The following is a 45096-nucleotide window of genomic DNA, read 5'->3' as shown; positions in this document are numbered from 1 at the left end:
ACCTGGGTGTAAAAGCGCATCTCGGCTTGGGTGTACTCCATCAAGGCTACACTCTGCTCTTGCAAGATTTTAAGGGCATGGGTTTGTATTAAGCTTTGTAAGTGGATTTGGGCTTCTAATTGCATCTCTCTTAGAGCTCTTAGGGGCATGCCCTCTTGTAAAATCTCTAGCACCACCCCCTTGAGCTGGTGTAAGTTCTCCTGATTGAATTCTCTTTTGAAGAGAGCCTCTAGGTTCTTGCGTGTTTGTTGGTAAAAGCTACCATGCTGGGCTTGCAGAAAAGAGAGGTCCATCTGCTTAATAGCCTGTTCAATGGCTCCTCTAAAGTCTTGTTCTATAATCGCGCCATAATGTGTTTCTAATTCTGTAATGAATTCTTGGATGGTCTGTTGGCGTCTAGTGATTGTTCTATAAGTACCTCCTTACTCAAGCGGGTATTTTTTTTGGAAGTTTCATGTATGAGGACGAGAAGTTTTTAAGGAATTATAATTGTAGATTAAGGGTTAAGCAGATCAAATCATGTAATTGCCATGCTCGATTTAGTACCTATTCTCCTCTCTTTACACCACCATGGATTGTAAATAACAAGAGTTGTACGAAAAAACTCTATTCTTTAGGACTTAAGATATAGCCACGCGGCAATTTTTAGTTGTGCTATAATTACCGCATTTGCCCTCTGTGGTACGGAATGACCTTGTAAACGTTTAAATGTGGGGTCTTTCGTGTTAATGTCCGCGGGGTGTTTTTAGTTGGGAAGCCGCTCCTTTTGGGGGTGTGTTTCATAAAAGCTAGAATAAAGGTTTTTGGAGATGTCATGCAGGCTTTAGCACGATTTGTTTACAAAAGGCTTTTAAACGCCCCTAATCGTGTAGTGTTTAAATTGTGGACCTATGTTCACCGCGGGTTATTAAAACTAGGTGATCCTCAGATCACTTTAACTTTCCGTGGCGTCACTTTTACCATGCCCTTTGCCCACCCGGTTTTTATTTGCCAAAAATATTACCCCTGTTACGACACGATCTTAAAGGGCATTGCCCAACATATCAAGGATCGGTATGGGCGTTTGTCCATGGTGGATGTGGGGGCTAATATTGGGGATACAGCGGTTTTCGCACAGGTGGATGGCGGGGCTTATATGCTTGTGGAAGGGACGACAAATTACGGTGACCTTATCCATACCAACTTAAGTCAGAATCTGCAAACCCCCCTGTACACTGACCAAAACCATCCTAAAAATGCACAGCGATACTATACAAAAACTCCCCAAAACCAAGAAGATAAAAGCTTTCTTGTGTACACAGGAATATTCCTGGGAGAGAGCAATGACTCTCAAGATCACAGCTTAAGGATGAAAGACGGGACGGCTAGTCTTGTGCGGGAACTCAACACTCAACACTCAACACTCAACACTCAACACTCAACACTTCAATCCGCACACTGGATAGTCTGATCCAAGAATGCGGCTTTACACCTAATTTTATTAAGATTGACACCGATGGTTTTGATTTTAAAATCATCCGAGGTGCGGAACAAACCCTACAAAAGTTCAAGCCTGCGCTTTTCTTTGAGTGGGATCATACCTGTTTAAGTGCCCAGGGCGAAGTTTCTACCGGGATTTTTCCACTGCTGAACAAATTCGGCTACGAACAATTGATTATTTTTGATAATTATGGGAACTTAGTCTGCACGCTTTCTAGTAAGGATATCCTTAACCTCTCTTTGTTAATGGATTATACTCGCTATTCCCAACAAAACCTTGTGCCCTTTTTCGATGTGCTAGCCATCCACAAAGACAGCCTCTTTTGCTTTGAAGATTACAAGAAAATCTATGATTCACAAGCCCTCACTTCTCAAGCATTTTAGCCTTTGTACCTACCGCTGTAGCCCCGCTAGGTAAATCTGAAACTACCACCGCATTAGCCCCAATTTTAACATCATTCCCAATCGTGATCGCGCCTAACACCTTCGCGCCCGCTCCCACCACCACGCGATCACCCAAGGTAGGGTGGCGTTTGCCCTTGAGCTTACCCGTGCCTCCTAGAGTTACCCCATGATAAATGGTTACATCATCCCCAATTTGAGTAGTTTCCCCAATCACCACGCCCATGCCATGATCGATGAACAAGCCCCGTCCGATCTTTGCTCCCGGGTGGATTTCTATCCCGGTAATAAAACGCGCCAACTGCGAAAGTGCACGGGCAAGAAAGTAAAAACGCTTTTTGTGCAAAGCGTGGGCCAGGCGGTGGGCAAGCAGAGCATGAATCCCCGGATAGAGCAATAACACCTCCCATTTATTGCGCGCGGCAGGGTCTTGGGCTAGAGCGCGCTTTAGACTATAGTCCAAATCCAGCATCATAAAGTCCCGTAGAGATGTATTTTTCTCCTCCATCAGGGGCAATGGCCAATACGGATTTCCCATTGCCAAAACGGCGCGCTACTTGCAACCCGGCAAAAATGGCCGCTCCTGAAGAAATACCCACTAAAATCCCCTCTTTTTCTCCAAAGAGTTTAGCCGTGTGCATTGCATCGCGCTCATCTACGGCGATCACCTCATCGACCACGCTTTTATCGTAATTGCCCGGTACAAAGCCCACACCAATCCCCTGAATCTTGTGCGGGCTATGCATGCCTCCGCTTAAAATAGGCGATTGGGCGGGTTCTACCGCAATGATTTTAGCGTGATGACTCTGCTCTTTAAATTTGCGTCCCACACCTGCAATCGTACCCCCCGTGCCCACGCCCAGCACAACTGCATCTACGCCGGGCAAATCTTTTAAAATCTCTTGAGCAGTGGTGTCGTAGTGTTTTTGGGGATTGGCCGGGTTTTCAAACTGCTGGGGAATAAAATAACCCTCTTGTTGCCCTAACTCTAAGGCTTTATCAATCGCCCCCTTCGTGCCTTTCGCTCCCTCTGTTAAAATCAGATCTGCCCCATAAGCCCTAATGAGCTCGCGCCTCTCAATACTCATCGTCTCAGGCATCACAATCACCACTTTATAGCCCTTGAGTAGCCCCATTAAGGCTAGGGCAATGCCGGTATTCCCACTGGTAGGCTCGATGATGGTCATCCCCTTAGTCAGTCGCCCATCCTTCTCTGCTTGCTCGATCATTCCCAAAGCGGCGCGATCCTTAACACTCCCACCCGGATTAAACTTCTCTAGCTTCACAAAAAAATCTGCCGATCCCTCTTCTAAAAGGTGGTTAGTTTTCAAAACGGGGGTATGCCCAATGAGCTCCAAAGCATTTGTATAAACCATTTTCAATCCTTTCTATACAAGATGCCCCATGAGTAACACAAAGAAGTTAACTTCTCTCTAAAAAGAGATCCTTTTCACTAATTTGCGCTCCCTCGCTCAAAATGGCCGCACGCTCTACCACGGAGAGCAATTCGCGGATATTGCCATGCCATGTATAACTTAGCATACACTCCTTAGCCTGCTCGCTAAAACTCTTCTCCCCTAAATCATAAGCGCACAACACTTCTTGTAATTTCCACTCCGCTAAAGGCAAAATCTCCTCCTTGCGCTCTCTAAGCGGGGGGATTTTAAGCGGGATGGTGTGCAGTCTGAAAAATAAATCCTCTCTAAATTCCTTAGCGTTGATCTTTTCTTGAATATTAGTATTAGTAGCAGCTATAAAGCGCACATCAATTTTGATAGGCTTATGACCGCCTAACCTTGTAATCTCCTTTTCTTGGATCGCCCTTAAAAGTTTGCTCTGCAATTTCAAGGGCATTTCGCTAATCTCATCTAAAAACACGCTCCCCCTGTGTGCGCTTTCAAAGAGCCCTGCTTTGGCGCTGGTGGCATCGGTGAACGCGCCCTTTTCATAGCCAAATAATTCAGACTCTAAAAGGTGTTCAGGGATAGCTGCCATGTTAATCGCCACAAAGGGCGCACCCTTGCGCTTAGAGTTTTCATGGATAAAGTGAGCAAAAACTTCCTTACCTACCCCGCTAGGTCCTTGTAAAAACACGCTCGCATCAGTAGCTGCTGCCTTAAGGGCTTGTTTTTGTACCGCCTCTAGGGCCTGCGAAGTAGCGATGAAAAATTCCTTTTTACACGCCTTATTGACCGGGTGAACTTTATGAAACTCCAGGACCTTTTTACTACGATAAATGGACTCCAAGAGCAATTCAGGCTTAAAGGGCTTTTGAAAAAAGTCTTTCACTCCTAGGCGAATGGACTCGATAGCTTTGTTAAGCGTGGCGTTCCCCGTAATCACAATCGCTTCATAACGCCCCTCTAATTTGCGCAAGAACTCCAATCCGTCCATTTGGGGCATATTAATGTCAGTGATGATGAGCTCAAAACTCTCATCTAAAGCCTTAAGAGCGTCTTTAGGGCTCTTAAAGGCGATCACCTCCAAATCCTCCTGGTCGCTAAAAAAGAGCTCCAAACTCTTGCGCATGTTAATGTCATCTTCTACAATGGCAATTTTCATGCTATCTCCTTGTGTAAATTTCAAGCACTAATAAGCCCCCCTCTAGGTGCACATTGGCAGGGGCAACCATGCGTAAAGTGGCGTTGTTCTGGTTTTGAGAATTTGTATTAAAACCACTGCTTTCAATGCGTACCTCGCCTTGATACAGACAATCCACCACCTCATCTTGGTAACTTTTTAACAAAATGTCCAGCAAAAAAGGCTCTTGTTTGGGGGAAAGTTTGGGCTCATTGATCGGGATTTCACATGTATAGTGTACCTTGTTGGTATGATCTCTTAGCGCGCGCGTGATCCCAAAAGCTTGACGCTTGGCAACCCCATTGTGCACCTGCATGGCATAAGAGATTACAAACTCCTGCGCGTGCAAAAACCCCACCAAGCACACCAATAAAAAGGCTTTACTCGACTTCTTCTTTAGGGCAGGTGCTCGCATAGACCACCTCATCACTCTCTACTTGCACCAACTTAACCCCGCTGGCATTGCGCCCGGTTTCGCGGATTGTCTCCATAGGCATGCGAATCATTTTTCCGCTTTTAGTGAGCAACATCAAATCCTGCCCCTCATCCACACTCACAATCCCCACGAGATTACCCGTTTTAGGTGTGATCTTCATCCCAATCACACCTAGCCCACCTCGCCCTTGTGCGCGATAAGCTCCTGCTAGAGTCTGTTTGCCTATGCCCTTAGAACTCACACTTAGCAATCGTTGTTCATCTGAACAAACTCCTCCTGCTCCGATCACAAAATCTCCCTCTCTTAAGCGCATACCTCTAACCCCCCTAGCCACGCGCCCCATTTCACGCACATCCTCTATGCCAAAGCGGATACACATCCCCTTAGAGCTGGCCATAAAGAGTTCTTGTACACTAGAGTCGATGATCTTGGCCGTAACCAACGCGTCATTTTCCTCTAATACAATCGCGCGCACCCCCCCTCGAATACGCCCAAAGGCACTGAGCTCTGTGCGCTTGACAATGCCATTCCTAGTAAAAAACACAAGGGATTTATCCGCGTCAAAATCCTTGGTGGGGATGGTTGCCTTGATACTCTCCCCGGGTTGCAAATCTACCAGATTAACCAACGCGCGCCCGATGGCGTTACGCCCCATTTCGGGGATTTTATACACCTTGAGCCAATAGAGTTGCCCGGTATTGGTGATAAATAAAATCGTGTCATGGGTGTTGGCGATGAAAAAAGACTCGATAAAGTCGTCTTCATGGGTGTTGCCCGACATCTTGCCCTTGCCCCCGCGCCTTTGTTGCTCATACACTTTTAGGGGGACGCGTTTCACATAGCCCTTATGACTGATGGTTACAACCATGTCTTCATGAGCAATCAAATCTTCAATGCCGATTCCCTCATAATCCTCTTCAATTTGGGTTTTTCTAGGGGTGCTAAATTTCTCTTTAACCTCTAAAAGCTCTTCTTTGATCAAGGCGTTGAGCTTGTCCGCGCTCTGCAAAATTCCCTCTAAAAGCGCGATTTTTTCTTGTAATTGAGCGTGTTCGCTGGTGATCTTTTCTTGCTCTAGCCCTGTCAGGCGTTGCAAGCGCATGTCTAAAATAGCCTTGCTTTGCTCCTCGCTTAAATGGTGGGTTTGCATGAGCAAGTCCTTGGCCCCCTGTGCGTCTACACTACCTTTAATGAGCGTGATCACTGCCTCGCTGTGCTGCAGGGCAACCTTTAAGCCCTCTAGGATATGTGCGCGCGCTTTGGCTTTTTCTAGTTCGTGAATAGTGCGCCGAATCACCACGCTTTTACGGTGCACTAAAAAGAGTTTTAACAACTCTAGGAGATTAAAAACGCGTGGCTCTTTATTGTAGATAGCGAGCAAGATAATACTAAAGGTGATCTCCATGTTGCTAGATTTATAGAGATGATTGAGCACAATTTCAGAAAACGCGTCTTTTTTGAGCTCAATGACCACGCGCACTCCCTCTCTATCGGATTCATCGCGCACCTCTGCGATACCCTCCACTACCTTATCTTTGGCTAGAGTGCTGATTTGTTCCACCAAGCGCGCTTTGTTGATCTGATAGGGGATTTCCTCAATGATGATAGTCTCGCGGTTATTGTGTTCTTCTACCCGACTTTTGGCGCGCACCTTAATGCGTCCGCGCCCTGTACTATAAGCCTCTAAAATCCCCGCTTTGCCACAAACCACTCCCCCCGTGGGGAAGTCTGGTCCCTGCACAATGTCTATAAGGTCTATTAACTGGACCTGGGGATTTTCCAGCACACAGATCAGCGCATCGATGATCTCATCGGGACGATGGGGAGGGATGGAAGTCGCCATCCCCACAGCAATCCCACTGGAGCCATTGATGAGCAAATTAGGCAGACGGCTAGGCAAAATGTCGGGTTCTTGGAGAGTGCTATCGTAGTTAGACACAAAGTCGATGGTGTCTTTGTCTAAGTCTCTTAGAAGCTCCTCGCTAGGAGCTGCCATGCGCGCTTCAGTGTAGCGCATCGCAGCGGCATTATCCCCATCGATTGAGCCAAAATTACCCTGCCCATCCACAAGGGGCAAGCGCATAGAAAAATCTTGTGCCATACGCACTAAAGCCTCATAAACCGCGCTATCCCCATGGGGGTGGTATTTACCAATCACATCCCCTACAATGCGCGCGCTTTTTTTATAGGGCACTTTAGAGCCTAAGCCCAGTTCATGCATGGCATATAAAATGCGCCGGTGCACGGGTTTTAGTCCATCTCTAGCGTCAGGCAGAGCGCGCCCCACAATCACGCTCATGGAGTAGTCTAAATAACTCTCTTTTAGGGATTCTTCAATGCGAATGTCTTCAATCTTGGGTTGCAAAACTTCTCCTAGAATACAAAATAAGCTCCCCATACGAGCGCGAAAAACACCAGAGCGATCAGTTGGGCAGCACTGCCCATGTCTTTGGCCTTCTTAGCTAGGGGATGTTTGTGGGTACCGGTAAAATCTACGGCGTTTTCAATAGCACTATTGAGCAATTCGACCACCACGCACAACACTCCGGGCAACACCAACAACGCAAATTGTGCAAAGGTATGCGCCACAAAACACGCCCCCACAAAGCCCAAAAGTGCGAGCAACACGACTTGTTTAAAAGCAGGCTCGTCATGAAAGGCCGCCTTTAAGCCCTCCTTAGAGTAAAGCCATGCTTGTAAAATGCGTTTCAAGGGTGCACCTGTAGGCGTAAGTGGGGCAAAAACTCCCAGGGATTATTAAAAGAGTCCAAAGCTTTAAAATTAGGGTCTTTGTTGTGTAAGGTGAAACCAAAGTGATCTCTTTCATTCTTGGCAAAGGCGTTAAAGGCTTTGATCAATTCTTGAGCGTGCGCGACTTCTTCTTGCAAACCCGCCACCATTAAGCCCACAATCACCACACCTTGAAAAGATTTTTGAATATCTGCTAGAGCTTTATTATAGTCTTTTGGGTCTTTGAGATCGCCCGACTCCTTTAAAAGCGGCAATAAGATGGCCTTAAAATCCTTGCTATTCAAGTCTACATCGAGGGTTTCTACATGCGCTTGCAACGCTTTGAGATCATTGGTTTGTAAGAGAGATTTGAGATTGAGGGGCTTTTGGGGGTCTTTAAGTCGGGCTTTTAATCCCAGTGTATACCCCAAATTTCCAGGAGCCTTGCAATGACTCTGGGTGAAGAGTTCTTCGTTTTTGAGCTGGAGGGCTATAGTGCAATGTGCGCTTTTGGGGGCCCATTTCTGCGTGCTGTGGATGTGCTCTACATCTAGGCCAAACTCTAGTCCATGCGATTTGACTTCGCTCAATCGCACAACTATAGGACCCAAATTAGGATTTTTAACCCCCTCGCTCACGCATCTAATGTGTTTAAACCCCGAGCATTCAAAGGGAGCAGCATGGATATGAGGAGCTAGGTGATTTAGACTTTCTTGCAAAGTTTTCTTAATATCATGGCTGAGTTTAAGCCCCACCCCCAACAAGCCCACTGCCAACAACGCTCCTGCAATCACGGCAATACGCAATAATTTTCTTCCCATCAAAACGCGATATCCAATTCTATACTCCCAATATTGTGGTTACGGGGTTGGTCTTTAAAAGTCTTGCTCAAATCAATCGCGCTAAAGGAGAGCCTCGTGCCCTTGTAGGCAATGGCAATCCCAATTTCAGCATTATAGAGAAAATAGGGCAAAGCGGTGATCCCCCTTGTGGTGGGGCTATTGCCCTGCACAAAAATATCGACGGGTTGGAATTTCCCCGTTGTCCCTGCAAAGATATATAATGAAAACTTATCGCTCACGGGCATCCCCCCGCTAAAACCCGTGTTGATCTTGTTAGGTCCAAAATCCACGCTCAGATTATAGCCCAAGCGCAACATTGAACCCACCTTGAAATGCGTGATTGCATTGCCCAAATCCATGCCTGCCCCTGCAAGCATATCCACATCAAAAAAACGACTCTTGAGTAGGGGAATTTTTTGTAGCCAAGAATAGTGGAATTGAAAGATAAATTCGTTGGCAATCTGAGAACCCCAACCTAAGAATTTTGGGTCATGCGCCCAAGTGTGGATCAAATCCTGGGTTCTGCCTGCTAGAGAGCCCGGTCCTGTCGTACCCATAGAGATAGCCAAAGTTTCTAGGGTGTGCTCACTTCTTTGCAAGATTCCTAGTTGGGCGCGCAACCAGCCTCCATAGAGGTGATCGCCCTTGATGGGGGTTGTGGCAAAGCGGTGCGCTAGGGTGGGGGTGAACATGGTCTGGGTTAAATAGAGAGTAAAGCGCGTTACCTTGGGTTTCTTGATCTGCAAACTCAGATAATCCATCCAAGACATTTTAGATGTCTTAAAATCGTATTCCTTGCTCGCCCAGCCGATGCGCGTGCCCGCCGTATAATAACGATCGATGTAGGGGTTGATATACCCATCATTCTCAGTGAGCAAATCGATGTACTGCTTTTTATAGGCACTTGGAGAGGCCGCACTTAAGCTGGACAACAAAAAGAGCAAGGGGGGCAGGCAACGCATGGGTTTTATTATAGCAAATTTTCATGTTTTGACTGCTAGCATGCATGCTTGTTTATACCACCATAAGGATTCCTATGTATTCCAAGCAAATCACCCAGATTCAAGAGTCCAGCACCATTGCTATCACTACTTTAGCCCAAGAATTGAAAGCGCAGGGCAAGGATATTTTGAGTTTTAGTGCTGGCGAACCCGATTTTGATACCCCAGAAAGTATTAAACAAGCCGCTGTTCAAGCTATTCAAGAAGGACATAGTAAATACACTCCTGTCAAAGGAATTCCAGAACTGCTTAAAAGTGTGAGTACGAAATTTCAACAAGAAAACCAACTCGATTACCGCCCCGATGAAGTGATGCTTTGCAATGGGGCTAAGCAATGCCTCTTCAATGTATTCCAAGCTCTGCTTAATCCGGGTGATGAGGTGATTATCTCTACACCCTGCTGGGTTACCTACCCCGAGTTAGTGCGCTATAGTGGAGCTAAAGCAGTGTTTCTACCCACTACTGAAGAGAGTGGTTTTAAAATCACTCCCGCTCAGCTAAAAAGCGCACTCGCACCCCAAACTAAATTTATCGTGCTGGCTAGTCCTTCTAACCCAACTGGCATGGTTTACTCTAAAGAGGAGCTTGAAGCTCTAGCCCAAGTGATCGCCCCCTCTAACGCCTTCGTAGTGAGCGATGAAATTTATGAAAAACTGGTTTATGATGGCGCGTTTTACGCCTTTGGGGCATTGCCGGGCATGTTGGAACGCACCATTACCATTAATGGACTTTCCAAAGCCTTTAGCATGACTGGCTGGCGCGTGGGCTATTTGGGCACCAAAGATAAAACTTTACTCAAGCACATGGTTGCCCTGCAAAGCCATAGCACTTCTAATATCAATTCTATTGCGCAATACGCCGCGCTTAAGGCTTTAAGTGGAGTGGCTAACGCCGATGTAGAACGCATGCGCCTAGCCTTTAAGGAACGGCGTGATTTGGCTTGTGCGAGGATCAACGCCATTCCTGGTCTAAGTTGCCTCAAACCCCAGGGAGCCTTCTATTTGTGGATTAAAATCCCAGGAGCTAGTTTGGAATTTTGCCAAAACCTTTTAAAAGACCAAGGGGTCGCGCTCGTGCCCGGAGTAGCCTTTGAGATGGAAGGTTTTGTGCGCATGTCCTATGCCTGTTCCATAAAGCAAATCGAAAGTGGGCTAGAGAGATTGCAAAAGTTTATGCACGCTTAGAGTTGTTGGGCTAATAACACTTCTTGGATGACATGGGCTTGGTCTTGTTTGCACACCTGAATCACCACATCGATCGCGCTTTTCACATAACGCTCAACAATGTTTAGGGGGAGGCGTTGGTGGTTACCCATTTCCAAATTGAGCGCGATAGCCTCCAATACCTGATCGACTCCATTAGCATGTAAAGTAGCCAGCATTCCCTTATGCCCCGTATTCCCAAAACGCAAGAAAAGCAGGGTGTTACGAGTATCAATTTCCCCCACCATCAAGCGATCGGGACGCATGCGCACCGCCATATTGAGCGCGTCTTCATAGCGCAGGTTTTGCTCGCCCTTGTTCACCAAGAGTCCCACAGCGTTTTCAAAGCCACTCAAATCCAATTCCTGGCTATCTTCCACACTCACAACGCGCGTTTGCTTAGGGACATAGGCTAGAAGGGCGTTGAGTAGGCTTGTTTTTCCACTCGCCGTGCCCCCGCTAATGAGAATATTATACCCCTTGCACACCATGTCTTGTAAGTCCGCATAATTATATGCACATTGCGCCCCGAGTCTAAAGGCTTGTAGACTGAAAGTTCGCGCACTGGGCACACGGATATTCAAGCTAATTTCTTGGGTGGTTGTGATGCTGAAGTGATTAGCGCTCACGCGGTAACGACTAAAGGGTAGAGAGGCATTGAGCATGGGATACTCTCGATCAAAACGCATGCCATAATAACTGGCTAATTGTTCGCAAAAACGCAGTAAGAAACCCCTACTCAATGCGGGCTCTTGCACTTTTTGACACGATCCATCTAGCTTATAAAGCCAAATCTCCCTCTCTCTATTGCTCACAAGTTCGCTAATGTCACTCTGCAAATAGGGGTTTAGCGCCTCAATATGCGCCTGCAACACCCGATGGGTGGTCAACATCGCCTTAGAGCAAGCTGGAGGTCTTGGGGGGTATCAATGCCTATACTTTGGCTTTTGACAACGCTGACCCCAATGGGTTTATGGTGGTAGAGCGCGCGGAGTTGCTCGAGTTTTTCAATTTCTTCTAAGGGGCTTTTTTCCAGCGCGCAGAATTCCAAGAGGGTGCGCGCACGAAAACCATAAACACCAATATGCCCGTAGAAAGGGCATTCCCGCCCATCACGGCTGAAGGGAATGGGTGCGCGTGAGAAGTAAAGCGCGTGCTGTGCGCCCAAGACCACTTTGACCACATGGGGATCGCGGGCTTCTTCTGAGGCAATGATCTTAGCGCAGGTGTGCATAAAAGGGGTTTTTTGGGCGTGCTCTAAGAGAGTGGCGATCACCTCAGGTTCTAAAAAGGGTTCGTCAGCCTGCACATTCAACACCACGCTCTCAGGCGCAAGTTGGAGGATTTGGCAGGCCTGCGCACAGCGATCCGTGCCACTTGGGTGCTCAGGGCTGGTTAAAATAGCACGTAAGTTAAAATCTTCACACACCCGCAAAATTTTCACATCATCGCACGCCACCACCACCTCATCTACTTTCTGGGCATTACGAGCCGTGCGCACCACCATGGGCAAGCCCTTGATGTCTGCGAGGAGCTTTTGGGGAAAGCGACTGGATTGTAATCTGGCAGGAATTAAAATCATGTCCCCATGGTAGTCTTTTTGAGCTGAACTTGCAAGGACAACAATGGGCGAGTCCAAATATCTTTAGCATTTTGAGAGCTTCATGGGATTTAGAAGGGCATTTCATGTGTATCTTGTGCTACAATGCTTAATGTGAGTTGTGCATTCTCGATAAAGGTCGATACTTCAAGCCTATGCAGGTGTGCAGGCCAGTAAATTAACGCTAGTTATTCCCGTAGTTTAAGCCTGCGGGCTTAACGCAAATGGGAAATGGATATGTTGGGGTTTATATCGCGGTTTTTAGGGGTGGCGTTGTTGGTTCTCTCTGTGGGCATAGCCAAAGAAATTAAAGAGGTTCATGTCGCTGGAGCGGCTAATCTCACGAAGGCTTTGGAGGCTATCAAGCAGGCTTTTTTGAAAGAACATCCGAGTGTCAAGGTGTATTTGAGTTTTGGGTCTTCGGGCAAGTTATATAATCAAATCCACCAAGGTGCGCCCTTTGATCTCTTTGTGAGTGCAGATAAAAAACGCCCCCTGCGCTTGAGTGAGGACAAAATTACCCCCTACACGCCCAAGGTTTACGCAAAGGGTGTACTCGTGCTTTGGAGCAAAACGCGTGTGATACCCTCCTTAGAGGTTTTGAAAAGCTCTTTTGAGCACCTTGCTATGGCTAATCCAACCCTAGCTCCCTATGGCAAGGCTAGTATGGAAGTGCTTGAAAAACTCCAGCTTGCCCAAATTCTCAAGCCCAAAATTTTACTAGGCAATTCCATCGCCCAAGCCAATCAATATGTTGCTAGTGGAGGAGCTGAGCTAGGCTTTAGTGCGTTATCCTTAATGAATCGCCACGATTCTAGGCGCTATTACATCGTGCCCAAAGAGTATTACCAACCCATTGAGCAAGCTCTAGTACTCACCAATGCGGGAGGAAAAAACCCTCTTGCCAGAGAATTTGAGCAATTCATTCTTGGGCAGACAGGGCGTGATATTCTAAAAAATTACGGCTACATTGTGGATTAGTGGATCACGCCTTTTTCACCACTCTCAAACTCACCTTTGCCCTAGCCACTTGCACAACCCTCATCTTGCTCCCCATTGGACTAACTTTGGGGGCTTATTTGGCTCACAGACAGGGCTTGCTCAAAACTCTTTTAGAAACCCTCACTTGGATGCCCCTAGTGCTCCCCCCCACAGTGCTAGGATTCTATCTTTTATTGCTCCTATCCCCCACAAGTCCCCTCGGGGCGTTTTTAGCAAAAAACCTACACTTACGCTTAGTCTTTAACTTTGAGGGGCTCGTCTTGGGCAGTGTGATTTTTTCTCTGCCCTTTATGGTCAACCCCATCCAACACGCTCTAGCTAATTTACCCCCCTCACTCAAAGAAGCCAGCTACACTTTAGGTAAGGGCAAAATTTTTACCTTTTTTAGAGTGCTCTTGCCCAATATTAAACCCAGTTTGTGGTTGGCGATTACCACTACTTTTACCCATACTATTGGAGAATTTGGAGTGGTGATGATGTTAGGGGGGGATATTGAGGGAAAAACGCGCGTGGCCAGCGTGGCAATCTTCATTGCTTCAGAAGCTAATGAAGACGCGCTGGCTAATCAATACGCCTTAGTACTCTCTAGCGTGAGCTTTGCTTTGCTCTTTGGGATACTCTGGTGGCAAAAGAGGAGTAGGGTGCTCTAGTAGGTAAAAGTTTTTGTGCTCAAAAAATTGTGCGACAATCTGCACGTGGACAGGGGGATGAGCGCTTCTAAAAATCCCTAAATCTTGGACAATGATCAGGGGTTGAATACTCTCCCCACCCACGAGTCGCTCGCGCACATAGAGCTCTTGATCGTAACACAGCTTCAAATCCGATAAGGATGTGGGCGGTATTTGGAGCAGTGCGCTAACTCCGCGCATATCTAAAAATAGCGTGTCATCTTTAGGAGAAAGCCCCACCTCCAGCGTGAGGGGTTTAACCTCTAAGTTATGCTCTTTAGCGAGTAATTTCTGGGCTAAAGTAGGTTCAAGCGTGATAGCTTGGACGCGCAAATCTTTAATAAGGACCTTTTTGCTTGTAGAGCGGTTGAGAATCACACTGGGGAGGAGCTCTTGATCCAAGTGCACATGGGCGCGTAAGAGAAGATAGCTTAGGGCACTTTGCTGCAGAAGCTCATAACCCTGTGCGTGTGCTTCCAAGACATCACGTCGTTTAAAAAGTTCTAGGCGGCGGGGAATGCCAGCAGGATGGATTTGACCATTGAGTGGGCTCATTAATTCAATACAAGGCTTATCTTGTGCCTCTCTTTGAGCGTTTAAAGCAAAGCGACATCCACAGTAATTTTGTCGGTAGAGTTTATCCCGCTTAGCCATGGCATTCTGTCTCTCCACCCCTCCCTTAGCACGCGTGTTATGGTAAATAAATTCTAAGCCGTAACGCGCTCCAATTGCTTCACCCTGAGATTTAAGAATAATCTGTTCTTTCATGGGGCTGGAGAGTAGAGTCGTGCTAAAGTGCTCAATTCCGAGCATTAGAGCCATTTTGGCACTGGCCTCCAGACGCACATCAAAACAGACATTGCAACGAGCTCCCTTTTCACGCTCCTCCTCCAATCCTTGAATAGCCTGTAGCCAGGCATCCAGCGCATAATCCCCTTCTATAAGAGCCATATCTAGCATTTTGCACGAACGCTTGGCATCTTGCAGACGCAACTGGTATTCCTCATGGGGATGGATATTAGGATTATAAAAAAATCCGGTAAACTGCGTTTGAGGGTAGAGTTGCCGCAGTTCTTGTAAAAAGAAGTGGCTATCCACTGCACAACAGATGTGTACCAACATTTTAGGACAAGTCATTTTTTTAGCACCATGTAAATGTAATAACCCACCCCTCCTACCAACACTCCTCCTAAAAAGATGAGCATCAGAACATCTAACCATCCCATCAGGACCCCTTTGAGGCTTCCTATTCAAGCGCAACTATTCTTACAGACCTATAAAATCCCACAAAACTTTGCAAAAACCTACAAAGCTAGGATTTCTGCTGTCATTCTCGTTCCATCCACACCTGCTCTCACCAAAACACAAGATCTTGCCCTTTGGTTTTGAAGGTGTCAAGCGTTCCGCATGTCTACAAGCGCCGATGTAGCGGACTCTGCCTACCAAAGACAATGCTTATTTTAGCAAAAATTGGGATTTTTGTGGAAAAACAAAGCTATAACGAAATTCCACACGATTTTATAGAATTTATTCAACTGTCTCCAACCCTGCCAACACAAAATTGAAAAACCAAGTCAGTGTCTTTGATGCAATTTACTCTCAAGAGGTGCTTTATACTTTGCCTAATTTGCATGCCCACGCTACGCTAGCTTTTAACATCCTGAAGGACAAAGGTTTTTACTTTGCCACCATGGGTTGCTATCGTGAAAATCCCTTTTGGGCACAGCGCAAAGAAATCATCAGAACCCAAGAGAGCTATCCTGTTTGTGATTATTCACTTGAAGAGGTAGTTCGTGCCTTTGAGGGTGTGGGTTTTGAAGTTGGGCTTAAGAAATTACCCATGGAATATTTTGTCATCCACGGAGCTAAGTCTGCTCGAGAATTTGGTGGTGTGCTGAACTTGCTCACCCACTGCCACGAACACAAACTTTTATTCTGTTTTTATAAACAATCAACCCACGTATAAACGCTTGTCTTCAGCGAGAATACTTGGCGATTCCAAGTTTTACTCGCCAACAACCCGCCTTAGCACTCTCTATCATCGTCTCATGGTCAAAAACAACGAAGGGTACTCTAGATGTAGAGGGGTTAGATAATGACTGCGGGCTTCTGAGCATTCAAGTCTCCCCAAACTCAAATACGCTCTTGGCTTTTTTAATCTGTGCCAGGGGAATACGCTTTGATGTGTCTTGAATTGTAAATGTAATTTCATCCCCTTCCACCCCTTGCACTACCCCCTTAAAGCGTTCGTTTTGACTTGTGCGCACTTCTACCAAATCGCCTATAGAGAGTTCAAAATGTCTAAGTTTACTCAAGGTGCGCTCTAATCCCATAGAACTTACCTCCAAAGAGTAAGCCCCGGGCATGCTAGCGTGCACATCTAGCAGAGGAGAGATGAGCAAACTCGCCTCTTGGCATGTGTCCAGGGTTGTAGGACCTTTAAGGGATTTAATACTAATGCGCAAAATATCGCGCTGGTTTTCTTTTAGTAAAGTCACATCATAAAGCGTGCAGTCGATGCTCTGGAGCGTGGCTTCTAAAAGAGGCTCTAAATCTTCTAGCATCGAGACTCCTTAGCAATGGCCTTAAAGAGGGTTTCTAGGCGTCGTTCTTGCTCTAGGCTTTCATCGATATGGAAGCTAAATTTAGGACATTTAAACCATCCACTCACCTGCAAGACATGCGCGCGCAGCAAAGGAGTAGCTTTTTTAAGCGCGTGGAAGATTTCTTTTTGGGTCTGGGTATCAAGTGCTTGGGCATCAAAATAAACATGGGCGTGGTATTTCCCCCTAGAGCAGTGGGCGCGTGTGAGGGTGATCCCATGCAATCTAGGATCGTCCAGCGCGCTTAAAGCCTCTTGTATATATTCTAATAGTCCAGCATCAAGGCGCTTGGCATGCACGCTATCCATTAGAGTACCCTCGCCTTTTGGATTTCTCTAAAGCTTTCAAAGACATCACCCACGCGCACATCATTATAACGCTCTAGCATGATTCCGCATTCATAGCCCTTAGACACCTCTTGAGCATCGTCTTTAAAGCGTTTGAGAGAGATGATTTTGCCCACATGCACCACCACGCCTTCACGAATCAAGCGCACCTTGATTCCCTTGTTGATCACCCCATCGACTACCATGCACCCAGCAATTGTACCCACTTTGGGGATCACAAAGGTTTCGCGCACTTGGGCTTGCCCGGTATCTTCCTCCTGCACCACTGGGCTCATCAAGCCCCCTACAAGGGCTTTCATATCGTCCAAAAGCGCGTAAATCACGCTATAGGTTTTAATATCTACGCGTAATTCCTTAGCCCGCGCGCGCACATTGCCCGTCGGGCGGATATTAAAGCCCAGCACGAGGGCGTGAGGATTATTACCTACTAAGCTTAAATCGTTCTCGCTGATACCTCCCACACCTGCATTCAGGATATGGATACCCACCTCCTCATTATTGAGAGCCAAGAGGCTGTGTTTGATTGCCTCTAAACTTCCCTGTGTGTCCGCCTTGAGTACAATAGGAATCTGGGTGAGTTCTTTAGTCGCCACCATAGATGCGAGCTCATCAATATGCACCTTTGTGCTCTTGCTTAAAGCTTTTTGGCGCAAGTAGGTCGCTTTTTTATGCGCTAAAGAGCGCGCGGTGTTTTCACTTTCTACAGCAATCAAAGTAGAGCCCGCCATAGGCACTTCGCTTAAACCCGTGATGAGAGCCACCTGTGAGGGCTTGAGTTCTTTAACCGCTCTGCCCTGATCGTCTGTCATAGTCCTGATCTTGCCAAAGGCAATATCGGCCACCACCGCATCACCCACTCTAAGCGTGCCCTGCTGCACGATAAGAGTAGCTACCGCGCCCCGTCCCTTTTCCACACTGCCCTCTAAGACTATCGCCCTTGCTTGTGCGCTGGCTGAGGCCTGCAATTCCATGATCTCAGCTTGAATTAAAATCGTTTCTAAAAGGGTGTCAATGCCCTGTCCGGTTTTAGCCGAGATAGGGATAAATTCAAACTCCCCGCCCCAATCGCGCGGGTTGAAACCTAATTCTGCACACTCGGCTTTGAGTTTGTCCACATTAGCATTTTCTTTATCGATTTTATTCATCGCCACGATAATTTGCACGCCTGCGTCTTTAGCCTGCTTGAACGCTTCGACTGTCTGGGGTTTGACTCCATCATCTGCAGCGATTACGATGATCGCGATGTCAGTAACCTTCGCCCCGCGTTCGCGCATTTCCTTAAACGCCTCATGTCCGGGAGTGTCGATAAAGGAGATCCATTTGTCGTTTTTTTGCACCATATAAGCCCCGATGTGCTGAGTGATACCCCCCGCTTCACTCACAGCCACGCGCTGGTTACGGATTTTATCTAGTAAGGAGGTTTTCCCGTGATCGACATGCCCCATGATGGTTACCACAGGGGGGCGTTCGGCCAGATCATCTAGGGCTTGTGCGCTCTCTTCTTCGATGAAGACCTGTGCACTCTCAATCTGCACTTCTAATTTAAACTCTTCGGCCAAAATTTCGATGGCATCGCGATCCAAGAAGTCGTTTTTGGTAACCATCATGCCCAAATTGAAGAGGGTTTTGATCACATCGGCAAGATTGAGATTGGCACTTTGAGCAAACTCATATACCCGCACCTCTTCAGAAATGCTAATAGTGCTCTGCACGCTTTTCTGGGCATTATCGCTGCGATAAACGCGTTTTTTGCGGCTGGAACGGCGAATTCCTCCCTCATTCACCCATGGGGTTTTACGCTGAATTTTCACTTTATCAGCAATTACCCGGGGGGGAGCTTCTTCCTTTGACTCCAAATCTTGGGCATGGAAGTCAAAGAGAACAATCTCATCTTGCTCATCCTCATAAAGATCGTGGAAGTCTCGATTTTGAGAGAAATCCAACCTTTGAGCGCGACTCTTAGGACTGGGCTTGGCCACATTTTTGGTCTTAGAAGATTTCTTAGCTTTTTTCTCACTGGGCTCTTTTTGGCTCATCATAGAGGCTAAGGCCGCTCTAGCTAAAGCTGCTTCTTCCTGATCGGTGCGTTTGACAATGCGGATTCCGCGTGTTCTTTTGGAGAGAGCATTGGGTTCTTTAGATGGAGCAGGAGGCTCTGCGGATACACTTTCTGCAATAATGAGGGTAGGTGCTGGGGGAGGGGTAGCCTCTTCTTTTTCTGGAGTGCTCTTAGGAGCAGGGGGATCGACTTTGATCACTACTTCTAAGGGCGTGGTGGGGGCGGGTTTGGGCGGTTGTGGAGTGGGAGGTTTGGGCGCGCTCTGTCCCGTGCTGACAATTTCAATACTGCGTTTTCTAGGCGCACGCCGCGGAGTTTTTGGAACAGGAGATACCACAGACTCCTCTTGAGGAGTGGGGGGAGCCATTTCTGGTTGTGGGTCTGTCTGCGCTTTTGCCTTGCTGGTGGGGGGAACTTTCGAGGTGCTCTTAGGCATACGAGCATTCACCTTATTCGTGATAAAATCGTAGAGCTTGGCAGCCGTTTCCTCATCCAAACTAGAAGTGGTTTTAAGATTTAAACCAATCTCCTTAGCCTCCTCGATTACCATTTTCACATCTGTCCGACCCAATTCCAAAACAAAATCCTTCAATGCAATGCCACTCATGACGCGCGCACCTCCTCTAACCATGCCTGGATGTAGTGTTTATTTTTGGGGGTATGTTTAACCTTCAAGACCTGCTTATCAACATGCTTAACATGCAAACATGCGCCACACAAATAAAAACTACGCCCACTTCCTTGAAATACAATAATTCTACCCTCTCTCACGCTAAAGCGCAACAACTCTACCTGCTTCAAACGCGCCCTGCAGCATACGCAAGTGCGCACCGCGTTTTTAGAATAAAAGACGCTAGCTTTCAATCTGCACTCCTTGATTATCAAAGTCTAAAGACAAAACCCTAAAATTAGAATACTTGCCCTGCAACCTAGCTTGCAATGCTCTCGCATCTTCAGCATAGCACATATTAAAAAACGACGAACCACTTCCTGAGAGCGTACTCATCAACGCACCACATTCCAGTGCCATCCTCTGCACGCCATACAGTACGGGGTAGAGTTTCATACGCTTATCCTGATGCAAGCGATCCCTAGAAGCCACCTTTAGCACCTCCCATTTTTCCTGTGCAAATGCCATGCACATCAAACTCGCATGCGCGAGGTTGTAGGTGGCGTCAGCATAACTGCAGCGTTTAGGTAAAGCTTGACGCGAGAGTTTTGTAGAAATTGTATGAGGAGGAATCACGATCACTGCCTTGAGATAGCTGGGAATAGAAGTGCGTAAATGGTATACTTTCTTCTTGCTCCTCTGAAAATCCTCGCCAGGGAGCCTCTCTGTCGTAGCAATATTAAATCCCCCAAAGACTGCTGGAGTGATGTTGTCTGGATGGGATTCATAAAACAAGCTGGCGTGTAGCACTTCTTCTTTGTTGATATGACCATTTAAATAATGATGAATGGCACTTAGAGCCCCCACTATAATCGCAGAGCTACTGCCCAATCCGCGAGAAATAGGAATAGCATTGTGAAACAAAAACTCAAAATTTTGTTGGACGCCGCGTTTTTGGAGCGCATTCTTAAACAAATTGACAAAGATATTATCGACCAAAAATTTAGAAAAGCCCTCACCCTCACCTTGAATTTTAATGCTCGTAAAAACAGAGGGCACTACACTGAAGCGATTTCTGAGATTCAAACTAAGCCCCAAACAATCAAACCCCGGTCCCAAGTTCGCGCTTGTAGCAGGCACACTAACAACCAAATCACTTCCTAAGTTTTGATGCTACATTATAGCTTAATATTGTGTTTTTTACCTAAACAGGGGACAAAAGATACAAAGGTTTGGACTCTGCACTAAATAGGCTAGGATCGAGCAGAACAGGTAAACGCATGGCGCGCACTTCTGGATTTTCTAAGGGTCTAAGAACAATCTGACCCCGATGATAAAGATAATAGCTCTTACCAAACGCCTTGATGGGACGATAGGCATTAAACACGAATCCAAGAGCTCCATAGAGTCTAAGACCCTTTGTGATCGCGAGCGTGTGCACAAAAACATGAGTCAACTTCATGGCTGTAAAACTTCCTGGACCGGTGGCGTAGTAAATCGCGCGCAACGCACACCCCGCGCACGCCAGCCACCTAGAAACTTGCGCAAATAAACTCGCAAGCGCAACGCTTGTGCCCTGTGTGGAATACACGGAGTAGACCAACTCGTTTTCGACATAAACACCCATTTGCACAGGGCGCTGCAGAGCCAGCACCACAAGCACACACCGCACCAACAAATCCCAAATTAGTTGTAAGCCACCGCCATTTCTCCAGACGCGACACTTTGCCTTTGAGGAGAGGGAGATAGATGCACCACTTCATAGGCCTGTGTCTCTAAAACCTTATTTACAAGCATAGCATTGAGTTTGTGACTTCCCATGTAAGAGCAATATGCACCAATAACCCCCTTACCCAAGAAGGCTAAGTCTCCCATCGCGTCTAAAATCTTATGGCGCGCAAACTCTTCTTCGTAGCGCAAGCCTTCTTTGTTTACAATGCTGTGCTCATCGAGTACAATGCAATTATTTAAATTTCCACCCTTAGCAAGCCCGATGGAACGCAAATAATTCACCTCCTGCAAAAAACCAAAGGTGCGCGCCCTAGCGATCTGCTCTTTATACTGCTGTCTTGAAAACTCAAAATAATAACGCTGCTCTCTAATCATAGGATGGGCAAAATTAATGCCAAAATCAAAAGAGAGAGAAGAGCTCGGGCTGATCTTAGCAAATTTAGGACCATCTCTAACTTCCACCTCCTGAGTGATACGCATGAAAGATTTGGGGGTGTCCAGCTCTACAATCCCTGCTTCGTCCAAAAGCATACAATGAGCAATCGCAGAGCCGTCCATAATGGGAATTTCTTCGTTATCGACAGAAATCTTAAGATTATCAATCCCATAAGCACTCACGGCCGAGAGCAGATGCTCTACGGTAGAGATACGCGCCTTAGGATTATCTGGGGCAGCTAGAGTAGTTGCCATGGTCGTGTCCACCACACTCTCGTGCGATAAGGGCATCTGAGCTTGCAAATCCGAACGAGCAAAAACAATACCCCGCCCTGCCTCTAAAGGCTCTAAAACCATTCTAACGGGCACACCCTTATGCAAGCCAATCCCAACCACCTCGACGCTTCTTGCGATAGTTCTCTCATTCATACAATATCCTTTATCTGAATTATATCGTCATTTTTTGTTATCAATTTTAACTTCTCATTCTCATTAATGCGCTCAATCAAGGTATCGCTCAAGATTTGCCCTTGAAATGTGATATGAGAAGAATACACATTTTTAAGCACCATACACGCCCCCATGCAAATGATGATCCCTTCACAACGCCCGTAAATACTAATATTCTGCTCTGAAACAATCTTGGCCCCATGGTTAATATTGCCTAAAAAAATTAGACTAGCAGTGCTGTCAATTTCTTCACCACTACGGATATGCCGTTCGAAAATCTGCACCCGTTCAGTTAACGGAGCTTTAGGCTCTACAACGCTTAAGGCTTGAGTGGCTTCGTAAATCACGATTTGATCGCTATTTTTACCTTTGAGCTCTTTCGTGCTAATGCTGTAGGCAAGTCCATAGTGTTCTAAGGCTTCTAACACTTCTATTTCAGGAGGAGCTTTGAATAAGAGTAGGTAATCCTGCAGGAGAGGAGCATTTTTGTGAATGAAATTGAGATACTGATCCTTGTGCGCTTTGCTCAATTCAAAGCAACGCACCTGTTTCTGCCTAGTTTGCAACACTCAGCTTACCTTTGTTCTTGGATACGCCGCTGTGCTTGACGCAACACATCATTAAAGCGCTGGATAAACCCCGCGTCCATCCATTCTCGTGGACGCACTGATACACCTTGCACTAAAACTTCAAAGTGTACATGATCAAACTTGCTCGTAGAGTTTTTACCACTCACGCCCAAAACACTGTCCGCGCTAACTAAATCTGCTTTTCTCACTGCTACAGATGAGAGACTCCCATAGAGCGCGTGTAAGCCTAGACCATAGGAGATTAAAACGCCTTTGCCATAACTTTGCATCTCCTCTGCCAGGACCACACGCCCTTCATTACTCGCAATGACTTTGGAATGCTTGCCAAAGAAATCTGTGCCTGAATGTAGAGATTCACCCAGCAAATCCCCTTTGAACAGAAAAGATTGCTTGGCACCAAAAGGGCTCAAAATTCTAGGTTTACTGGTATTCAAAGGACTGAAAGGTTGGAATTTGAGAGCGCTATAAGTGAACACATTGCTTAAATCTTGCTGGATAATCTCTTGGAGATTGGCGTGCATATTAGTGCGCTCAAGATACGGGTATGTTTTTAGACCCTGCAGTGCGTCTGCCTTACTCGCATACTGTTTACTCAAGTCAATTTTGCTCTCCATCCTGGGTACTCTAGTATTTTGGATAAAACTTAAAGGCACGACTGTAGTGTTGAGAGATTTATCCCTGGCGATGATTTTGCTATTAAAAGCGCGTTGTTGCAACGACCATGGCAAAATAGCTGCATAGTATTTGTCTTGCATGAAGGGAAAGACCTTAAAGTCCATGGAGCCGTTATTGATCCATACTTTGTCTAGGGAATCCTCTTCCACTTTAAAGACTACAAGCGCGCTCCCCCCATAAGTAATACTGGATGACTGCGCGAGAGTGCGGATAGTGGGTGGAGTTGTGTCCAAGACTAGATCAAAGCTTTTGGTAGTTATATTGCCACTGAAGAAATTGCCATTACTCCAATCGCATAGACTGATCTCATAGTGGAGTATCGTTTGATCATTGAGTTGAATGCTAGGTTTAGGTAACTCAAAAACCAAGCGACTGGGTTCGTCCAGCACAATCTGATTTTTGTCATAAACCACTAAATGATCGCTCGTAGAAACCTTAATATGATAAGAGCGGATTTTAGCCGGGGATTCCAAAATAACGCGTATGTGGTGTTTGAGATTCCAGTGTGTCGGATTCTCAACACGCAGATTCTGCGCTGGTGCCTTTTTACTCCCCTCTTTGACAACCTTCATAACCAAACTAATCTGCCCCTGATTATCCTTACTAACCCAGTAGTTATAGCTCAAATATCCACATCCTACTAATGCTATTAATACAATCAAACGCCACACAATTTTGCCTTAATCAAAAAACATAGAGCACATTGAACACCATGAAAGTCGTGCGTTTGAAACCAATATCGCCACTGAGCAAGGTCTTGCTAGACTGAGAATTAGTATAGACCGCTGGAGATTCTGTTCCAAAACGCAGGTAAGTCAGTGGAATCTTAGTGCCCAATTCAAAACGCACATGCCGTCTATAAGTAAAGGCGAGCCCAAGATTGATCGTGTAATCTGCCTGTGCGAGCATTTTCCAAAAGATATTGGGACTTTTATAGGCATTGGCGACAACCTGATTGAACGCTGCGTTTTTAAAATCACGCAAGAGCATTAACCCCACTCCAAAACCAGCATATGCGCCAATAAAGTGCTGTTTTTGCTTATCTAGGGGAATGTCAATGAGCGCGTCCATATCTAAGGAGCCCAGTGCATAAAACAACTTCCCAAACCCTTTGTTAGTGCTATTGCCATTCAAGGTTCCAATTGTAGCAAGCCCCGGTATGACAAGTAGATCCCCATAAATACGCGTACCAAAGTACAGATTAAAAAATTGTTGGTAACCCAATTCAAGATTTAGCATGCCAAAAGTGCTTTTTAGACTAACAGGAGCACTAAAGACATCGTTGGGAACCTTGATTCCAAGATCTGTGCTCAACACCTGGTCACCACTATAGGACTCCTCTAATCCCCCCACGCCAAACCCACCCCCTAGAAAAAACCCGCTTTTTTCTTTGGCAATGCTATAACTCTCAAATTTTTCTGCCTTAAAACGCCAACTCTTATGTTTGTAGTGCTTTTCAATGTATTTTTTAGAGTAGTAATGTTGGGTTTCTGGGACCACACCGAGCGCACGAATCCTATCTTCTAAATCTTTAATCACGGGGTCTGAATCAAAGCGATGGGGGTTCTCTGGCATGCCAACGTTGGGTTCTGGATTGATAGGCATTCCATAAGGATAGGGGGGAAGCGCTGGATTGGTAGGAATAAAAGGGAGCGGAGGTAGTGGGACCAGACTAGGAGCCATAGACGGACTGGGTGCACAAACAGGTGTATTTTGTGGATGTGGCGTTGCAGGGGGCTGTTTTTGTACTTGGGGTTGGGGATTGGGCAAATCCGACTCAGGTTCAGAGGCATCTTCAAAAATTACATCTGAGTTGGTATCTTTTAAAATAGGCCGTACTTTGGGTTGAGGGTTAGGCTGGGGGCTAGATTGAGGATTGGGTTGTACTTGGGGTTGGGGATTGGGCACATTTGATTTAGATTCAGGAGCATCTTCAAAAATTACATCTGAGTTGGTATCTTTCAAAATGGGTGGAGGCATCGCTACTGCACTTGTTAGAAGTAAGCTTGTTGCAAACAGAACTTTCATTGCCATTCCCTAGAGCAAAAAATTATAGCTGATATAGTAAAGATTATCGCTAGCAAAGCTATAGGCGAAGGCATGGCTGACTTTCAATGGGGGAACTTTTAAAGCAAGCTCGATGCGATGCCTGATGTTTAAGGTCATGGAAATGCCCAAGTTAATAACTAAGCCAAAGCCATTGGGATTGTGCACGGCACTAGGGTAATCTTTGTAACCACTCCACCCTACGCCAAGCCCTCCAAAGACTCCGATAGCATACTTTTTACGAGTATCAATGGATTTATCCATCACTAAATCTACATTGAAGCTTGCTATCTGGTAAGCGCTGGATTGTTCTGGCTTAAGCACGCTTTTATTGACTCCCCCCATGTATTCCCCATAAACGCGCAATCCACCTATATCGCTCTTGACATACCTTTGGTAACCTATTTTTAGGCCATACAAGAGGGGCAAGCCTGCACTCCTAATTCCATTGATTCGAATGAGAGTTTGCGTTAGTAGGACACCCACGAATGGCCCACTCTTGCGCTTGGCCACTTCTTGGACAAGTTTTGCCTGCTCTGCTTCATAAAGTTGCCCTCTGAGCATGTAAATTTGAAATTCTCGCTCAGAAGAAATATCACGCTGTTGGTGTACAGACACCCCTCCCCAACATGTATTCAAAACAAGGGTACCCAAAAAAAGCCCCTGAACAGCACGTCTAAAAAACATATTGATACCCTATGTGCATCAATCCACCCCACCATGAAACATCTTTGTTGGCAAGCACTTTAAACTCAAGCTCCACGCGATTATGTCCAAAGATGCTAAAGGCAATCCCTGCATTAGCCATCATGCCAAAAAAAGCAGTAGTATCAGTTCCCTGTGTGATCACCCCCAATCCCACTCCCAACAAAAAACCCATAGAAAGGTAGCGTTGCACCAAGGGCAGAGTGGGATCGATCATCAAATCTGCGTTGATAGTTGCGCTTTGGTAACCGATGCGCCCAACATTGGAGCGTTTGGGTACTGCGCCGATGTATTGGATGTAAACTCGCCTCCCGATAAAATTAGGGCGCATGGTCTTGGCGAATAAGGAAGGACGGAAAGTCTGGTAGCCAAAACGCACGCCGATACTCCACAAGTATTCCATGCGTTTGCCCTGAATTGTACCTTCTTGCATGGCACGCTTGATCGCATTGTTGTAGAAGAAACCCGTGCTCAAGCCCAGCAACAACCCAGTTTTGCTTTCGGCATGCTTAATATCGTCAATCAAGAGAGCGATTTCTTGATCCGTGTACTTCTCATAAAACTTGATGTATTTATAATACTTTGGATCGAGTGTCGTATAATCTATGCCCCATAATGTCTGAAAAATCAAGACAGACATCCCGAGCACCCCTTTAATCTTCAAATCCAACCCTAATGAAAAATTTTAGCCCTATCATAGCATTTTAAAGGTAAAATCTCTCAAAAAGTGTGAGCATGATGAAGATGACTCTAGGTTGTCTACGCCGCAAAAAGCACCCTAAAGATGGCGTAAAACCTTCTAAAATTAGCGCCATTACAGCCTATGACAGCTTGTTTGCAGCTTTGTTTGATCCTTATATCGACTTGATCTTGGTAGGTGATAGTTTGAACATGAGTTTTAATGGCAGGCTAGATACTTTGAGTGCGAGTATGCAAGAAATGCTTTACCACACTAAGGCGGTGTGTCGAGGCGTGCAACGCGCCTTTGTAGTGGCCGACATGCCCTATGGAAGTTACACTAATGAAAAACAAGCCCTTAAGAACGCCCTGAAATTCTACCAACATACCCGTGCTGATGCCATTAAATTAGAGGGAGGGGCTGAACGGGCTCATATCATCAAAACCTTAGTTGGGGAAGGTGTGGCAGTGGTAGGGCACATTGGTCTCTTGCCCCAGAGTGTACGAGGCGTAGGGGGTTATAAGATCACGGGCAAGACGCCAGAGAGTGCACAACAAGTCTTAGAAGATGCTTTGAGTGTGCAAGAGGCAGGGGCAAGCTTGGTTGTTTTGGAGGGCGTGGTTGCGCATGTGGCTACAGAAATCACCACTCAGCTAGACATCCCTACAATAGGCATAGGGAGCGGGGCGGGGTGCGATGGACAAATTTTAGTCTTTAGCGATATGCTTGGACTATTCAAAGCATTTAAGCCTAAATTTGTGCGATCGTATTTGGAGGGAGCAACGCTTGTAGAAGAGGCTGTGCAACGCTATATCCAAGACATCCAAACAGGGCATTTCCCCTCCGAGCAAGAGAGTTACTGATGCAAAGACTTGTCAATGTAGAGGCACTCAATTTAGAAGAGCAAGAATCTGTAAGTCTGCGCCCTAATTTATGGGAGGACTACATTGGACAAGAACAGATTAAAAAATTGTTGCAGGTCTCTATTGGTGCCGCTCTCAAACGCCAAGATACCCTAGATCATGTGCTTTTTTTTGGTCCCCCAGGTTTAGGCAAGACCACTTTAAGTCATCTCATTGCCAAAGAACTCCATGCCAATATCAAGGTTACTACCGCCCCTATGATTGAAAAGACGGGTGATTTGGCCGCCCTGCTCACCAATCTTAATCCCAAAGATGTTCTTTTTATCGATGAAATCCACCGCTTAAGCCCTGCCATCGAAGAGGTGCTTTACTCAGCGATGGAGGATTTTAGATTAGATATTATTATTGGGTCTAAAGCAGCCGCTCAGACTATCAAGATCGATCTCAATCCCTTTACTCTCATCGGGGCTACCACACGCGCGGGGTTACTCTCTAACCCCCTGCGCGAGCGCTTTGGCTTGCATTTTCGCATGCAGTTTTACAGCATAGAAGAGCTCGCTACCATTATTACACACGCTAGCACTAGATTGCAAAAAGATATAGAAGAAAAAGCGAGTGCAGAGATTGCCAAACGCTCAAGAGGCACACCCCGCATTGCGTTGAGACTCTTAAGGCGGGTGCGCGATTTTGCCGATCATGCCAGCGAATCGAGCATTTCTCTGCAAACCACACTTTTTGCCTTAGAGGAGCTAGGCGTGAACGCGCATGGTTTTGATGCGCTAGACTTGCTCTATCTCAACCTCTTAGCTAACGCCAAGAATAAAGCCTTGGGACTGAACACTATTGCGGCCAGCCTGCATGAAGATGAGAGTACGATTGAAGAGGTGATCGAGCCTTTTTTGCTCGCCAATGGCTATTTGGAGCGCACGGCTAAGGGGCGTATTGCTACGCTTAAAACTTATGAAACTCTCAAGTTGGATCGCCCCCGATTGCTCTGAAATTTTAAAAAAATCGTAAGCAAAGCATGCTATACTGCGCTACTTAGTTTCTGCTAAGTTATGGGGCTGAACAGGATTTCGACAAGGGTTGCATAGCGTGGGTTGCATGCCAAGTGTCTCTTGTAAAACGACACAAACAATAACCGTAAACAATCCTAATTACGCTCCCAACTACGCTAAAGCTGCGTAGCGAGCTGGAAACTTAGCAATCGACTGGCGTTAGCTAGGTATTCCATCATTGTAGCCAGTTGCCTCTGAAAAGTGCTCACTCCTCAGAGTAAGATTGAGAGCTAGGGTCTTTCTATTAGTTTGAGAGGTTGTTAGGAAAGCCCGAGAACTTTAACTTCTCTAAGCATGTAGATGCCCACGGATGGATGTAATTTTTGGACTGGGGTTCGATTCCCCACAGCTCCACCATTTTGACAATGTTTCCCCCATAGAAGGATTGATGCGCCGATGAGTTGTAAGCAGTGTTTGTTGCTATCTATTTTATGGATGCATTTTGGCGCGTCATGGCTGGTGGGTATTGATGTCCACGCTCTCTCTAAGGAAGAGGCTAAAAGTGCAGATTTAGCGACCCAACTAGTTATCGCAAGCAACAAAATCTTAGAAGAGGCCATTGACAAGGGTAGAGATTATCAGGAGGTAAAATTACTCGATCGTATTTACCAAGAAGCCAAGAACATTAAACTTGTGTTGGCCCCCAACACCAATCCTCAAGAACCTCAATCCAAAAAAGAGGGCTTTGGAGCGGCTTTCAAAAAGGCCTTTGAGCCTCCCATTGATTTGGATAAAGCCCTTGATCTCGTAGACACGCTACACAAAGAGCTCAAGGATGCGAAATGGGGCAGCGATTTTGCCTCCATGCTAACCATCACTGAGCAACTCGAGAACTCCTTACACACGGCCATGAACCTCAAAGCCCAATGGCTCGATACCCGCAAGGCTAATTAAGCCAGTTATTTACATCGCCTCCATAGCGCACCGATTTAGCATCTGTATTTTCTATTTTCTCTAGACTGGCTTGGATATTAGAAGGTAGAGGGTTTTCATCAGAATAACTAAAGTGCATGTGCGCGCTGATCACCCCCGGGGCGTTTTCAATCTCCCTATTAGCGCGCAGCTCCTCCTGCACACTGGGGGCTTCAATCAAAGCAATGATCACTTGTTTTTCTCGATCAAAAGCGGGCACTTCCACGCACTCTAAGGCTTCAATCGCTTTTAGACTCTGCTCAAAGCTCTCTAGTTGGACTTTAACAATCACGCTGGAAATATTCATGTGCTTTTCTCTACAAATAAAATGGATTGACTGGGGCATACACCTGCACACATGCCACACCCCGTGCAAGAGGCATGGATGTGTGGAGCAAACATGCCCTCAAAGCTAATGGCATTGTCTCTGCACGCATCCTTACATGCAAAGCACACCACACCCTGATAACTCAAGCATGTTTGCGAATCGAGGAGGACCCATGTATCTATGCAATCCTCTCGAGTATCTTCCAACACCCCCGTATGCTCTTGAACACATTCCCGTACACACTCTCGACAAAATGTGCAACCCCGTTCTTTAAAGTCCAAATAAGGGCGTGTGGCTTCTTTTTTGATGATAATATGCTCAGGGCAGACTGAAGCACATCCCCCCGTACAATCTAGGCAATCCTGTGCTTTCTCTGAGTTGAAGTATGGCAAAGGGATCAAAAAGGGCTCGCGCTTTAAACCCTTAAAAATCCCCCTAAAGGGCTTTTTAGGGTTCATCGGGCATATCAATTTCCAAGCCCACAGGGCAGTGATCACTCCCCAAAATATGGGCGTAAATATGCGCATCTTTGAGCTGAGCTTGCAGGCCTTGAGAAGCCAGAAAATAATCGATACGCCAACCGATATTACGCGCCCTAGATTGGCTCATGTAGCTCCACCATGTATAGACTTCTGTTTTGTCGGGGTAAAAATGGCGGTAGGTGTCAAGAAATCCTAGTTGGAGTAGTTGGCTAAACGCGTTGCGTTCTGGGTCGCTAAAACCCGCGTTGTAGCGGTTACTCTGCGGGTTAGTTAGATCAATCTCTGTATGGGCGACATTCAAATCCCCGCACACCAGCACCTCTTTACGCGACGCTAGAGTCTGCAAGAATTCTCTGAAGGCGCTCTCCCATTCTAGGCGGTAGGGCAGACGCAAGAGCCCCCTTTGAGAATTAGGCGTGTAGACATTAACTAGATAAAAATTCTCATACTCGCAGGTAACCACACGCCCTTCCATGTCGTGCTCCTCTAATCCCAAACCATAGCGCACGCTTAAAGGCGCGCTTTTGCTCAAAGTCAACACCCCGCTATAACCCTTTTTTTGTGCGCTATTCCAAAAAGCATGGTAATTTTCAAAGGCAAAATCGGCCTGTTGCGGGTGCATTTTGGTTTCTTGCACACAGAATATATCAGCTTCACTCTCTAGCAAAAAGTTCTCAAAACCCTTCTGCATGCATGCCCTCAAGCCATTGACATTCCATGAAATTAAGCGCATCTACCACCTTTGTGTTTTTGCTTATTATAACACTTTAAGTTAAATTTAAAGGATATGTATAGTATAATCGCGCTTTTGGCTTGATAGCTCAGTCGGTAGAGCAGAAGACTGAAAATCTTCGTGTCGGTGGTTCGATTCCGCCTCAAGCCACCATCTAGCGTATAAAATCCCAAAATAGCTTTAAAATTGTCGCCCCTACCACGCATAGAAATACACGACGGATAAACTGCACTTCTTTAACTATCACTAAATTAGAGCCCACCCACGCGCCCAGTATCTGCCCTGCTCCCATCAAGAGCCCCACCGCCCAAATCACTTGCCCCCCGATTAAAAACACGCTTAAACTGATGATATTGCTGGTGAAATTAAACACTTTAGTGCGTGCGGTGGCTTTTTTCATGTTGAGCCCCAAGAGTGCGACCATCGCAAAGGTCCAAAATGAACCCGTGCCCGGTCCAAAAAACCCATCGTAAAACCCCAACCCTAGCCCAAAGATGCCATAGAAAAGGGTGGGCTCAAGTTTAGGATGGCTATCCCCCTCGCCCACTTTGGGGGCTAACAAGGTATAGAGAAAGATTGAGGATAATAAAATGGGAATGAGTAGGCGTAAGATGTCCGCTTTAAGCCATAAAATTAGTGTCGTTCCTAGACTGGCCCCCACCACCACACACCCCACCCCAAAGGCGACCTCTCTTAAGGACACCATGCCCTTCAAGCAAAAATTCAGCGCAGCCGTGAAACTCCCAAAACTGCTTTGAAGTTTGTTGGTGGCTAGGGCTAGGTGTGGCGGGATTCCCAAAGCTAACAGGGTAGGCATGGTGATTAGTCCCCCACCTCCGGCAATGGAATCTACCAGTCCTGCGCAAAAAGCCACCACGACCACGATCGCATATACATACCATTCTAATTCCATGCTAGCTCCTAAATCTAAGATATCCTCACAGACGCGCGTATCTGCGCGTCCAAAGTGTAGATATCCTCTAAATTAGCCAGTGATTTAGTGGTGTCCTCAAAACGCATTAAACCCTCTTCTACTATCCTAACAATTTGTCCAAAGGAGATTTTGCCCTCTATAAAGGCTTGAGTCGCCACTTCTGCGCTGGCATTGAGCACCACACCTAATTTGGGATTCTCTAATAGGGTGTCTTTGAGTGCCCATAGAGGGTATTTGCGCGTATCGATGGGCTCAAATTGTAGGGGAGGTAAGACGCATAAATCTAAGGGCGCGATGCTAGCTTGCTGGTGGGCTTGCTTGGGGGCTAGGGCGTGGGCAATGGGGAGTTTCATGTCAGGGGTGGAGAGTTGGGCGTGCAGGCTTTGATCTTTAAAGCGCACGAGGGCATGTACGCTGGAAGTGCGCTCAATATAGGCATCAATAGCATCTATGCCAAAGAGCCAACGCGCTTCCAACACCTCAAAAAGCTTATTGAGCATGTTAGCCGCGTTGATGGTGATATGCACGCCCATGTCCCAGTTAGGGTGTTTTAAGACTTTTTCTAGGCTTTGATGGGGGATTTGCTCGGGTTTTAGGTCGCGCAGCGCTCCTCCACTCGCGCTCAAATAAAGGGTTTGCACCTCTGCAATATTGCGGTGTTGGAGCAAACTCCACAGCCCAAAATGTTCGCTATCAATGGGGATCATGCCTTTAGTATCTAGCAACCAACCGGCCACAACTAAAGACTCCTTATTGGCTAAAGCTAGGGTTTTATGTTGCTCAAGAGTGATCAAAGTGGGCTTTAATCCAACAAAACCGCTTAGAGCGTTGAGCACTACTGGGGAGTGGCAAGCCTGCAGCATCCCTTCTAGCCCTCGTGCACCTGCAAAGAGAGCGACATTGTGGGGCAAATCTCGTAAAAACGCCCTGCTAGGCTGGGGCAAAAAGACTTTTTTAGGTTTATGAGCGTGGATTTGTTGCAACAAAAGAGTTTCATTGTGCCCACCACTCAAAGCCTCCACCTCAACCCCTAAAGTTTGTGCCACTTCTAGGGCTTGTGTGCCAATAGAGCCCGTGCTCCCTAAAATAATCGCACTAGACATAGGGCAAAAAGAGCAAGAAATGCAACGCCACGCCTCCAAAAAGCATAGCATCTAAACGATCTAAAATCCCTCCATGTCCGGGCAAGCATGCCCCACTATCCTTAACTTCGGCTTTGCGCTTGAGATAACTCTCAAACAGATCGCCCAAGATCGCGCTCAAGGCGACCACCACACTAATCCCTAACGCCCACACAAAACCCACACTCCACATGCCCGCCAGACCCCCAAGCACGCTAGACAAACCCAATCCTATTAAAGAACCCTCTAGGGTCTTTTTGGGCGAAGTGGGACTTAGAGGGATTTTACCTAGCAATCTGCCTCCAAAATAAGCCCCCACATCAGCCACCACAACGACCACGACTAGCCACACCACCCCGCGCACGCCAAAGTCCTTAAATAATGCTAAAAGCACCACAAAGGGCAGAGTGGGGTAAATGAGGGGCAACACCTGCCTAGTATCCTTTGCTCTCAAGGCTAATGCGCCTGCAAAGAACATCCCCACAAATAATGCGCCCTCAATGGGGCGTGGGCTGATATAAGCAAGCCCCCACACCCCTAAAGCCAGCCCATAATGCCAAAAAGAAAAGCTCAGAGCGTGGATTTTCTCATAGAGTTTTAAAGCCTCATAAAAGCCCACCAGATACGCCACGCCTAGCACCGCCCACAAGAACAGCATATTGTGGCTAACCAACACCACCACAACAAGCGCGACTAAGAGTGCCCCTGTGATATAGCGCGTTTTCTCCCCCTTCAACTTAGAAAAATCCATACCTAACTCCCAACAAAGATTTTGCCCACTAAAATGTAGGTGATGAGGCTAATGAGCACAATCCCTAAGATGTTGAGCCATAGCCCAGCTTTGATCATATCTTGCATTTTGACATAACCCGAACCATAAGCGATCGCATTGGGTGGGGTTGCCACAGGCAACATAAAAGCGCAGGTGGCTGCTAAAGCTACAGGGATGGTAAAAAAGAGGACTTGGGAGTGCTCATAACCCAGTCCCAAAGCCACCCCCCCAATCACGGGCAAAAAGGCCGCAGCCGTGGCGGTGTTGGAGGTGATTTCGGTTAAGAAAATCACTAAGGCTACCACCAAGACCATTAAGAGTAATAAGGGTAAATGGGACAAGTGCGCCACTTGATGTCCAATCCACAGAGATAACCCGCTCTTGCTAAATTGCGCGCTTAAAGCCAGTCCACCCCCAAAGAGCAAGAGCACATCCCAGGGGAGTTTTTTCATCGTATCCCAATCGATGAGACGGGTTTTTTGCGCGGGGATGATAAAAAGCGCGATGGCGACCCCCATGGCAATGATGGAGTCTAAATTGGCGATCTTAATTCCCATAGAGTGTAAAATACTGCCTAAAAAAACCCAGCTCAAAGAAGCGAGCACGAATAAAGTGGCAACCCAGAGTTCTCCTGCACTCATCGGTCCTAATTTGTGCAATTCTTGAACGATCACCTCCCTACCTCCGGGGATTTCTTTGATCTTGATAGGGAAGATGACAAAGGTGAGTAAAAACCACGCCCCCATGAGCATGAGTAAAGCGATGGGCACGCCCAAGATCATCCACTGCCCAAAGCCAATTTTAAACCCAAAGGCGTCTTGCATATAACCAGCCAACAGGGCGTTAGGGGGCGTGCCTATGAGGGTGGCTAGCGATCCAATAGAGGCACTATAAGCGATGCCCAACATCAAACAGATACTGAAATTGGTGCGATAAATGGGAGCGGATTGGTAAGAGGAATCAGTTTTACAATCCTGTTTTTGGAGTAATTTTGCTACGAGGGTTAACACACTCAAGCCCACAGGCATCATCATCACTGCGGTTGCCGTGTTAGAAACCCACATAGATAAAAAGGCAGTCGCCAACATAAAACCGGCTACCAACGCTCTAGGGCTCGTGCCCACTAAAAGAATAATTCTTAGCGCGATACGGCTATGTAGATTCCAGCGTTGCATCGCCATTGCCAGCACAAAACCCCCCATAAACAAGAAGATAATAGGACTCCCATAGGACGCGCCCACTTCTTTAAAACTAGCCACGCCCAACGCGCTAAAGAGCACGAGGGGTAGCAGGGCAGTAGCCACCAAAGCGATCGCTTCGCTCATCCACCAAGTCCCCATCAAGATTGCCACAGCGGCTACGATGGGTAGAGAATCTAATTTAAGTCCGGGCTTGGTGATGGTGTGCTTGATCACATCTAAATGGGCATGGAGGGCAAAATACACCCCTAGAGCTAAAATGAAGCCTCCCCAAAAACCCATCCATGGCACGCTGAACCTAAAACTCTTTTGTGGCATTTTAAAATCCTTATGCTAATTTTCTTAGTTTAAGCCATAGGAATTAACATTTTATTTAAATTTTGAGAATGGGAGGATAAGGGCGCTGGGCGTAGGCGTAGCGTAGCAAATCCACACTCACAAATTCTTCTTTCCAAAAGACATAAAAGTAAGCCCAGCCATTGTGATTTTTTTTGTGTAGGTGTTTAGCCGCCATTTGGTGGATACTTAGATGTTCCTGATCGTCATGCAAACGATCCTCTAGCAAATAACAGATATAATTTTGTTGTTTGTCATAGAATTTCTGTCTGTCCTGCAAAAAGCCCGCTGCACAGAGTTGCTTTAAGCTTACTTTGGGGGGTTTGACTTCTAGCGCGCCCTGTGTGAGGGTATTGCTCACGGGGGTAATGTTAGCGATGCGTTTAGTGGCTTCCTGCACGAAGAGGGAGTCTTGCTCAATGCCTAAAAAGTGTCGTTTGAATTTCTTAGCAATCGCCCCTGTAGTGCCCGTGCCAAAAAAGGGGTCTAAAATCAAATCCCCGGGCCTACTGCTAGAGAGAATGATCTTTTCTAAGAGGGCTTGGGGTTTTTGAGTGGGGTGGAGTTTTTTTCCATTCGCTCCCTTTAGGCGTTCTGCCCCCATGCAAATGCCTATATGCCATACACTGCGCTCTTGCTTGTTGTGATTGAGGGCTTTCATGGTTTTATAATTAAAGGTGTAGCGTGCACTCTTATCTTTAGCACACCAAAGCAAGCTCTCATGGGCGTTGCAAAAACGACTACCCCTGAAATTGGGCACGGGATTGGGTTTAGCCCAGATAATATCATTGAGAATCCAAAAACCCAAATTTTGCATTAAATAGCCCAAACGGTAGATATTTTGAAACGAGCCCATCACCCAGATACTCCCATGTGCTTTTAACACGCGTCTACACTCGCTTAACCACGCCAAACAAAAAGAATCGTAAGCCTGCAGACTCTCAAATTGATCCCATGCTGCACGCACACCCATAAAGACTTCTCCATTATCACGCAACAACTCCCCCTGTGTCTGCATAAAATAGGGCGGATCGGCGATGATTAAATCTACACTCTCAGAGGGCAGAGTGGGCAGCAGTTCTAGGCAGTTTCCTTGTAGAATGCGATCGATTTTTTCTAGCATGAACCTCTACCCCAAAATTTAAATTTCCATTATACCTCTTTTGCTCTCTCTTGATTCAAAAACCTCTCTAAGGAGCGATACGCTCCAGCACAAAACATAGGCAAACTAAAAATTTAACAACGCATTGAGGTAGTAGCTGTATTGTTTTTCTCTAGCCTCTATCTCAGCGGGCAAGCCCTCTTGTAGGTCGGTGGTGAGGGTGTTAAATTGGTCTAAAATTTCTACGATTTTTTCTTGCACTACAAGAGGGGGGAGGGGGATAGTAAAAGACATGACATGTTTATCTGCAAGCATGGGGTAACTTGTGCCTTCTTGCCATGCCCTAGCATGCATGAAAAACCTGTCGCTTGTAATATTGTAAAAAATCCACTCGGGGAGGACTTTAGCTATGTCTGCACGCAAAACACAAAAACCCGTACTACAAATTTGTCCGTTATGTTCTGCCCCCACAAGGGTAATCCGCTTTAAAAGGGGGCGGGTTGTGCCCAACAAAACATCTTTAGTTTCTACAATGTAGCGTGCTCGAGAGGGGGCATTTTGGGCGTTAATGGGGGTTGTTTGTGTGATTTGAGATAGCTCCCTATCCACGCTTGATAAATCAATATAGTGGTAATTTTTAGGGTTATTTTTCCATGCAACATTGGCAACCCTGCGGGTTACTTCTCCTAACTCCACAAACTCCACCCCCTGCGGGCAGTGCTCGTGCAATAACTTTTCTAAGGGGTGTTTGGGTTTTAGCACGCGCGCGCCCCATTTTTGTAAAATCCAGTCTTTAAGCGGGTGTTTGTCCAACCAATCAAGGTTTTCCCCCCCCCCCCCCCCTGTGGGCGCGCCAAAGTCTAAAAGCGCGTTTAGGTAGTGGGTGTATTGTTTTTTGCGCGCCGCAATCTCAGCGGGCAAGCCCTCTTGTAGGTCGGTGGTCAGGGCGTGGAATTGATCTAAAATTTTTACGATTTTTTCTTGGAGGGGGAGAGGGGGTAGTGGGATTAAAAAAGTCTTTAAGTCTTGTAAATTCAAGCGACTCACCTTTGCCCCGCAAGTGTATTTCAGCTTAAAATCCTTAAAGGCTTGCGTTTGGAACAGATAGGCTAAGTATTTCGGGTTTTGTTGGTGTCTAAGGGCGAAAGTGTCCCCGCCTATGTAGATGGTTTCTTGCCCCAAGTAAGCCACCGCCTTACACACATCAGCGGGGTTTTCACTCACCCCCACAATCACTAAGTCCCCACAATATACAGGCTTTAACTTCTTAGCCAGCTCTTGCGTGATAAAGCTTTTAGTTTTGCTCGTGTGGATATTATAAAAAGTGTGAATCTCTCCATAGTGGATTGCCCCCACTAGCTCCCCGTTAGGATTATCAGGGTGTAAATCCGCTTTAGTCAGCCCACTACCCCGCACAAATTCCCCAATAGTGCCCAATTCCACCCATTCCACCTTAAACGATTCCTTAAGCAGGGCATGGCGTGCGTCTTTGGGGCTTGTAGGCGTGCCAAAGTCTAAAAGAGCATTGAGATAGTAAGCGTATTGTTTTTTTCTTGCGCTAAGCTCTGCTGTAAGCTCTGTAAAGCAATCAAGAATGGTTACTATTTTCTCTTGCACTATGAGCGGGGGGAGGGGGATTTTCGTAGATAAAAAAGCCCGTGTCCCTAAGTTGATTTGTGCCGCCATGTTGCCTAAAGACTTAATGTATTTTCTCGCCCTTTGTGTTATCAAGGCATAGCGTACATAGGCGATAAGCACATTAGGGGCAAAGTCGCAAAGTTTGGCGACACGCTGATTAAGCAAGAGATTTTGACCCTCTAGCTTTTTGACAAGGGTGGGCATGCCTAAAATATTTGCACTCTCCCCCATGTCGGTCATAGCGATAAGAATATCCCCATCGCTCAAAGCATAATTTTTATATTTTTCTAAAAAGCTGTCAGGTAAGTAAATGGGTTTGTGTTCAGGATTAAACCCGCCATTAGGGCGGATGTTGCCCATTCTGATTAACAAAGTGTTAGATTTTTCCACATAGTCGCTTTTTTTAAAGGAATAACCATTAAGCAAACTACACACCTCCCCCAATTCCACAAACTCCACCCCCTGCGGGCAATGTTCTTGTAAGAGTTTTTCTAAAGGGTGTTTAGGCACTCTCTCCAAGCCCTCCGCCTTTAACAGGCCTTCTGTTTTATCCATTTCCCATCTTTGCATAATTAAATTTGAGATTGAAAAAGAGGCGCAAATCCTCTATAGCGCAAGCTTTTTGGAGGTTGTAGCCCAGCCTCACCAGCAAAATTTCCAAGTCTTTTTTAAATTTGATCTTGGTGGGCTTGTTGTGAAAAATTTCATTTCTTGCATCTCTAATGCGTGCGATGGTGTTGATCGCATGTTGCTTTGTCCCAAAGGCAGGGATTTCTTGATTCTTGTAGATTTTTGGTGTGGCAAACAAAGATTCAAAATGGGGGTAATAATATTTGTCTAAAATCAGCTCTAAGTCCCCCAAAGAGAACAAATCAAAGACCTCAAAAGAGTTCATCTTTTGTTTGTCCAGAGGGGTTTTGAGGTTTTTGTTGCGTAAGGCGATGATGGCATCGATTTTTTTGACCAGATAATGTTGCGCCGCATCCTTGGGGCATTGTATGAACCAATCATCGTTGTTGCCATTGAAGGCATTGGCAATCACAATCGCCATCGTGCTTCTCAAGGCATTTTCAAAACATTGCAACAGCAAGAAACTTGCTTGGTGCGTGTTGCGTCTTTTGTTGTAGAGTTGCATGGTTAAATCAAATAGATTTTTTTTAAGTGCGCCATTTTTCTTCTTGAGCAAGATTTGGGCCTCTTTACAAGCCCCCCATAAATAGCCGTGGTGTAAAACCCCAATGCTTTGTTTGATTTTTGTTTCAAACTCCTCTGTCATCAAATGTGGCATATCTAAAAATAATGCGGATATTTTTTGAAAAAATGCATTTTGCAAATCAAACATTCAACTTACTATGGAAACTTTGTTGTATAATCTGCCTAATTTAGAGGTCTCACCGCTATGAATAGCGGGTGCTTGCTTGCAAGAGGATACTCTAAATTCTCTCCTATGCTCCATTTGCTCCATTTTCTAAACCATCGATGATTTTATCTAGCCCCTCTCTTAGGGCTTGTTGTTTGGCCACAATAGTGGCGATTTGGGCGTTTAATTGGGCGATGTCTAGCCCCCCCTCCTCCTCTTTGGGGTCTAAATAGCGGCTCACAGAGAGGTTATAGCCATTTTGTCTAATTTGCTCTGCCTCCACTAAAATAGAAAAATGGGGCAGCTCCTCTCTTGTCTCATAGACCTTTAGGATTTTAGCGATGTTAGCCGGACTTAGCTTGTTCTGCGTGTCTGCACGCACACATTCTAAACTCGCATCCATGAATAAAACCCGGTGATCGCCTCTATTCTTACGCAAGATCAGCACGCAAGTGGCGATGTTGGTCCCAAAGAAAAGATCAGGGGCGAGCGCGATCACCCCATCCACAAAATTACGCTCTATGAGGTATTGGCGGATTTTTGCCTCTGCCCCACCCCGATACAACACCCCGGGAAATTGCACAATCGCACATGTCCCCTTGGGCGAGAGCCAAAAGAGCATATGCAAGCTAAAAGCTAAATCCGCCTTGCCCTTGGGGGCTAGCACCCCAGCGGGCGCAAAACGGGGTTTGTTGATGAGTAGGGGGTCATCATCGCCGATCCATTTGGTGGAGTAGGGCGGATTAGACACAATGGCGTCAAAGGGCTCATCACTTTCATGCTTAGGGTCTATTAGAGTGTCCCCATAGGCGATATGAAATGTGTCATAGTCAATATTGTGTAAAAACATATTCGCCCGGCAGAGGTTGTAGGTGGTCGGGTTGATTTCCTGACCAAAAAAGCCCTGTTTGATATTGTCTTTGCCTAAAATCTTGGCAAATTTGAGCAAGAGCGAGCCACTCCCACAACAAGGGTCATAAACCTTATTGATGTCCTTTTGCCCGTGCAAGACTAATCTAGCCAAGAGCTCGCTCACCTCTTGGGGGGTGAAAAACTCGCCCCCACTCTTGCCCGCATTGCTGGCATACATGCCCATTAAAAACTCGTAAGCGTCCCCAAAGATATCGATCCCGCTCTCTTGATAGTCCTCAATTTTCATCGCCCCCACGGCCTTTAAAAGGCTGCTGATCTTTTCATTTTTCTCTTTGACACCATCGCCTAGCTTGCTACTATCCATGTCCAAATCCGCAAAAAGCCCTCTAAAATTCTCCTGCGCCTCGCCCTCTAGGCTGGAGGCTTCAATGTTTTGGAAGATCTTATTTAAGTTAATATTAAGGTCTTCGTCTTTATCTGCCCGCTTGAGCACATTGCTAAAAAGCTCGCTGGGCGGGATAAAAAAGCCCTTTTCCTTCAAAAGCACTTCCTTAGCAATCTGTGCCTGCTCATCGTTTAAGGTGGCATAATCAAAGTTTGGATCTAGGGCTTGTTCATAGGCATTGATATAGCTTGTGAGATTCTCGCAGAGGTAGCGGTAAAAGATAATGCCTAAAACAAATTGCTTAAAGTCCCAACCATCCACCGCTCCGCGCAATTTATCTGCAATGCCCCAAATGGTCTTAAAAAGCTCATTGCGCTTTACTTGTGCGTTTTGCTCGTTGTTTTGCTTTGTTTGTGTGGCGACTTCTTGCATGGCATCCTCAAAAAAGGGATATTCTAACACAAGTTTTGGTTCTTATGATTTTTGCTTTAAAAGCAGGCCTGCTAGAGTTGTTTGAAGAAGCCCTAGAGATTCAAGAAGGCTGTAAAAACCACTCAATTATTTCCAATCCTGACTAGAAATGTCATGGTATTTGTCAAAAAAAGCTTGCAGAACGGATTGCACTTGATTTTTTAAATGCTGGCGCATGGGCTGGCCTTCAGAATTTATGCTAAAGAACGATGCTTTTTCTTTAGGCAGAAGTGTGGGAAACTGTGTCCCTTTAAAGCTAATATTGTGGTGCTTAAAGGCTTTGGACATAAAATCATGGGCGCTCTTTTCTTGGAGTTGATAATGCTGGACAATGCGGGCAAATTCTTGTTGCCGTTGGCTATCCATATAATCTCTGAAACTGGCTTGGATATCTGGACTTGGGTGCTGTTTGAAGAACTCCCAAAAGCTCAAAATCACCTCTTGTTTACTGCGCATTTTTGGGCTGGACTTGATGGCGCGTAAAATGTCTTCTTCGGATTTACCCTCCGCAATGAGATTTAAAATATAGTCAATGTTGATTTCCACTTGCTTGATGAGCTCCATTTCAAACACACAATTATCGTCAAATTCCTTATGTGTCTTGTTTGGACTTTCTCTAGGCCCTCTAAACTTTTCATACAAGTCCAAATAATGCCCTTGGTAGTCTTGCAAATCTCTGGGGCTGATGGGGTCATTATTTGGACCAAACTCTGCAAAGCACACTAAAACATTGCGTATTTTTAGAATTTCATCATAAAGATTAATGAACGACTCTTGTGCGCTCTCTGCCTTTGTGTGCTGGGAAAATGCATGGAGGGGATATGTGCTTAAGAGCTTGGATGCCAAGGCTTGATATTTTGCGTAGATTTCTTTAAAGCCATCTAAGATCACAATCTCATGAGAATTCTTTTGGCCAAAGAGTCTTAAAGCGTCGTTTAAATTCTCTTCTAAAGGCCTAAAACACACGATATTACCCTCGCTCTTGACACTATTGTAGGGGCGGTTTGTCCTTGAAAAGGCTTGCAGTAAGCCATGGTATCTTAAGTTCTTATCCACCCAAAGCGTGTTGCAAGTGGGCGCATCAAAGCCGGTTAAGAACATATTGACCACAATGAGCAAATCGATCTCTCTTTTCTTCATGCGCGAAGACACATCTTTATAGTAATCGTTGAAAATCCCAATGTCATAATTACTTTCAAAGGCGTGGTTATAATCTTGAATTGCTTGCTCTAAAAAATCCCTGTCATTTTGCTCCAGTTTGCCCGCCTCCTCGTTGTTCTCATCTTCTAGGTCATCGCTGGGGCTATAGCTGTAGATGATGGCTACTTTTAAAGGATGCACACACGCTTTAAAGGCTTGGTAATATTTTTTAGCCATCTCTATATTCGCACAGGCCAAAATGGAGTTAAAACTCCCTTTTGTAACTTTGGCAAAATGATTTAAGATGTGTTGAACAACCTTAGCAATGCGTTTAGGGTGGCAAAAATCCGCCTCGCTCTTTAGCTCTGTGTGCGTGTCGGTGTTGTAGTAGTGCATTAAAAAACGCAAAACATTGCCATCATGGATCGCATTGACAATCGTATAATGGTGCAACTCTCTACCAAATCTCTCCTGTGTGATGGCGTGCTCTTTGCCCTCGCAATTAGCCTCAAAAATGGGCGTGCCGGTGAATCCATAAAAATGGTGTTTCTTAAAAGCCCGCGCAATATCAGCGTGCATTTTACCCAGTTGGCTTCGATGGCATTCATCAAAGATAAACAACACCTCTTGTTCTAAAATGGACGACTTGGGATTGCCCTTAATGAATTTATGCAACTTTTGGATCGTGGTGATGATGGTCTTTTTGTTAGGATCGGGGTTTTCTAGCTGGATTTGTAGGGTTTTGGTGTTCTTGTTGGAGCTTGCGCTGTTTTTTTGGTATTTCTCATATTCCTTCATGGTTTGGTGGTCTAAGTCCTTGCGATCCACCACAAAGAGCACCTTAGCTATAAAGTCCAGCCGTGCGGCAAGCTGGGCGAGTTTAAAGCTGGTTAAAGTCTTGCCGCTGCCCGTGGTGTGCCAAATATAGCCCCCGTTTTTGGGCTTGCCATAGTTTTTTTGGTTGTGCGTGATGAGCACTTGCTTTAAAATCTCCTCTATAGCGACCACTTGGTAAGGGCGCAAAACAAGCAATTTAGACTCGCTGGTGAAAACACAATAATAAAGCAAAAGGCTTAATAGGGTGTGTGTATCAAAGAAAGTGGGGATAAAATCCTGTAAATCCTCAATGCGTTGGTTATGCTGATCTGCCCAAAAGCTGGTGAATTTATAAGAGTCTTTGCCCGTGTCGCTGGCTGTGGTGTTGCTGTAATACTTGGTCTGTGTGCCATTGCTGATCACAAAGACCTGCACAAAGCCAAATAAGCTACCCGGAGCGCCCATGCTCGTTCTATGGTAGTCTCGGATTTGTCTAAAGGCTTCCTGCAGATTCACCCCTCTTTTTTTAAGCTCGATATGCACTAGGGGTAGCCCATTAACTAGAATACTCACATCATAGCGGTGTTCCCTGCCCGGGGTGGGGTATTGCTGGATCACTTGTAGGTAATTGTTATGGATGTGCTTTTTATCTAAAAGCTGGATATTTTTCGTGTCTCCATTGTCAAATTTAAAGGACTGGCTATAATCGTGCTGGAGCGTGCGGGTTTTATTAATAAAAGTGGCGTTGCGGGGGTTGATTTGTTGGGTAAAACGCTCCCATTCGCGCTCGCTGAAAGTGAGGCGGTTGAGCTTTTCAATTTGGGTCTTAAGATTCTCTTTAAGGCTCTCTGGCGTGGCGGGCTTTAAAAGATTGTAACCTTGGGCTTGGAGTTGTTCTATTAAATACGCCTCTAGCTCTGCCTCTTTTTGGTAAGTGGTGGCTTGGCTCTTGCTGGTGGGCTTAAGAGCCACCACGGTGCTTAAGTCCCCTTGGGCGATTTGTTCTAAAGTGGTCATGCGTGCTCCTCAAAGTGTAACAAGGCGTTTAGGTAGTGATTATACTGTTTTTTGCGCGCCTCAATCTCAGCAGGCAAGCCCTCTTGTAGGTCGGTGGTCAGGGCGTGGAATTGATCTAAAATTTCTACAATTTTGGCTTGCACTACCAGAGGGGGTAGGGGGATTAAAAAAGTCTTTAAGTCTTTAGCATCAATATAGATTATTTTTGCACCATAAGCAAACCTTTTTTTGAAATTTAAAAAAGTTTGCGTTTGAAAAAAATAGGCCAGGTATTTAGGGTTTTGATTATGGCGAAAAGCAAACATGTCGCCAAAACAAATATCATCATCTCCTAAATATGCCACAGCCTTACAAATATCGTTAATGTTTTCGCTCATATTCACAAAAAGTAAGTCTCCTTTTTTTGCTTTTCTAAGTTTTTTGGCAATTTGGGGAGATATGAAGCTAATGACATTATCCGTATAAGTGCTATAGTGTGTGTGTATTTGCCCGTAGTGGATAGCCCCTATCAATGTGCCATCATGGTTTTTGGGTTGCAAATCAGCTTTAACTATCCTGTGTCCCCATATAAACTCCCCAATAGTGCCCAATTCCACCCATTCCACCTTAAACGACTTTTTGAGAAGGGCATGGGTAAAATCATAAGGATCACGACTTACCCCCCCCCCCCCCCCCCCCACCCCC

Annotated in this window: 46 protein-coding genes, 1 tRNA gene, 1 other RNA gene and 1 pseudogene; 11 read left to right on the top strand and 38 right to left on the bottom strand. The window is 46.0% G+C overall.

Going from position 1 to position 45096, the window contains the following annotated elements; all coding sequences use genetic code 11:
• On the bottom strand, window positions 1-293 hold a 293-nt coding region (locus C6H04_RS05035), incomplete at its 3' end, for a hypothetical protein (protein WP_438940244.1).
• Between the two features lie 521 nt (window positions 294-814).
• Here C6H04_RS05035 and C6H04_RS05030 point away from each other — a divergent pair.
• A complete protein-coding gene (locus tag C6H04_RS05030; protein ID WP_104732500.1) occupies window positions 815-1450 on the top strand; it encodes a hypothetical protein in 636 nt (211 codons plus the stop codon).
• Window positions 1429-1863 (top strand): FkbM family methyltransferase, encoded by a 435-nt coding sequence (locus C6H04_RS05025; RefSeq protein ID WP_104732499.1) that lies wholly within the window; start codon window positions 1429-1431, stop codon window positions 1861-1863. The genes C6H04_RS05030 and C6H04_RS05025 overlap by 22 nt, the downstream gene beginning before the upstream one ends.
• Here C6H04_RS05025 and epsC read toward each other — a convergent pair.
• The 8 genes from epsC to C6H04_RS04985 are packed head-to-tail and all read right to left on the bottom strand — an operon-like array spanning window position 1844 to window position 9431.
• Window positions 1844-2353, bottom strand: coding sequence for a serine O-acetyltransferase EpsC (gene epsC, locus C6H04_RS05020; RefSeq protein ID WP_104695440.1), 510 nt, complete (start codon window positions 2351-2353; stop codon window positions 1844-1846). The genes C6H04_RS05025 and epsC overlap by 20 nt on opposite strands.
• A complete protein-coding gene (cysK, locus tag C6H04_RS05015; RefSeq protein ID WP_104695441.1) occupies window positions 2334-3257 on the bottom strand; it encodes a cysteine synthase A in 924 nt (307 codons plus the stop codon). Before cysK ends, epsC begins: the two co-directional genes overlap by 20 nt.
• Before the next feature lie 46 nt (window positions 3258-3303).
• Window positions 3304-4443 (bottom strand): sigma-54-dependent transcriptional regulator, encoded by a 1140-nt coding sequence (locus tag C6H04_RS05010; RefSeq protein WP_104695442.1) that lies wholly within the window; start codon window positions 4441-4443, stop codon window positions 3304-3306.
• Window position 4444: 1 nt separating this feature from the next.
• Window positions 4445-4876, bottom strand: a complete 432-nt coding sequence (locus C6H04_RS05005; RefSeq protein ID WP_104695443.1) for a hypothetical protein — start codon at window positions 4874-4876, stop codon at window positions 4445-4447.
• The gene (gyrA, locus tag C6H04_RS05000) at window positions 4842-7295 is read right to left on the bottom strand and encodes a DNA gyrase subunit A (protein WP_104732498.1); all 2454 of its coding nucleotides are present in this window, start codon (window positions 7293-7295) and stop codon (window positions 4842-4844) included. Before gyrA ends, C6H04_RS05005 begins: the two co-directional genes overlap by 35 nt.
• Entirely contained in the window at window positions 7271-7609 is a 339-nt protein-coding gene (locus C6H04_RS04995) for a diacylglycerol kinase (protein ID WP_104695445.1), read from the bottom strand. Before C6H04_RS04995 ends, gyrA begins: the two co-directional genes overlap by 25 nt.
• Complete coding sequence (locus C6H04_RS04990; protein WP_104732497.1) at window positions 7606-8448, bottom strand: hypothetical protein; 843 nt, start codon at window positions 8446-8448, stop codon at window positions 7606-7608. The genes C6H04_RS04995 and C6H04_RS04990 overlap by 4 nt, the downstream gene beginning before the upstream one ends.
• On the bottom strand, window positions 8448-9431 hold the full coding sequence (locus C6H04_RS04985) for a lipid A deacylase LpxR family protein (protein ID WP_233711395.1): 984 nt from the start codon (window positions 9429-9431) through the stop codon (window positions 8448-8450). The genes C6H04_RS04990 and C6H04_RS04985 overlap by 1 nt, the downstream gene beginning before the upstream one ends.
• A 74-nt stretch (window positions 9432-9505) precedes the next feature.
• On the opposite strand from C6H04_RS04985, the gene C6H04_RS04980 reads away from it, so the two are divergent.
• A complete protein-coding gene (locus C6H04_RS04980; RefSeq protein WP_104732496.1) occupies window positions 9506-10654 on the top strand; it encodes a pyridoxal phosphate-dependent aminotransferase in 1149 nt (382 codons plus the stop codon).
• Here the strand turns inward: C6H04_RS04980 and C6H04_RS04975 are convergent.
• Window positions 10651-11565 (bottom strand): ATPase, T2SS/T4P/T4SS family, encoded by a 915-nt coding sequence (locus tag C6H04_RS04975; protein WP_104695448.1) that lies wholly within the window; start codon window positions 11563-11565, stop codon window positions 10651-10653. The two genes, C6H04_RS04980 and C6H04_RS04975, sit on opposite strands and share 4 nt — an antisense overlap.
• The gene (gene kdsB, locus C6H04_RS04970) at window positions 11559-12254 is read right to left on the bottom strand and encodes a 3-deoxy-manno-octulosonate cytidylyltransferase (protein ID WP_104695478.1); all 696 of its coding nucleotides are present in this window, start codon (window positions 12252-12254) and stop codon (window positions 11559-11561) included. Before kdsB ends, C6H04_RS04975 begins: the two co-directional genes overlap by 7 nt.
• A 255-nt stretch (window positions 12255-12509) precedes the next feature.
• Here kdsB and modA point away from each other — a divergent pair, with 255 nt between their 5' ends.
• Window positions 12510-13253 (top strand): molybdate ABC transporter substrate-binding protein, encoded by a 744-nt coding sequence (gene modA / locus C6H04_RS04965; protein WP_104732495.1) that lies wholly within the window; start codon window positions 12510-12512, stop codon window positions 13251-13253.
• A complete protein-coding gene (modB, locus tag C6H04_RS04960; RefSeq protein ID WP_104732494.1) occupies window positions 13253-13924 on the top strand; it encodes a molybdate ABC transporter permease subunit in 672 nt (223 codons plus the stop codon). The genes modA and modB overlap by 1 nt, the downstream gene beginning before the upstream one ends.
• Here modB and C6H04_RS04955 read toward each other — a convergent pair.
• Window positions 13850-15079, bottom strand: coding sequence for an epoxyqueuosine reductase QueH (locus tag C6H04_RS04955; RefSeq protein WP_104732493.1), 1230 nt, complete (start codon window positions 15077-15079; stop codon window positions 13850-13852). The two genes, modB and C6H04_RS04955, sit on opposite strands and share 75 nt — an antisense overlap.
• Window positions 15080-15503: 424 nt before the next feature.
• On the opposite strand from C6H04_RS04955, the gene C6H04_RS04950 reads away from it, so the two are divergent.
• Window positions 15504-15908: a hypothetical protein gene (locus tag C6H04_RS04950; protein WP_104732492.1), complete on the top strand. Its 405-nt coding sequence runs from the start codon at window positions 15504-15506 to the stop codon at window positions 15906-15908.
• A gap of 151 nt (window positions 15909-16059) precedes the next feature.
• Here C6H04_RS04950 and rimP read toward each other — a convergent pair whose 3' ends face one another.
• From rimP to C6H04_RS04890, 13 genes and pseudogenes are all read right to left on the bottom strand, one after another.
• The gene (rimP, locus tag C6H04_RS04945) at window positions 16060-16506 is read right to left on the bottom strand and encodes a ribosome maturation factor RimP (protein ID WP_104694953.1); all 447 of its coding nucleotides are present in this window, start codon (window positions 16504-16506) and stop codon (window positions 16060-16062) included.
• Window positions 16500-16853: a 30S ribosome-binding factor RbfA gene (gene rbfA, locus C6H04_RS04940; RefSeq protein ID WP_104732491.1), complete on the bottom strand. Its 354-nt coding sequence runs from the start codon at window positions 16851-16853 to the stop codon at window positions 16500-16502. The genes rimP and rbfA overlap by 7 nt, the downstream gene beginning before the upstream one ends.
• The gene (gene infB, locus C6H04_RS04935; protein WP_104732490.1) at window positions 16853-19558 is read right to left on the bottom strand and encodes a translation initiation factor IF-2; all 2706 of its coding nucleotides are present in this window, start codon (window positions 19556-19558) and stop codon (window positions 16853-16855) included. The genes rbfA and infB overlap by 1 nt, the downstream gene beginning before the upstream one ends.
• A complete protein-coding gene (locus C6H04_RS04930) occupies window positions 19555-19815 on the bottom strand; it encodes a YlxR family protein (RefSeq protein ID WP_104694956.1) in 261 nt (86 codons plus the stop codon). Before C6H04_RS04930 ends, infB begins: the two co-directional genes overlap by 4 nt.
• Window positions 19805-20713 (bottom strand): homoserine kinase, encoded by a 909-nt coding sequence (thrB, locus tag C6H04_RS04925; RefSeq protein ID WP_104694957.1) that lies wholly within the window; start codon window positions 20711-20713, stop codon window positions 19805-19807. Before thrB ends, C6H04_RS04930 begins: the two co-directional genes overlap by 11 nt.
• Window positions 20714-20765: 52 nt before the next feature.
• Complete coding sequence (locus C6H04_RS04920) at window positions 20766-21233, bottom strand: hypothetical protein (protein WP_158653029.1); 468 nt, start codon at window positions 21231-21233, stop codon at window positions 20766-20768.
• 14 nt (window positions 21234-21247) lie between these two features.
• Complete coding sequence (gene lpxC, locus C6H04_RS04915) at window positions 21248-22156, bottom strand: UDP-3-O-acyl-N-acetylglucosamine deacetylase (protein WP_104732489.1); 909 nt, start codon at window positions 22154-22156, stop codon at window positions 21248-21250.
• Window positions 22153-22746 carry a septum site-determining protein MinC gene (locus C6H04_RS04910; protein WP_104732488.1) on the bottom strand — a complete coding sequence of 198 codons (594 nt, stop codon included), beginning with the start codon at window positions 22744-22746 and terminating at the stop codon, window positions 22153-22155. Before C6H04_RS04910 ends, lpxC begins: the two co-directional genes overlap by 4 nt.
• Before the next feature lie 5 nt (window positions 22747-22751).
• Window positions 22752-24113, bottom strand: coding sequence for a M23 family metallopeptidase (locus tag C6H04_RS04905; RefSeq protein ID WP_104732487.1), 1362 nt, complete (start codon window positions 24111-24113; stop codon window positions 22752-22754).
• A 13-nt stretch (window positions 24114-24126) separates the two neighbouring features.
• Window positions 24127-25017, bottom strand: coding sequence for an outer membrane beta-barrel protein (locus C6H04_RS04900; protein ID WP_233711856.1), 891 nt, complete (start codon window positions 25015-25017; stop codon window positions 24127-24129).
• A gap of 449 nt (window positions 25018-25466) precedes the next feature.
• Window positions 25467-25526, bottom strand: coding sequence for a hypothetical protein (locus C6H04_RS08340; protein ID WP_369094652.1), 60 nt, complete (start codon window positions 25524-25526; stop codon window positions 25467-25469).
• Window positions 25507-26052: pseudogene (locus C6H04_RS04895) on the bottom strand (outer membrane beta-barrel protein); the annotation flags it as partial. The pseudogene C6H04_RS04895 and the gene C6H04_RS08340, both read right to left, overlap by 20 nt.
• Window positions 26053-26164: 112 nt before the next feature.
• Window positions 26165-26833 carry a hypothetical protein gene (locus C6H04_RS04890; RefSeq protein WP_104732502.1) on the bottom strand — a complete coding sequence of 223 codons (669 nt, stop codon included), beginning with the start codon at window positions 26831-26833 and terminating at the stop codon, window positions 26165-26167.
• A 95-nt stretch (window positions 26834-26928) separates the two neighbouring features.
• Between C6H04_RS04890 and panB the strand changes: the two genes are divergently transcribed.
• The 4 genes from panB (at window position 26929) to C6H04_RS04870 (ending at window position 29687) form a co-directional block, all read left to right on the top strand.
• Entirely contained in the window at window positions 26929-27735 is an 807-nt protein-coding gene (gene panB / locus C6H04_RS04885; protein WP_104694963.1) for a 3-methyl-2-oxobutanoate hydroxymethyltransferase, read from the top strand.
• Window positions 27732-28733, top strand: coding sequence for a Holliday junction branch migration DNA helicase RuvB (gene ruvB, locus C6H04_RS04880; protein ID WP_199766091.1), 1002 nt, complete (start codon window positions 27732-27734; stop codon window positions 28731-28733). The genes panB and ruvB overlap by 4 nt, the downstream gene beginning before the upstream one ends.
• Before the next feature lie 62 nt (window positions 28734-28795).
• Window positions 28796-29150, top strand: a transfer-messenger RNA (tmRNA) gene (ssrA, locus tag C6H04_RS04875).
• Between the two features lie 60 nt (window positions 29151-29210).
• Window positions 29211-29687: a hypothetical protein gene (locus C6H04_RS04870; RefSeq protein WP_158653815.1), complete on the top strand. Its 477-nt coding sequence runs from the start codon at window positions 29211-29213 to the stop codon at window positions 29685-29687.
• On the opposite strand, the gene C6H04_RS04865 is transcribed toward C6H04_RS04870, so the two are convergent.
• From C6H04_RS04865 to C6H04_RS04855, 3 genes are read right to left on the bottom strand one after another with little or no spacing between them, the layout of a single operon-like run.
• Window positions 29680-30012: a chaperone NapD gene (locus C6H04_RS04865; RefSeq protein ID WP_104694966.1), complete on the bottom strand. Its 333-nt coding sequence runs from the start codon at window positions 30010-30012 to the stop codon at window positions 29680-29682. The two genes, C6H04_RS04870 and C6H04_RS04865, sit on opposite strands and share 8 nt — an antisense overlap.
• On the bottom strand, window positions 30009-30491 hold the full coding sequence (locus tag C6H04_RS04860) for a 4Fe-4S binding protein (protein ID WP_104694967.1): 483 nt from the start codon (window positions 30489-30491) through the stop codon (window positions 30009-30011). Before C6H04_RS04860 ends, C6H04_RS04865 begins: the two co-directional genes overlap by 4 nt.
• Window positions 30481-31248: an exodeoxyribonuclease III gene (locus C6H04_RS04855; protein WP_104694968.1), complete on the bottom strand. Its 768-nt coding sequence runs from the start codon at window positions 31246-31248 to the stop codon at window positions 30481-30483. The genes C6H04_RS04860 and C6H04_RS04855 overlap by 11 nt, the downstream gene beginning before the upstream one ends.
• Window positions 31249-31325: 77 nt before the next feature.
• On the opposite strand from C6H04_RS04855, the gene C6H04_RS04850 reads away from it, so the two are divergent.
• Window positions 31326-31401 (top strand) — tRNA-Phe (locus C6H04_RS04850).
• 1 nt (window position 31402) lies between these two features.
• On the opposite strand, the gene C6H04_RS04845 is transcribed toward C6H04_RS04850, so the two are convergent.
• The 10 genes from C6H04_RS04845 to C6H04_RS04800 form a co-directional block, all read right to left on the bottom strand.
• Window positions 31403-32161, bottom strand: coding sequence for a TSUP family transporter (locus tag C6H04_RS04845; protein ID WP_104694969.1), 759 nt, complete (start codon window positions 32159-32161; stop codon window positions 31403-31405).
• 14 nt (window positions 32162-32175) lie between these two features.
• Window positions 32176-33285, bottom strand: coding sequence for a 1-deoxy-D-xylulose-5-phosphate reductoisomerase (dxr, locus tag C6H04_RS04840; RefSeq protein WP_104732485.1), 1110 nt, complete (start codon window positions 33283-33285; stop codon window positions 32176-32178).
• The gene (locus C6H04_RS04835) at window positions 33278-34054 is read right to left on the bottom strand and encodes a phosphatidate cytidylyltransferase (protein WP_104732484.1); all 777 of its coding nucleotides are present in this window, start codon (window positions 34052-34054) and stop codon (window positions 33278-33280) included. The genes dxr and C6H04_RS04835 overlap by 8 nt, the downstream gene beginning before the upstream one ends.
• A 2-nt stretch (window positions 34055-34056) precedes the next feature.
• Window positions 34057-35592 (bottom strand): SLC13 family permease, encoded by a 1536-nt coding sequence (locus C6H04_RS04830; RefSeq protein WP_104732483.1) that lies wholly within the window; start codon window positions 35590-35592, stop codon window positions 34057-34059.
• Window positions 35593-35647: 55 nt separating this feature from the next.
• Window positions 35648-36733: a DNA-methyltransferase gene (locus C6H04_RS04825; RefSeq protein WP_104732482.1), complete on the bottom strand. Its 1086-nt coding sequence runs from the start codon at window positions 36731-36733 to the stop codon at window positions 35648-35650.
• Between the two features lie 105 nt (window positions 36734-36838).
• Window positions 36839-38905, bottom strand: a complete 2067-nt coding sequence (locus tag C6H04_RS04820; RefSeq protein WP_158653814.1) for a restriction endonuclease subunit S — start codon at window positions 38903-38905, stop codon at window positions 36839-36841.
• The gene (locus C6H04_RS04815) at window positions 38898-39692 is read right to left on the bottom strand and encodes a hypothetical protein (protein WP_104732480.1); all 795 of its coding nucleotides are present in this window, start codon (window positions 39690-39692) and stop codon (window positions 38898-38900) included. The genes C6H04_RS04820 and C6H04_RS04815 overlap by 8 nt, the downstream gene beginning before the upstream one ends.
• A 103-nt stretch (window positions 39693-39795) precedes the next feature.
• On the bottom strand, window positions 39796-41400 hold the full coding sequence (locus tag C6H04_RS04810) for a type I restriction-modification system subunit M (protein WP_104732501.1): 1605 nt from the start codon (window positions 41398-41400) through the stop codon (window positions 39796-39798).
• Window positions 41401-41526: 126 nt separating this feature from the next.
• Complete coding sequence (locus C6H04_RS04805; RefSeq protein WP_104732479.1) at window positions 41527-44412, bottom strand: type I restriction endonuclease subunit R; 2886 nt, start codon at window positions 44410-44412, stop codon at window positions 41527-41529.
• The coding region (locus C6H04_RS04800) for a restriction endonuclease subunit S (RefSeq protein ID WP_199767089.1) at window positions 44409-45096 on the bottom strand (688 nt) is incomplete at its 5' end. The genes C6H04_RS04805 and C6H04_RS04800, both read right to left, overlap by 4 nt.

Origin of the sequence: Helicobacter salomonis (assembly GCF_900197775.1) — a bacterium.
GTDB classification, from domain to species: Bacteria; Campylobacterota; Campylobacteria; order Campylobacterales; family Helicobacteraceae; genus Helicobacter; species Helicobacter salomonis.
Note: the sequence above shows the minus strand (reverse complement) of the source record. Positions and strands in the feature narration are given on the sequence as shown.

Bases quoted from the DNA above. Each gene is read 5' to 3' on its own strand.
- C6H04_RS05030 (WP_104732500.1), top strand. From the start codon at position 815: ATGCAGGCTTTAGCACGATTTGTTTACAAAAGGCTTTTAAACGCCCCT.
- epsC (WP_104695440.1), bottom strand. From the start codon at position 2,353: ATGCTGGATTTGGACTATAGTCTAAAGCGCGCTCTAGCCCAAGACCCT.
- cysK (WP_104695441.1), bottom strand. From the start codon at position 3,257: ATGGTTTATACAAATGCTTTGGAGCTCATTGGGCATACCCCCGTTTTG.
- C6H04_RS05010 (WP_104695442.1), bottom strand. From the start codon at position 4,443: ATGAAAATTGCCATTGTAGAAGATGACATTAACATGCGCAAGAGTTTG.
- C6H04_RS05005 (WP_104695443.1), bottom strand. From the start codon at position 4,876: ATGCGAGCACCTGCCCTAAAGAAGAAGTCGAGTAAAGCCTTTTTATTG.
- gyrA (WP_104732498.1), bottom strand. From the start codon at position 7,295: ATGGGGAGCTTATTTTGTATTCTAGGAGAAGTTTTGCAACCCAAGATT.
- C6H04_RS04990 (WP_104732497.1), bottom strand. From the start codon at position 8,448: ATGGGAAGAAAATTATTGCGTATTGCCGTGATTGCAGGAGCGTTGTTG.
- C6H04_RS04985 (WP_233711395.1), bottom strand. From the start codon at position 9,431: ATGCGTTGCCTGCCCCCCTTGCTCTTTTTGTTGTCCAGCTTAAGTGCG.
- C6H04_RS04980 (WP_104732496.1), top strand. From the start codon at position 9,506: ATGTATTCCAAGCAAATCACCCAGATTCAAGAGTCCAGCACCATTGCT.
- C6H04_RS04975 (WP_104695448.1), bottom strand. From the start codon at position 11,565: ATGTTGACCACCCATCGGGTGTTGCAGGCGCATATTGAGGCGCTAAAC.
- kdsB (WP_104695478.1), bottom strand. From the start codon at position 12,254: ATGATTTTAATTCCTGCCAGATTACAATCCAGTCGCTTTCCCCAAAAG.
- modA (WP_104732495.1), top strand. From the start codon at position 12,510: ATGTTGGGGTTTATATCGCGGTTTTTAGGGGTGGCGTTGTTGGTTCTC.
- C6H04_RS04955 (WP_104732493.1), bottom strand. From the start codon at position 15,079: ATGACTTGTCCTAAAATGTTGGTACACATCTGTTGTGCAGTGGATAGC.
- rimP (WP_104694953.1), bottom strand. From the start codon at position 16,506: ATGCTAGAAGATTTAGAGCCTCTTTTAGAAGCCACGCTCCAGAGCATC.
- rbfA (WP_104732491.1), bottom strand. From the start codon at position 16,853: ATGGATAGCGTGCATGCCAAGCGCCTTGATGCTGGACTATTAGAATAT.
- infB (WP_104732490.1), bottom strand. From the start codon at position 19,558: ATGAGTGGCATTGCATTGAAGGATTTTGTTTTGGAATTGGGTCGGACA.
- lpxC (WP_104732489.1), bottom strand. From the start codon at position 22,156: ATGAATGAGAGAACTATCGCAAGAAGCGTCGAGGTGGTTGGGATTGGC.
- C6H04_RS04900 (WP_233711856.1), bottom strand. From the start codon at position 25,017: ATGCCAGAGAACCCCCATCGCTTTGATTCAGACCCCGTGATTAAAGAT.
- C6H04_RS04890 (WP_104732502.1), bottom strand. From the start codon at position 26,833: ATGTCTGTCTTGATTTTTCAGACATTATGGGGCATAGATTATACGACA.
- panB (WP_104694963.1), top strand. From the start codon at position 26,929: ATGATGAAGATGACTCTAGGTTGTCTACGCCGCAAAAAGCACCCTAAA.
- C6H04_RS04865 (WP_104694966.1), bottom strand. From the start codon at position 30,012: ATGAATATTTCCAGCGTGATTGTTAAAGTCCAACTAGAGAGCTTTGAG.
- C6H04_RS04860 (WP_104694967.1), bottom strand. From the start codon at position 30,491: ATGAACCCTAAAAAGCCCTTTAGGGGGATTTTTAAGGGTTTAAAGCGC.
- C6H04_RS04855 (WP_104694968.1), bottom strand. From the start codon at position 31,248: ATGCGCTTAATTTCATGGAATGTCAATGGCTTGAGGGCATGCATGCAG.
- C6H04_RS04845 (WP_104694969.1), bottom strand. From the start codon at position 32,161: ATGGAATTAGAATGGTATGTATATGCGATCGTGGTCGTGGTGGCTTTT.
- dxr (WP_104732485.1), bottom strand. From the start codon at position 33,285: ATGTCTAGTGCGATTATTTTAGGGAGCACGGGCTCTATTGGCACACAA.
- C6H04_RS04835 (WP_104732484.1), bottom strand. From the start codon at position 34,054: ATGGATTTTTCTAAGTTGAAGGGGGAGAAAACGCGCTATATCACAGGG.
- C6H04_RS04830 (WP_104732483.1), bottom strand. From the start codon at position 35,592: ATGCCACAAAAGAGTTTTAGGTTCAGCGTGCCATGGATGGGTTTTTGG.
- C6H04_RS04825 (WP_104732482.1), bottom strand. From the start codon at position 36,733: ATGCTAGAAAAAATCGATCGCATTCTACAAGGAAACTGCCTAGAACTG.
- C6H04_RS04820 (WP_158653814.1), bottom strand. From the start codon at position 38,905: ATGGATAAAACAGAAGGCCTGTTAAAGGCGGAGGGCTTGGAGAGAGTG.
- C6H04_RS04815 (WP_104732480.1), bottom strand. From the start codon at position 39,692: ATGTTTGATTTGCAAAATGCATTTTTTCAAAAAATATCCGCATTATTT.
- C6H04_RS04810 (WP_104732501.1), bottom strand. From the start codon at position 41,400: ATGCAAGAAGTCGCCACACAAACAAAGCAAAACAACGAGCAAAACGCA.
- C6H04_RS04805 (WP_104732479.1), bottom strand. From the start codon at position 44,412: ATGACCACTTTAGAACAAATCGCCCAAGGGGACTTAAGCACCGTGGTG.